The sequence below is a fragment of the Streptomyces sp. NPDC091649 genome (assembly GCF_044756785.1).
In the GTDB taxonomy this organism is placed as follows: Bacteria; Actinomycetota; Actinomycetes; order Streptomycetales; family Streptomycetaceae; genus Streptomyces.
The window spans coordinates 217,980-272,811 of record NZ_JBIVTR010000003.1; the positions used below are offsets into that span (position 1 = coordinate 217,980).

56 protein-coding genes, 1 tRNA gene and 1 riboswitch (1 of these 58 running past the window's edge) are annotated in these 54,832 nt (G+C 72.2%); of the genes, 38 read left to right on the top strand and 19 right to left on the bottom strand.

The annotated features are described in order from the left end of the window. A protein-coding gene (locus tag ACIQMU_RS08435; RefSeq protein WP_352238823.1) for a Tex family protein crosses the window boundary here: on the bottom strand, window positions 1–564 show its beginning. 1,875 nt of this gene lie to the left of the window's left edge; 564 of the gene's 2,439 nt are visible here — the first part of the coding sequence; its start codon is at window positions 562–564; the stop codon falls past the left edge of the window. 189 nt (window positions 565–753) lie between these two features. Next, on the bottom strand, window positions 754–1,623 hold the full coding sequence (locus tag ACIQMU_RS08440; protein WP_352238822.1) for an SCO6745 family protein: 870 nt from the start codon (window positions 1,621–1,623) through the stop codon (window positions 754–756). Window positions 1,624–1,794: 171 nt separating this feature from the next. Between ACIQMU_RS08440 and ACIQMU_RS08445 the strand changes: the two genes are divergently transcribed. Both ACIQMU_RS08445 and ACIQMU_RS08450 read left to right on the top strand, forming a co-directional pair. Further along, the gene (locus tag ACIQMU_RS08445; protein ID WP_352238821.1) at window positions 1,795–2,808 is read left to right on the top strand and encodes a GlxA family transcriptional regulator; all 1,014 of its coding nucleotides are present in this window, start codon (window positions 1,795–1,797) and stop codon (window positions 2,806–2,808) included. 108 nt (window positions 2,809–2,916) lie between these two features. After that, a complete protein-coding gene (locus tag ACIQMU_RS08450; RefSeq protein ID WP_352238819.1) occupies window positions 2,917–3,570 on the top strand; it encodes a DJ-1/PfpI family protein in 654 nt (217 codons plus the stop codon). On the opposite strand, the gene ACIQMU_RS08455 is transcribed toward ACIQMU_RS08450, so the two are convergent. Beyond that, window positions 3,542–4,306 (bottom strand): enoyl-CoA hydratase/isomerase family protein, encoded by a 765-nt coding sequence (locus ACIQMU_RS08455; RefSeq protein ID WP_402688496.1) that lies wholly within the window; start codon window positions 4,304–4,306, stop codon window positions 3,542–3,544. The genes ACIQMU_RS08450 and ACIQMU_RS08455 overlap by 29 nt on opposite strands. 80 nt (window positions 4,307–4,386) lie before the next feature. Here ACIQMU_RS08455 and ACIQMU_RS08460 point away from each other — a divergent pair, with 80 nt between their 5' ends. Further along, the gene (locus ACIQMU_RS08460; RefSeq protein WP_352238817.1) at window positions 4,387–5,010 is read left to right on the top strand and encodes a DUF308 domain-containing protein; all 624 of its coding nucleotides are present in this window, start codon (window positions 4,387–4,389) and stop codon (window positions 5,008–5,010) included. 146 nt (window positions 5,011–5,156) lie between these two features. After that, window positions 5,157–5,612, top strand: a complete 456-nt coding sequence (locus ACIQMU_RS08465) for an ATP-binding protein (RefSeq protein WP_352238816.1) — start codon at window positions 5,157–5,159, stop codon at window positions 5,610–5,612. Between the two features lie 27 nt (window positions 5,613–5,639). Here the strand turns inward: ACIQMU_RS08465 and idi are convergent, their stop codons facing one another. The 4 genes from idi to galE form a co-directional block, all read right to left on the bottom strand. Next, window positions 5,640–6,233, bottom strand: a complete 594-nt coding sequence (gene idi / locus ACIQMU_RS08470) for an isopentenyl-diphosphate Delta-isomerase (RefSeq protein ID WP_352238815.1) — start codon at window positions 6,231–6,233, stop codon at window positions 5,640–5,642. Between the two features lie 147 nt (window positions 6,234–6,380). Beyond that, entirely contained in the window at window positions 6,381–7,646 is a 1,266-nt protein-coding gene (locus tag ACIQMU_RS08475) for a GNAT family N-acetyltransferase (RefSeq protein WP_402688497.1), read from the bottom strand. 253 nt (window positions 7,647–7,899) lie between these two features. Continuing rightward, window positions 7,900–8,841: a cation diffusion facilitator family transporter gene (locus tag ACIQMU_RS08480; protein ID WP_352238813.1), complete on the bottom strand. Its 942-nt coding sequence runs from the start codon at window positions 8,839–8,841 to the stop codon at window positions 7,900–7,902. A 194-nt stretch (window positions 8,842–9,035) separates the two neighbouring features. Further along, window positions 9,036–10,025 (bottom strand): UDP-glucose 4-epimerase GalE, encoded by a 990-nt coding sequence (gene galE / locus ACIQMU_RS08485; RefSeq protein ID WP_352238812.1) that lies wholly within the window; start codon window positions 10,023–10,025, stop codon window positions 9,036–9,038. A gap of 317 nt (window positions 10,026–10,342) precedes the next feature. Here galE and ACIQMU_RS08490 point away from each other — a divergent pair, with 317 nt between their 5' ends. The 17 genes from ACIQMU_RS08490 to ACIQMU_RS08570 all read left to right on the top strand — a co-directional run bounded on the left by ACIQMU_RS08490 (window position 10,343) and on the right by ACIQMU_RS08570 (window position 28,381). Next, window positions 10,343–12,097, top strand: a complete 1,755-nt coding sequence (locus tag ACIQMU_RS08490; protein ID WP_352238811.1) for a DUF5941 domain-containing protein — start codon at window positions 10,343–10,345, stop codon at window positions 12,095–12,097. Then, window positions 12,094–12,831, top strand: coding sequence for a phosphocholine cytidylyltransferase family protein (locus ACIQMU_RS08495; RefSeq protein ID WP_352238809.1), 738 nt, complete (start codon window positions 12,094–12,096; stop codon window positions 12,829–12,831). The genes ACIQMU_RS08490 and ACIQMU_RS08495 overlap by 4 nt, the downstream gene beginning before the upstream one ends. Then, window positions 12,819–13,880, top strand: coding sequence for an iron-containing alcohol dehydrogenase family protein (locus tag ACIQMU_RS08500; protein ID WP_352238808.1), 1,062 nt, complete (start codon window positions 12,819–12,821; stop codon window positions 13,878–13,880). Before ACIQMU_RS08495 ends, ACIQMU_RS08500 begins: the two co-directional genes overlap by 13 nt. Beyond that, complete coding sequence (locus ACIQMU_RS08505; protein WP_352238807.1) at window positions 13,858–14,637, top strand: CDP-alcohol phosphatidyltransferase family protein; 780 nt, start codon at window positions 13,858–13,860, stop codon at window positions 14,635–14,637. The genes ACIQMU_RS08500 and ACIQMU_RS08505 overlap by 23 nt, the downstream gene beginning before the upstream one ends. Before the next feature lie 8 nt (window positions 14,638–14,645). After that, the gene (locus ACIQMU_RS08510) at window positions 14,646–15,518 is read left to right on the top strand and encodes a glycosyltransferase (RefSeq protein ID WP_352239008.1); all 873 of its coding nucleotides are present in this window, start codon (window positions 14,646–14,648) and stop codon (window positions 15,516–15,518) included. A gap of 101 nt (window positions 15,519–15,619) precedes the next feature. Further along, on the top strand, window positions 15,620–16,549 hold the full coding sequence (locus tag ACIQMU_RS08515) for an ABC transporter permease (RefSeq protein ID WP_352238806.1): 930 nt from the start codon (window positions 15,620–15,622) through the stop codon (window positions 16,547–16,549). Next, complete coding sequence (locus ACIQMU_RS08520; RefSeq protein ID WP_352238805.1) at window positions 16,542–17,327, top strand: ABC transporter ATP-binding protein; 786 nt, start codon at window positions 16,542–16,544, stop codon at window positions 17,325–17,327. Before ACIQMU_RS08515 ends, ACIQMU_RS08520 begins: the two co-directional genes overlap by 8 nt. A 393-nt stretch (window positions 17,328–17,720) precedes the next feature. Further along, window positions 17,721–18,632, top strand: coding sequence for a squalene synthase HpnC (hpnC, locus tag ACIQMU_RS08525; protein ID WP_352238804.1), 912 nt, complete (start codon window positions 17,721–17,723; stop codon window positions 18,630–18,632). Window positions 18,633–18,661: 29 nt separating this feature from the next. After that, window positions 18,662–19,582 carry a presqualene diphosphate synthase HpnD gene (gene hpnD / locus ACIQMU_RS08530; protein ID WP_402688583.1) on the top strand — a complete coding sequence of 307 codons (921 nt, stop codon included), beginning with the start codon at window positions 18,662–18,664 and terminating at the stop codon, window positions 19,580–19,582. A 118-nt stretch (window positions 19,583–19,700) separates the two neighbouring features. Next, complete coding sequence (hpnE, locus tag ACIQMU_RS08535) at window positions 19,701–21,086, top strand: hydroxysqualene dehydroxylase HpnE (protein ID WP_352238802.1); 1,386 nt, start codon at window positions 19,701–19,703, stop codon at window positions 21,084–21,086. Then, window positions 21,083–22,186, top strand: a complete 1,104-nt coding sequence (locus ACIQMU_RS08540) for a polyprenyl synthetase family protein (RefSeq protein ID WP_402688498.1) — start codon at window positions 21,083–21,085, stop codon at window positions 22,184–22,186. Before hpnE ends, ACIQMU_RS08540 begins: the two co-directional genes overlap by 4 nt. 104 nt (window positions 22,187–22,290) lie before the next feature. After that, on the top strand, window positions 22,291–24,291 hold the full coding sequence (shc, locus tag ACIQMU_RS08545) for a squalene--hopene cyclase (protein ID WP_402688499.1): 2,001 nt from the start codon (window positions 22,291–22,293) through the stop codon (window positions 24,289–24,291). Beyond that, window positions 24,291–24,938, top strand: coding sequence for a 1-hydroxy-2-methyl-2-butenyl 4-diphosphate reductase (locus tag ACIQMU_RS08550; RefSeq protein ID WP_352238799.1), 648 nt, complete (start codon window positions 24,291–24,293; stop codon window positions 24,936–24,938). The genes shc and ACIQMU_RS08550 overlap by 1 nt, the downstream gene beginning before the upstream one ends. A gap of 5 nt (window positions 24,939–24,943) precedes the next feature. Next, complete coding sequence (gene hpnH / locus ACIQMU_RS08555) at window positions 24,944–25,963, top strand: adenosyl-hopene transferase HpnH (protein ID WP_352238798.1); 1,020 nt, start codon at window positions 24,944–24,946, stop codon at window positions 25,961–25,963. A 100-nt stretch (window positions 25,964–26,063) separates the two neighbouring features. After that, entirely contained in the window at window positions 26,064–27,461 is a 1,398-nt protein-coding gene (locus tag ACIQMU_RS08560; RefSeq protein ID WP_402688500.1) for an aspartate aminotransferase family protein, read from the top strand. Between the two features lie 73 nt (window positions 27,462–27,534). Beyond that, complete coding sequence (locus ACIQMU_RS08565) at window positions 27,535–28,143, top strand: helix-turn-helix domain-containing protein (protein WP_402688501.1); 609 nt, start codon at window positions 27,535–27,537, stop codon at window positions 28,141–28,143. Window positions 28,144–28,207: 64 nt separating this feature from the next. After that, the gene (locus ACIQMU_RS08570) at window positions 28,208–28,381 is read left to right on the top strand and encodes a DUF6126 family protein (protein WP_352238795.1); all 174 of its coding nucleotides are present in this window, start codon (window positions 28,208–28,210) and stop codon (window positions 28,379–28,381) included. A 31-nt stretch (window positions 28,382–28,412) separates the two neighbouring features. Here the strand turns inward: ACIQMU_RS08570 and ACIQMU_RS08575 are convergent, their stop codons facing one another. After that, window positions 28,413–29,225: a tyrosine-protein phosphatase gene (locus ACIQMU_RS08575; protein ID WP_402688502.1), complete on the bottom strand. Its 813-nt coding sequence runs from the start codon at window positions 29,223–29,225 to the stop codon at window positions 28,413–28,415. 445 nt (window positions 29,226–29,670) lie between these two features. After that, a riboswitch (cyclic di-AMP (ydaO/yuaA leader) is annotated at window positions 29,671–29,829 on the top strand. 5 nt (window positions 29,830–29,834) lie between these two features. Between ACIQMU_RS08575 and ACIQMU_RS08580 the strand changes: the two genes are divergently transcribed. Beyond that, window positions 29,835–30,791, top strand: coding sequence for a peptidoglycan DD-metalloendopeptidase family protein (locus tag ACIQMU_RS08580; protein ID WP_402688503.1), 957 nt, complete (start codon window positions 29,835–29,837; stop codon window positions 30,789–30,791). A gap of 162 nt (window positions 30,792–30,953) precedes the next feature. After that, window positions 30,954–31,781, top strand: a complete 828-nt coding sequence (locus ACIQMU_RS08585; RefSeq protein WP_352238792.1) for an SGNH/GDSL hydrolase family protein — start codon at window positions 30,954–30,956, stop codon at window positions 31,779–31,781. Between the two features lie 12 nt (window positions 31,782–31,793). Here the strand turns inward: ACIQMU_RS08585 and ACIQMU_RS08590 are convergent, their stop codons facing one another. Genes ACIQMU_RS08590 through ACIQMU_RS08615 form a run of 6 tightly spaced genes read right to left on the bottom strand, consistent with a single transcriptional unit; the run spans window position 31,794 to window position 38,062 of the window. Beyond that, a complete protein-coding gene (locus ACIQMU_RS08590; protein WP_402688504.1) occupies window positions 31,794–32,723 on the bottom strand; it encodes an STM4011 family radical SAM protein in 930 nt (309 codons plus the stop codon). 7 nt (window positions 32,724–32,730) lie between these two features. Then, window positions 32,731–34,137 (bottom strand): STM4012 family radical SAM protein, encoded by a 1,407-nt coding sequence (locus ACIQMU_RS08595; protein ID WP_402688505.1) that lies wholly within the window; start codon window positions 34,135–34,137, stop codon window positions 32,731–32,733. Continuing rightward, a complete protein-coding gene (locus ACIQMU_RS08600) occupies window positions 34,134–34,964 on the bottom strand; it encodes an STM4013/SEN3800 family hydrolase (protein ID WP_352239007.1) in 831 nt (276 codons plus the stop codon). The genes ACIQMU_RS08595 and ACIQMU_RS08600 overlap by 4 nt, the downstream gene beginning before the upstream one ends. 43 nt (window positions 34,965–35,007) lie before the next feature. Next, window positions 35,008–36,165, bottom strand: a complete 1,158-nt coding sequence (locus tag ACIQMU_RS08605; protein WP_402688506.1) for an STM4014 family protein — start codon at window positions 36,163–36,165, stop codon at window positions 35,008–35,010. Next, window positions 36,146–37,096, bottom strand: coding sequence for an STM4015 family protein (locus ACIQMU_RS08610; RefSeq protein ID WP_402688507.1), 951 nt, complete (start codon window positions 37,094–37,096; stop codon window positions 36,146–36,148). The genes ACIQMU_RS08605 and ACIQMU_RS08610 overlap by 20 nt, the downstream gene beginning before the upstream one ends. A 6-nt stretch (window positions 37,097–37,102) precedes the next feature. Beyond that, entirely contained in the window at window positions 37,103–38,062 is a 960-nt protein-coding gene (locus ACIQMU_RS08615) for an STM4015 family protein (protein ID WP_352238787.1), read from the bottom strand. 161 nt (window positions 38,063–38,223) lie between these two features. Between ACIQMU_RS08615 and ACIQMU_RS08620 the strand changes: the two genes are divergently transcribed. From ACIQMU_RS08620 to ACIQMU_RS08630, 3 genes are all read left to right on the top strand, one after another. Beyond that, complete coding sequence (locus tag ACIQMU_RS08620; RefSeq protein ID WP_402688508.1) at window positions 38,224–38,826, top strand: SMI1/KNR4 family protein; 603 nt, start codon at window positions 38,224–38,226, stop codon at window positions 38,824–38,826. Window positions 38,827–39,272: 446 nt separating this feature from the next. After that, window positions 39,273–39,599, top strand: a complete 327-nt coding sequence (locus ACIQMU_RS08625) for a hypothetical protein (protein ID WP_352238785.1) — start codon at window positions 39,273–39,275, stop codon at window positions 39,597–39,599. 214 nt (window positions 39,600–39,813) lie between these two features. Next, window positions 39,814–40,815: a DUF6745 domain-containing protein gene (locus ACIQMU_RS08630; protein WP_356728043.1), complete on the top strand. Its 1,002-nt coding sequence runs from the start codon at window positions 39,814–39,816 to the stop codon at window positions 40,813–40,815. A 49-nt stretch (window positions 40,816–40,864) separates the two neighbouring features. Here ACIQMU_RS08630 and ACIQMU_RS08635 read toward each other — a convergent pair whose 3' ends face one another. Beyond that, complete coding sequence (locus ACIQMU_RS08635) at window positions 40,865–41,056, bottom strand: hypothetical protein (RefSeq protein ID WP_402688509.1); 192 nt, start codon at window positions 41,054–41,056, stop codon at window positions 40,865–40,867. 65 nt (window positions 41,057–41,121) lie between these two features. Here ACIQMU_RS08635 and ACIQMU_RS08640 point away from each other — a divergent pair, with 65 nt between their 5' ends. Continuing rightward, window positions 41,122–42,345 carry an MBL fold metallo-hydrolase gene (locus ACIQMU_RS08640; protein ID WP_352238783.1) on the top strand — a complete coding sequence of 408 codons (1,224 nt, stop codon included), beginning with the start codon at window positions 41,122–41,124 and terminating at the stop codon, window positions 42,343–42,345. A 255-nt stretch (window positions 42,346–42,600) separates the two neighbouring features. Here the strand turns inward: ACIQMU_RS08640 and ACIQMU_RS08645 are convergent, their stop codons facing one another. Beyond that, window positions 42,601–43,008: a hypothetical protein gene (locus ACIQMU_RS08645; protein ID WP_352238782.1), complete on the bottom strand. Its 408-nt coding sequence runs from the start codon at window positions 43,006–43,008 to the stop codon at window positions 42,601–42,603. Window positions 43,009–43,455: 447 nt separating this feature from the next. Between ACIQMU_RS08645 and ACIQMU_RS08650 the strand changes: the two genes are divergently transcribed. The 5 genes from ACIQMU_RS08650 to ACIQMU_RS08670 all read left to right on the top strand — a co-directional run bounded on the left by ACIQMU_RS08650 (window position 43,456) and on the right by ACIQMU_RS08670 (window position 46,425). Continuing rightward, window positions 43,456–43,926, top strand: coding sequence for an MSMEG_6728 family protein (locus tag ACIQMU_RS08650; RefSeq protein ID WP_352238781.1), 471 nt, complete (start codon window positions 43,456–43,458; stop codon window positions 43,924–43,926). A gap of 215 nt (window positions 43,927–44,141) precedes the next feature. Next, complete coding sequence (locus ACIQMU_RS08655) at window positions 44,142–44,576, top strand: DUF6098 family protein (protein ID WP_352238780.1); 435 nt, start codon at window positions 44,142–44,144, stop codon at window positions 44,574–44,576. Window positions 44,577–44,753: 177 nt separating this feature from the next. Continuing rightward, complete coding sequence (locus tag ACIQMU_RS08660; RefSeq protein WP_352238779.1) at window positions 44,754–45,236, top strand: hypothetical protein; 483 nt, start codon at window positions 44,754–44,756, stop codon at window positions 45,234–45,236. 140 nt (window positions 45,237–45,376) lie between these two features. Continuing rightward, entirely contained in the window at window positions 45,377–45,805 is a 429-nt protein-coding gene (locus ACIQMU_RS08665; protein WP_352238778.1) for a pyridoxamine 5'-phosphate oxidase family protein, read from the top strand. Between the two features lie 137 nt (window positions 45,806–45,942). Continuing rightward, entirely contained in the window at window positions 45,943–46,425 is a 483-nt protein-coding gene (locus ACIQMU_RS08670; RefSeq protein WP_352238777.1) for a nuclear transport factor 2 family protein, read from the top strand. A 78-nt stretch (window positions 46,426–46,503) separates the two neighbouring features. On the opposite strand, the gene ACIQMU_RS08675 is transcribed toward ACIQMU_RS08670, so the two are convergent. Next, entirely contained in the window at window positions 46,504–47,949 is a 1,446-nt protein-coding gene (locus tag ACIQMU_RS08675; RefSeq protein WP_352238776.1) for a glyceraldehyde-3-phosphate dehydrogenase, read from the bottom strand. Between the two features lie 422 nt (window positions 47,950–48,371). On the opposite strand from ACIQMU_RS08675, the gene ACIQMU_RS08680 reads away from it, so the two are divergent. From ACIQMU_RS08680 to ACIQMU_RS08700, 5 genes are read left to right on the top strand one after another with little or no spacing between them, the layout of a single operon-like run. Continuing rightward, the gene (locus tag ACIQMU_RS08680; protein WP_402688510.1) at window positions 48,372–50,459 is read left to right on the top strand and encodes an ATP-binding protein; all 2,088 of its coding nucleotides are present in this window, start codon (window positions 48,372–48,374) and stop codon (window positions 50,457–50,459) included. Further along, a complete protein-coding gene (locus tag ACIQMU_RS08685) occupies window positions 50,456–50,890 on the top strand; it encodes a roadblock/LC7 domain-containing protein (protein WP_352238774.1) in 435 nt (144 codons plus the stop codon). The genes ACIQMU_RS08680 and ACIQMU_RS08685 overlap by 4 nt, the downstream gene beginning before the upstream one ends. A 2-nt stretch (window positions 50,891–50,892) precedes the next feature. Next, window positions 50,893–51,264, top strand: a complete 372-nt coding sequence (locus ACIQMU_RS08690; RefSeq protein WP_402688511.1) for a DUF742 domain-containing protein — start codon at window positions 50,893–50,895, stop codon at window positions 51,262–51,264. Further along, complete coding sequence (locus tag ACIQMU_RS08695) at window positions 51,242–51,865, top strand: ATP/GTP-binding protein (protein WP_352238772.1); 624 nt, start codon at window positions 51,242–51,244, stop codon at window positions 51,863–51,865. The genes ACIQMU_RS08690 and ACIQMU_RS08695 overlap by 23 nt, the downstream gene beginning before the upstream one ends. Continuing rightward, window positions 51,862–52,446, top strand: a complete 585-nt coding sequence (locus tag ACIQMU_RS08700) for a GAF domain-containing protein (RefSeq protein WP_352238771.1) — start codon at window positions 51,862–51,864, stop codon at window positions 52,444–52,446. Before ACIQMU_RS08695 ends, ACIQMU_RS08700 begins: the two co-directional genes overlap by 4 nt. Window positions 52,447–52,834: 388 nt before the next feature. Here ACIQMU_RS08700 and ACIQMU_RS08705 read toward each other — a convergent pair whose 3' ends face one another. Further along, a complete protein-coding gene (locus tag ACIQMU_RS08705) occupies window positions 52,835–53,737 on the bottom strand; it encodes a transketolase (RefSeq protein ID WP_352238770.1) in 903 nt (300 codons plus the stop codon). 89 nt (window positions 53,738–53,826) lie between these two features. Beyond that, the gene (locus tag ACIQMU_RS08710; protein WP_402688512.1) at window positions 53,827–54,552 is read right to left on the bottom strand and encodes a transketolase; all 726 of its coding nucleotides are present in this window, start codon (window positions 54,550–54,552) and stop codon (window positions 53,827–53,829) included. 129 nt (window positions 54,553–54,681) lie between these two features. On the opposite strand from ACIQMU_RS08710, the gene ACIQMU_RS08715 reads away from it, so the two are divergent. Continuing rightward, window positions 54,682–54,755: transfer RNA gene (locus ACIQMU_RS08715), tRNA-Pro, on the top strand. Window positions 54,756–54,832: the final 77 nt, after the last annotated feature.

Consider the following 54,832-nt stretch of genomic DNA (forward strand, 5'->3'; position numbering starts at 1 on the left):
CCGGCCGCGCGTCCACATGCGCTCGCGCAGCTCGCCGGTGAGGTCGGCGTCCTCGGAGAACCGCTCGGTGAGGATCGCTCGCGCGCCGTCGAGTGCGGCGGCCGGGTCCGCGACGCCCTTCTCCCCGTCCACGAACGCGGCGGCGGCCACGAGCGGCTCGATGGACGGATCGCCGAGGAGGCCGTCCGCCAGCGGTTCGAGCCCCGCCTCCCGGGCGATCTGCGCCTTCGTCCGCCGCTTCGGCTTGAAGGGCAGGTAGATGTCCTCCAGGCGCGCCTTGGTCGCGGCGGCCCGGATGCTCGCCTCCAGTGCCGCGTCGAGCTTGCCCTGTTCGGTCACGGACTGGAGGATCGACGCCCGCCGCTCCTCCAGCTCCCGCAGATAGCGCAGCCTCTCCTCCAGCGTGCGCAGCTGCGCATCGTCGAGGGATTCGGTCGCCTCCTTGCGGTAGCGCGCGATGAACGGCACGGTCGATCCGCCGTCGAGCAGCTCTACGGCGGCCCTGACCTGTCGCTCACGTACGCCGAGCTCCTCGGCGATCCTGCCTTCGATGGACGTCGTCACGGTTTTCCCGACTCGCCTTCTCGTACTGGCTGTGCTGGCCGTGCTCGTGTCGCGATGAGCACGTTCTTGCTTGTCGGGGGCATCCCCCCTGGCCTGCATTGTGCCGGGTGGCCGGGGGCCGTGTCGCGTGACGTCGGGCAACACGCCCGGGGCCCCGGCGGCGGGCGCCGGGGCCCCGGGCGGCGCGGGTCAGCCCAGGCCGGTCGCAGAGGCCGGGAACGCGCCGGCGGCGGCGGCCGTGGAGAGGAAGCCGCGCCCGAGTTCGGTGAGCCGCTCCACACCCTCCGCGCCCAGGTGCTCGTACGGGGCGATGTCCATCCGGTCCGTCGCCTCCTCCACCTCCGCGCGCAGGGCCGTGCCGGCCTCGGTCAGCGTCGGCTCCTCGCCCGTGCCGAGCAGTCCGCGCCGCCGCAGCCGGTCGGACGCCGCCTCCCAGTCGGTGCGCCGCCAGCCCCGGGAGGACAGGATCCAGCGAACCGCCATGCCCTTGCCGGTGGCCGTGTGGCTGACGAGCGATTCGAGCGGGTCCAGGCCGGCCGCGAGGAGGGCGGCGAGGTGCGCGTCTCCCCGGTGCTCGCGCAGCAGGGTCGCGGCGTGCCAGAACGCCAGGTGCGGCTCCTCGGGCACGGGCAGGTCCGCGTGCGCGGCGTACAGCGGGCGGGCGTGCGGGGTGCATGCCTCGGTGGCGCGCAGTGCGAGCCGGGCCGCCTCGGCCATCGCCTCGGAGGAGATGATCTCCTCGCCGAGCAGCCGCCGCAGTGTCGCGTCCGCCGCGCGCAGCCGGGCCCGGAGGACCACGTCGGGGGAGGCGGTCTCCCAGACGGCGGGCACGTGGCGGGCCACCAGCACCGGGTTGAAGTTGTAGAAGGTGGCGGCGACGGTCCCCGCCCCCACCGCGCCGAGCGCGGCGGCCCGGGTGGCGAAGTAGGCGGCGACGGCGTCCTCGATGCCTATCTTCCCCATCTCCGCACCGAGGTCGGGGGAGAAGAAGAGGCAGGAGTGCAGCGGGTTGACGGCGTTGTGGCAGCGGCGCTCCGCGCGGGCCGGAAGAGTACTCATGCCAGCACGTTACCGACTGGTCGGTACGGCGTGGAACCCCGGGCGGGGGGAGATGCCCCGTGATCGGCCGACGGCTTGCCGGAGGACGGGCCGAGGGCGTTTCCCGGGACAGGGTGATGGCAGGAAAGGTGGGGTACGCGTCATTGCGGCCATCGCCGCCCACCGCCCAGGATGGCGGACGTGAAGCAGCGAACCGTCCTCGTCGTCCTCTTCGACGGCGTCCAGAGCCTCGACGTGAGCGGCCCCATGGAGGTCTTCGCCGGAGCCTCCCGGGCGCCGGGCGTCTCCTACGAGCTGCGGACCGCCTCGCTCGACGGCGGCCCCGTCCGGGCCACCAGCGGCCTGACCCTGGTGCCCGACAGCAGCCTGGCCGACGCCCCCGCGCCGCACACTCTGCTGGTGCCCGGCGGCCGGGGCACCCGCGGGCCCCGCCCGGAGCTGACGGGCTGGCTGCGCGAGCACGCGCCGCGGGCGGAGCGGCTGGTCTCCGTGTGCACCGGGGCCCTGCTGCTGGCGGGGGCGGGCCTGCTCGACGGGCACCGGGTCACCACCCACTGGAACTACTGCGAGCAGCTGGCCCGCGACCATCCGGCCGTCCTGGTCGACCCGGAACCGATCTTCGTACGGGACGGGCGGCTGGCCACCTCGGCGGGCGTCACCGCGGGCATCGACCTCGCCCTCGCACTCGTGGAGGAGGACCACGGGCGGGACCTGGCGCTGGCCATCGCCCGGCACCTCGTGGTGTTCCTGCGCCGCCCCGGCAACCAGGCCCAGTTCAGCGCCCAGCTCAGCGCCCAGACAGCCCGGCGCGAACCGCTGCGCGAGGTCCAGCACTGGATCACCCGGCATCCCGACGCCGACCTCGGGGTCGAGGCCCTCGCCGCCCGCGCCCGGCTCTCGCCCCGGCACTTCGCCCGCGCGTTCCGGGCCGAGACCGGAACGACCCCTGGGCGGTACGTCGAGCGCGTCCGCCTGGAGCACGCCCGCCGGCTTCTGGAGGACACCGCCGACGGCGTCGGGCGAGTCGCCCGCGCCAGTGGCTACGGCACCCCGGAAGCCATGCGACGCGCCTTCGTCAAGACGCTCGCGACGGCGCCCGCCGAATACCGCCGCCGCTTCCGCGGCCCGGCCTCCGGCGCCCGACCGGACCGGGACGGCGTCCCACCCCGCCCGGGCGAATCCTGACCCCGCCGAGCCGAATCCTGACCCCGCCGAGCCGACGCGCGACCCGACCGAGCCGACGCCGGACAGACCGAGCCGACGCCCGGCCCGACCGACCGAGAGGCAGCACCCGTGCAGATCGCCATCCTTCTCTTCGACCGTTTCACCGCCCTCGACGCGGTGGGCCCCTACGAGATCCTCAGCCGTGCCCCCGGCGCCGAGACCGTCTTCGTCGCCGAACGGACCGGACCCGTCCGCAACGACAGCGGAAGCCTCTCGCTCGTCGCGGAGAAGACGCTCGCCCAGGTGCCGTCCCCCGACCTGGTGATCGTGCCGGGCGGCCCCGGACAGGGCGACCAGATGGAGAACGGAGCCCTGCTCGGCTGGCTGCGCTCGGCCGACGCCACCAGCACCTGGACGACCTCCGTCTGCACCGGCTCCCTGCTGCTGGGTGCGGCCGGGCTCCTCAAGGGCCGACGGGCCACCTCGCACTGGCTGGCGCTGGAGGCGCTGAAGGAGTTCGGCGCCGAGCCGACCGGGGAGCGCGTCGTCCTCGACGGCAAGTACGTCACCGCCGCCGGGGTCTCCTCCGGCATCGACATGGGCCTGACCCTGCTCGGCCGGATCGCGGGCGACGACGCGGCGCGCTCGGTGCAACTGCTCACGGAGTACGATCCCCAGCCGCCCTACGACTGCGGATCGCCGGAGAAGGCGCCCGCGGCCCTCGTCGAGGAATGGCGGGCCAGGAGCCGTCACGTCACCCGGCAGGCCCCGCGGGGTAGGTGAAACGGGGGGCGCGGCGCTCCAGGAAGGCGGCGACGCCCTCCGCCGTGTCGCCGCTGCCCCGCGCCTCACCGGCCCAGTGGGCGTCCCGGTCCGTCCGGCCCGCGGCGAACTCCTTCGCCGCGGCCTGGGTGAGCAGGGACCGGGACGCCAGGACCCGTGTGTACTCCTCGACCCGCCGGTCCAGGCCGCCCGCGGGCAGCACCTCGTCGGCCAGGCCGGTGCGCAGCGCCCGCTCCGCGTCGATCAGCTCGCCGGAGAACAGCAGGTGCTTGGCCGTCGCCGGGCCGACCAGGGCGGCCAGCCGCCGGGTGGACGAGGCGGGGTAGACAATGCCGAGCTTGGCCGGGGTGACCCCGAAACGGGCCCCTTCCTCCGCGAACCGCAGATCGCAGGCGGCCGCGAGCTGACTGCCGCCGCCCACGCAGTAGCCGCGCACCGCGGCCAGCGTCGGCCGGGGGAACGCGGCCAGCGCCTCCTCGGCCGCCACGGCCAGGCCCTGGGCGGTGGCGGGGCTCTCCCGCAGCGTGGAGATGTCGGCCCCGGCGCAGAAGGTGTCGCCGGCCCCGGTCAGCACCAGGACCCGGACCGCCGGGTCGGCGGCCAGCCGCTCCAGCAGCTTCGGCACGCTCCGCCACATCGGGGCGGTCATCGCGTTGCGCTTGGCGGGGTTCGTGATCACGACGGTGGCGACGCCGCGCTCGACGGACGTGGTCAGCCGGGGTTCCGTACGGTCCATGCGCCGGATGCTATCCGGAGGGTTCGAACCTATGATCAAGAAGGGGTCGTGAGCCGGGCACGCACCGTGAGGAGCTGTCGATGAAGGAACCCACCGCCGAGGGCCGGAAGCTCAGCCGCGGTTTCGGCCGCCTCGCGCTGCTCGGCACGCTGCTGGTGATCGCCGGCGTCGTCGGCCTCGTCTACACCGGGGCCGCCACCCTCACCTCGATGCTCCTCTTCGGCTGGCTGCTGCTCGTCGGCGGTCTGGTCGGACTGCTGCACGCGATCGAGTCGCGCGGCACGAGCTACTTCTGGCTGGGCGTCGTGGTCGCGGCCCTCAACCTCGCCGCGGGCGTCGTCGTCATCAAGCACCCCGAGGGCACGGCCGAGGCCCTGACCATGTTCGCCGCCCTCCTGTTCCTGACCGGCGGGGTCTTCCGGCTGGTCGGCAGTGTGGTGGTGCGCGGCCCGCAGATGGGATGGACGCTGGTGCAGGGAGCCTTCGGCCTGCTGCTGGGTCTGCTGGTGCTGTTCGACTGGCCGCACAGCAGCCTGTACGTCCTGGGGCTCTTCTTCTCGCTGGCGCTGCTGTTCGACGGGCTCGGCCTGATCGCCATGGGCCTCGGCGGCCGGCGCATCGTCAGCATGGTGTCGGGGCGGCTCGATGAGACCGGGCCGACCGAGGACGAACTGAGCGAGTCACCAGAAGACGAGCGGAAATAGTCCCGGCACCGACAACGGCGTGCACATCTGGTCAAATAGCGCCGATACTTGACTACTTCCTCTCAGTGGCACGGTCCTGACCAGGCCATTCCCAACACTCTTTACTCGACGGTCAGTGCAGTGCGAGTGAGAGCTGGTGCCGGACGATGGAGAGCCTCGGGAGTGCCCCTGCCGACCCCGTGTCGTACGAGGGGGTGTGGCGCTTCACGGCCCCCGCCGTGGACGCGTCCGTGCCCAGAGCCCGGCACGCGGTGCGCGACCTCCTCGGCCGGCAGGGCGTGCCGATCGAGGACGACATCCTCCAGGGGATCCTGCTCATCGTCTCGGAGCTGGTCACCAACGCCGTCAAACACGCGGCGCTCCTCTCGCCCGAGCTGGCGGTCGAGGTGGCCATCGCCTCCGACTGGGTCAGGGTCTCGGTCGAGGACAACCACCCCTACCGCCCCACCGCCCTGGAGACGGACTGCGCGCAGACCGGCGGCCGGGGCCTGCTGCTGGTCAAGGTCATCACCGGGGAAGCGGGCGGCACCTGCGACGTCGAGCACACGGCGAGCGGCGGGAAGATCATCTGGGCGGCGCTGCCGTTGAAGACGCAGCTCTGACCGCCCCGCACGCGCCCCGGCGGAGGGTCACCAGCCCGCGGACGGCCCCGTCAGCTCACGGATCGCCGGGCGCGCCGCGTCCAGCACCGTCATGAACCACGCCGAGAACGGCCCCCGAGCGTGCCGCTCGGCCAGCTCCGACGCCGTCACGAAGGCCGTCTCCCCGACCTCCTCGGGGTCCGGATCCAGTGCCTTCTGCGCCATCCCCACGAACAGGTGGTTGAACTCCTGCTCCACCAGCCCCGAGGCGGGGTCCGGGTGGTTGTAGCGGACCGTGCCCGCCTCGGCCAGCAGCGAGGGCGAAAGCCCCAGCTCCTCGTGCGTACGCCGGGCCGCTGCCGCGAACGGGGCCTCGCCCGGGTAGGGGTGCCCGCAGCACGTGTTCGACCAGACACCGGGGGAGTGGTACTTGCCGAGCGCCCGGCGCTGGAGCAGGAGCCGCCCCTGCTCGTCGAAGAGGAACACGGAGAACGCGCGGTGCAGCTGCCCGGGAGCCTGGTGGGCCGCCAGCTTCTCCGCGGTGCCGATGGTGGTGCCGTTCTCGTCGACCAGTTCGAGCATGATCGCTTCTGCGGTGCCGTTCGACGAGCTGTGCGTCGCGGTGGCTGGTGTGGTCGGCATACCCATCCTTCGCTTTGGTCCCCGGCCTCGTGCGCCGGGCCCCTGGAGTCCGGTCAAGTCTGCCGTACAAAAGCCGCTTGTCCGCACTGCGGGTCCGGGCATGTCCGTCCCGCCGCGCTCGCGAGGCGCGGCGGGACGGACGGGCCGTCAGACCCCGAAGGCCGCCGGATACCGGATCGTGCCCGTCGGAACGGGGACGGACTCATCCAGCACCAGGGCCATCATCGCCTCGTCCGGCACCTCGAAACCCGGCCGGATCCCGTAGCGGGAGGCCGGCACGAAACCGAAGCGCGGATAGTACTCGGGGTGGCCGAGTACCAGCACCAGCGCCTCACCGCGCGCCCGGGCGGCGTCGAGCACGGCCCGCACCACGGCCTGCCCCGCACCCTGCCGCTGGTACGCGGGAGAGGTGGCCACCGGGGCCAGGGCCAGCGCCGGGGCGCCGCCCACCCGGCAGCGGGTCAGCAGCGCGTACGCGGCCAGGGACCCGTCCGGCGCCTCGGCGACGCGGCTCAGCTCCGGCAGCCAGGCGTCGGCGTCCGCCCGCAGGGCGTCCACGAGGTCGGCCTCGTCCCGGGCGGGGAACGCGGCCGCGTTGACCGCGTGCACGGCCGCACGGTCCTTCGGCGTCTCGGCGCGGGTGGGCCACCGGGGATCGACCGGACGCAGTACGTACGCGGCGTAGCCGTACTCCGCGCCGTACTCCCGCCGCACGGCCAGCTCCTCGCGGGTGGCCGCGATCGCCCACTCCATACCGGGAGCGCCCGGGTCGGCGCCCTCGACCCGCTCGGCGAGCGGTCCGTAGTACGCGTCCCAGTCGTCCTCGGGCTGGACCAGCACGGCGCTGACCGTGCAGCCCGCGGCGAGGGCCGCCGCGGTGGTTTCCGGCAGAGTGCGCGGGGAGCCGTTGCGGTCCCAGAAGTCGCGCGCCCCGGCGGACGGCGCGTCCGTGGTCCAGACGCACTCGGAGATCATCATCGCGCCGCCCGGGGCCAGCAGCCGCTGCCAGTCGCGCACGGCGGTGTCGAACCCGATGCAGTACGCCGATCCCTCGGCCCAGATCAGGTCGAAGGACCCTTCGGGGAACGCGGGGCCGGTGAGATCGCCCATGTCGGCCCGGACCGTACGGATGCGGTCGTCGAGGCCGCGGGCCCCGGCCGCCTCCCGCAGCTCGTCCAGGAACGGCTGGTGCAGGTCGACCGCGGTCACCTCGGCGCCCGCCTCGGCGGCGAGCAGCAGAGCGGCCCGGCCCGGACCGCAGCCCAGGTCGAGGACGCGCGGTCGGCTGGGCAGTGGGCCGGCGAGAGCGAGAAGCCGGCGCGTGGTCGCGTCGGAGCCGGGGCTCTGCCGGGGAAGACGGTGATGCAGGGTGAAGAACGCCTCGGTGCGCGAGGCGTCGCTGTGGTCGGTCAACGTGGGAACCCTTGTGTGTGAGGGCTCCGACCTGATCCGGAGTGAGGGGACCTAGCCGGAAACCCGGGAGATGAGGAAGGACCGATTGCCGCGCCGGGCAGGCGTCGTCGCGACCGTCATCAACCTCAGCTCCTCTCGAAAAGGGCCCCGGGGTCACCGGGTTCCGCTCCACCGCGAGACTCGAACGTCTCCGCGAAAGCACCCTAGCACCGCCACCGCGGCCGATGCCCGCGCGCACCGGCCGCGAGAGGTCTCAGTGGCACAGACGCGCCTCGTGCTCGGCGTGACCGCTCGGCTCCAGCTGGAAGGTGCAGTGCTCCACGTCGAAGTGGTCCCCGAGGCAGCCCTGCAGTTCGTGCAGCACCTTCTCGTGCCCGGTCGAGTCGAGCACCTCCTGGTGCACCACCACATGCGCGGAAAGCACCGGCATTCCGGAAGTGATCGTCCAGGCGTGCAGGTCATGGACGTCCAGGACCCCGGGCAGTTCCGTGATGTGGGCCCGTACCTCCGCCATGTCCACACCCTTGGGCGCCGCCTCCAGGAGCACGTTCAGGGTCTCCCGCAGCAGCTTCACCGTCCGGGGGACGATCATCAGGCCGATCACCAGGGAGGCGATCGGGTCGGCGGCCTGCCAGCCGGTCGTCATGATGACGCCCGCCGCGACGATCACGGCGAGCGAGCCCAGGGTGTCGGCCAGCACCTCCAGATAGGCGCCCCGGACGTTCAGACTCTCCTTCTGCCCGCGCATCAGCAGGGAGAGGGAGACGACGTTGGCCACCAGGCCCACGGCGGCGAACGCGATGGCGAGGCCGCCCTTCGTCTCGGCCGGCGTGATGAACCGCTCGACCGCCTCGAAGACCAGGTAGCCGCCGACCCCCAGCAGCAGCAGACAGTTCGCGAGCGCCGCCAGTATCTCCGCCCGGGCGAAACCGAAGGTGCGGTTCGGTCCGGCCGGACGGTTGGCGAAGTGGATGGCGAGCAGCGCCATCCCGAGGCCCAGGGCGTCCGTGGCCATGTGGGCGGCGTCCGCGATCAGGGCCAGCGAGTCGGAGAGCACCCCGCCGACGATCTCCATGACCATCACGCTCAGCGTGATCCCCAGGGCGACCCGGAGCCTGCCCCGGTACGCGGCGGCAGCCGTGCCCGTCGGAGGCGGCCCGCCGTGTGTGTGCCCGTGATCGTGGCCAGCCCCCATGCGAAACGCCTCCAGGTCCGTGCGACGGCACCGGGGCGAAGCCGCCCCGACGGGGCCAGTGAACTACGGGTGGGGGGTATGAGGCAACACGGCACTGAACACCGTTGTCATGTGCTCTGACCTGCGGAAACGTTCCGCAGGTCAGAGCGCTGACCCGCGCTCGCGCGCACGGCGGGGAGTGTCTCGCCGCCCCGTCACGGACGTCGTGCGGCCCGTGCCTCGGGGTGCCGCAGACACCAGCCCTCCCATGCCGACTCCACCATCTCGCGCACACCGCGCCGCGCCGTCCAGCCCAGCTCCTCGGTGATCCGCGCGGCCGACGCCACCGCCAGCGGCGCGTCACCGGCCCGGCGCGGCCCGACCACCGGCTTCAGATCGTGGCCCGTCACCTCGCCGATCACCACGGCCAGCTCGCGAACGGACACCCCCTCGCCCCGGCCCACGTTCAGCGTCAGGTCGCCCGCGCCCGCCCCGTCCAGCCGCCGTGCGACGGCGAGGTGCGCCTCCGCCAGGTCCGCGACATGGATGTAGTCGCGGACACAGGTGCCGTCCGGCGTCGGGTAGTCGTCGCCGAAGATCCGCGGGGCCTCGCCGCGCGTCAGCCGCTCGAACATCATCGGCACGATGTTGAAGACCCCGGTGTCCGCAAGCTCCGGCGCGGCCGCCCCCGCCACGTTGAAGTACCGCAGGCAGGCGGTCGAGAGCCCGTGCGCCTTGCCGGTGGCCCGCACCAGCCACTCGCCGGTGAGCTTGGTCTCGCCGTACGGGTTGATCGGGAGGCAGGGCGTCTCCTCCGTGATGAGGTCCACGTCCGGTACGCCGTAGACGGCCGCCGAGGACGAGAAGAGGAAGCGCGGCACCTCGGCCGCGACCACGGCCTCCAGCAGGACGGCCAGCCCGGCGACGTTCTCCCGGTAGTACAGCAGCGGCTTCTCCACGGACTCGCCGACCTGCTTCTTCGCCGCGAGGTGCACCACACCGCTGACCGCGTGGCCCGCCAGCACCCGGTCCAGCAGGGCCCGGTCGGACACCGAGCCCTCCACCAGCGTGACGGCGTCGGGCAGCCGGTCCACGATGCCGCTGGAGCGGTCGTCGAGCACCACGACCCGCTCGCCCGCCGCGACCATGGCCCGCGCCACGTGTGCCCCGATGTAACCAGCCCCGCCTGTGATCAGCCATGTCATGACCGTCAGCCTAAGCCTCGTGGTCCCGCGGCCCGGCTCGCGGTTTGTGGGCCGGGCCCCCGATCGATGATGATGATCGCGAACGGTGGCCGCACGCGTGAGTTCACCCGAACAGCGCGCAAACGGTCGGTGAACCCGGCCTTCCGTTCATCCGATAGCCTCACCCGACATGCCGTCGGCCCACCTCGTGGCCGCGCCGCCGTGTGTCGCCCACCGTCAGTGCCAAGGAGTGAGTTCGTCTGTCGACCGCCATTCTCACCGGTACGCCGGTACCCGGGTCGTCGCTCGCGGACGACCTGCGGACCCTGGGCTTCGACGTGCAGACCGCCGTCGACGCCGGTGACGCCGCAGCCCTCCTCGCCGCCGTCCCGGCCGGCCGCCGGGTCGCCCTCGTGGACCCGCGCTTCCTGGGCCATGTCCACGCGCTGCGGCTCGGACTGACCGACCCGCGCTTCCCCGCCGCCACCGTCCCCGGAGCGCTCACCGCGCAGCCGGAGGCGCGGGGCGCCCTGCTGCGCGCACTGCACCGCACCACCGCCGCGGTCGGCGCGGGCGCCCCGGTCGTCGAGCCGGAGACCGACCCCGCGCCCGAGGACCGCACCGTCCCCGGCCGCATCGCCGTCGCGCTGGAGGCCGAGGGCGTCGCCGTACAGCGCCCCGCCCTCGGTTCGCTCGTCGCGGCCGTCCCCACGGACCCGGACCAGCGGGCCGCCGCGGAGGCCCGTACCGCCTCGGTCGACGACGAGGCGGTACGGCTGCGCGGTGCGGTGAAGGCCCACGACGGCTTCTTCACCACCTACTGCATCAGCCCCTACTCCCGCTACATCGCCCGCTGGTGCGCCCGCCGGGGCCTCACCCCGAATCAGGTGACCACCGCGTCGCTGATCACCGCGCTCATCGCGGCGGGCGGCGCGGCCACCGGGACCCGCGGCGGCTACGTCGCCGCCGGGATCCTCCTCCTGGTCTCCTTCGTCCTGGACTGCACCGACGGGCAGCTCGCCCGCTACTCGCTGCGGTACTCCACGATGGGCGCCTGGCTGGACGCCACCTTCGACCGGGCCAAGGAGTACGCGTACTACGCCGGACTCGCCATCGGCGCCGTACGCGGAGGCGACGACGTATGGGTCCTCGCGCTGGCGGCGATGGTCCTCCAGGCATGCCGCCATGTCGTCGACTTCTCGTTCAACGAGGCCAACCACGACGCGGTCGCCAACACCAGTCCGACCGCGGCGCTCTCCGACAAGCTCGACAACGTCGGCTGGACGGTCTGGGTGCGGCGGATGATCGTGCTGCCGATCGGCGAGCGCTGGGCCATGATCGCGGTGCTCACCGCGCTCACCACGCCGCGCATCGTCTTCTACGCCCTGCTCGTCGGCTGCTCCCTGGCCGCCTGCTACACCACGGCGGGCCGTCTGCTGCGCTCGCTGACCCGCAGGGCGAGCCGCACCGACCGCGCCGCCCGGGCCCTCGCGGACCTCGCCGACTCCGGTCCCCTCGCACAGGGCGTCGCGGCGATCGCCCCCGGCCTCCGGGGCGCGTACACGGCTCCGGCCGTCGCCCTGCTCGGCACGCTGGTGATGGTCGGCGGGGCCCTCTTCCTGCCGTACGGCGGCCGGCTCGCCGTGGCCGCCGCGGCCGTGTACGTCCTGCTCTCGGGCCTCGCCGTCGCCCGCCCGCTCAAGGGGGCGCTCGACTGGCTGGTGCCGCCGTTCTTCCGCGCCGCGGAGTACGTCACGATCCTCGTGCTGGCGGCCCGCAGCGACGTCCCGCACGCCGTTCCGGCGGCCTTCGGGCTCGTCTCGGCCGTCGCCTACCATCACTACGACACGGTGTACCGCATCCGCGGAGGCACCGGCGCGCCGCCCCAGTGGCTGGTGCGGACGATCGGTGGACACGAGGGCCGCACCGCGCTGGTGGCCGTCCTCGCCGCCGTACTCACCCACACCTCAGGTTTCACCACGGCCCTGACCGCGCTCGCGGTCGCCGTGGCTCTGGTGGTGCTCGTGGAGTCCATCCGCTTCTGGGTGTCCTCCTCGGCCCCCGCCGTACACGACGAAGGAGAACTCGCATGATCGGCCTCGTACTGGCAGCCGGTGCAGGACGACGTCTGCGCCCCTACACGGACACGCTCCCCAAGGCGCTCGTCCCTGTCGACGGCGACAAGACGGTCCTCGACCTCACGCTCGCCAACTTCGCCGAGGTCGGACTCACCGAGGTCGCGATCGTCGTCGGCTACCGCAAGGAGGCCGTCTACGCCCGCAAGGCCGAGCTGGAGGCGACCTACGGCCTCACCCTCACGCTCATCGACAACGACAAGGCCGAGGAGTGGAACAACGCCTACTCCCTGTGGTGCGCCCGTGACGTCATCAAGCGCGGCGTGATCCTCGCCAACGGCGACACCGTCCACCCGGTCTCCGTCGAGAAGACCCTCCTGGACGCCCGCGGCAAGGGCCGGAAGATCATCCTCGCGCTCGACACCGAGAAGAACCTCGCCGACGAGGAGATGAAGGTCATCACCGAGGAGGGCAAGGGCGCCCGGCGCATCACGAAGCTGATGGACCCGGCCACCGCGACCGGCGAGTACATCGGCGTCACCCTCATCGAGGCCGAGGCCGCCGAGGAGCTGGCGGACGCGCTGAAGACCACCTTCGAGCGCGACCCCGACCTCTACTACGAGGACGGCTACCAGGAGCTCGTGAACCGCGGCTTCACCGTCGACGTGGCCCCCATCGGCACCGTGACCTGGGTGGAGATCGACAACCACGACGACCTCGAGAAGGGCCGGGAGATCGCGTGCCAGTACTGACCCGGCTCATCCCGTCCCCGGTCGTCGTCGACATCCGACGGGGCGCCATGGACGATCTGGCGGGTCTCCTGGCCGATCAGCGGATCTCCTCCTCGGGCAAGCTCGCCATCGCGATCAGCGACGGTTCCGGGCGCGCCCTGAAGGAGAGGCTCGCCCCGGTGCTGCCGGGCGCCGACTGGTATGCGGTGTCCGACGGCACGATCGACTCCGCGGTGAAGCTCGCCGACGGCATCAAGGGCAACCGGTACGACGCCGTCGTCGGCCTCGGCGGCGGCAAGATCATCGACGTGGCGAAGTACGCCGCGGCGCGGGTCGGGCTGCCCATGGTCGCCGTCGCGACCAACCTCTCGCACGACGGCCTGTGCTCCCCGGTCGCCACGCTGGACAACGACAACGGGCGCGGCTCCTACGGGGTCCCCACCCCGATCGCCGTGGTCATCGACCTCGACGTGATCCGCGAGGCCCCCGCCCGCTACGTCCGTTCCGGCATCGGCGACGCGATCTCGAACATCTCCTGTGTCGCCGACTGGGAGCTGGCCCACGAGGTCAACGGCGAGGAGATCGACGGCCTGGCGGCCGCGATGGCCCGCCAGGCGGGCGAGGCGGTGCTGCGGCACCCCGGCGGGGTCGGCGACGACGCCTTCCTGAAGGTGCTGGCCGAGGGGCTCGTGCTGACGGGCATCTCGATGTCGGTCGCGGGCGACTCACGTCCGGCGTCCGGCGCCTGCCACGAGATCAACCACGCCTTCGACCTGCTGTTCCCCCAGCGGGCGGCCAGCCACGGCGAGCAGGTCGGCCTCGGCGCCTGTTTCGCCATGCATCTGCGCGGAGCCCGCCAGGAGTCCCTCCTGATGGCATCGATACTGCGCCGCCACGGTCTGCCGGTCCTGCCGGAGGAGATCGGCTTCAGCGTCGACGAGTTCGTCACGGCCGTCGACTACGCGCCGCAGACGCGTCCGGGCCGGTTCACGGTCCTGGAGCACCTCAACCTGTCCACCGACCAGATCAGGGACGCGTACGCCGACTATGCGACGACCATCAGCAGCTGAACTCCGTCCGGTCGTCCACCCGCCGGGCGTGAAGGACCGGCGCAGCGGCGAGCACTGGGCCGGTCGCATGTACATGCGCGAGGTCTCGCTGCGCGTGGACCGCTACCTGGTCAACACCCGGGTCACGCCGAACCAGGTCACCTACGTGATGACGCTGGCCGGCGCCCTGGCGGCCCCGGCGCTGCTGGTGCCGGGCGTGTGGGGCGCCGTGCTCGGCGTGGTGATGGTCCAGCTCTACCTGCTGTTCGACTGCGTGGACGGCGAGCTGGCCCGCTGGAAGAAGCAGTACTCGCTCAGCGGGGTCTATCTGGACCGGGTCGCCGCCTACCTGTGCGACGCGGCGGTGCTCGTCGGCCTCGGTCTGCGCGCCGCCGACATCTGGGGCGAGGGCCGGATCGACTGGCTGTGGGCGTTCCTCGGGACGCTCGCCGCGCTCGGCGCGATCCTCATCAAGGCCGAGACGGACCTGGTGGGCGTGGCCCGTCACCAGGGCGGGCTGCCGCCGGTCAAGGAAGCGGCGTCCGAGCCGCGGTCCTCCGGTATGGCGCTGGCCCGCAGGGCGGCCGGGGCGCTCAAGTTCCACCGGCTGATCCTCGGGATCGAGGCATCGCTGGTGATCCTCGTGGTGGCCGTCGTCGACGCCCTCGCCGGCGACCTCTTCTACACCCGCCTGACCGTGGCGGTCATGGCCGGCATCGCGCTGCTGCAGACCCTGCTGCACCTGGTGTCCGTCCTGGCGTCCAGCAGGCTGAAGTGACTCTTCCCATGAAACTGGGCGCGGTGATCATCACCATGGGCAATCGCCCGGACGAACTCCGCGCCCTCCTCGATTCGGTCGCCGCCCAGCACGGTGACCGGATCGAGGTCGTGGTGGTCGGCAACGGCGCCCCGGTCCCGGAGGTGCCCGCCGGCGTGCGCACGGTGGAACTGCCCGAGAACCTGGGCATCCCCGGCGGCCGCAACGTCGGCATCGAGGCGTTCGGCCCCTGCGGGGCGGACGTGGACGCGCTGCTCTTCCTGGACGACGACGGGCTGCTCCCGAACCGGGACACCGCCGAGCTGTGCCGGCAGGCGTTCACCGCGGACCCGAAGCTCGGAATCGTCACCTTCCGGATCACCGACCCGGACACCGGCGCCACCCAGCGGCGGCACGTGCCCCGGCTGCGGGCCGCCGACCCGCTGCGCTCCTCGCGCGTGACGACGTTCCTGGGCGGCGCCAACGCCGTACGCACCCGGGTCATCGCCGAGGTCGGTCCGCTGCCGGAGGACTTCTTCTACGCCCACGAGGAGACGGACCTCGCCTGGCGGGCGCTGGACGCGGGCTGGATGATCGACTACCGCGCGGACATGGTGCTCAACCACCCCACCACCGCCCCGTCCCGGCACGCGGTCTACCACCGCATGGTCGCCCGCAACCGGGTCTGGCTCGCCCGCCGGAACCTGCCCGCCCCGCTGATCCCCCTCTACCTGGGGGTCTGGCTGCTGCTGACCCTGGTGAGGCGTCCGTCCCCGCCCGCGCTCAAGGCGTGGTTCGGCGGTTTCCGGGAAGGCTGGACGGCCCCCTGCGGGCCTCGCCGCCCGATGAAGTGGCGTACGGTGTGGCGGCTGACGAGGCTGGGCCGACCTCCGGTCATCTGAGAGGCTTTCCTCTGAGAGCATGAGGCGTATTTTCTTTCCGGGACCTGTCCGCCTGAGCCGCGCCCGCGACTGGCTGCGCGTGAAGACGAGAGTTTCAACTTGTGAGTGACACGACCCACGACGGTGGGGTAGCCCTCGGGACCCCGCCGTCCGCCGACGAGGGCCTCGACGCGGCCCAGCTGGCCGCCAGATACGGCCTGACCGTGAGCGGCGCCCGGCCGGGGCTGTTCGCGTACATGCGACAGCTCTGGGGCCGACGCCACTTCATCCTGGCCTTCTCCCGGGCGAAGCTGACCGCGCAGTACAGCCAGGCCAAGCTGGGCCAGCTGTGGCAAGTGGTCACGCCCCTGCTGAACGCCGCTGTCTACTACCTGATCTTCGGGCTGATCCTGGGGACCAGGGAGGGGATTCCCCACGACGTCTTCGTGCCGTTCCTGGTCACCGGCGTCTTCGTCTTCACCTTCACCCAGAGCTCGGTGATGGCGGGCGTCAAGTCGATCTCCGGCAACCTCGGACTGGTCCGGGCCCTTCACTTCCCCCGGGCCTCCCTGCCCATCTCCTTCTCGCTCCAGCAGCTCCAGCAGCTGCTCTTCTCGATGATCGTGCTGGTCTCGGTCGCCGTCATCTTCGGCAGCTCCCCCTCGCTGTCGTGGCTCCTGGTGATTCCCGCCCTGATCCTCCAGTTCTTCTTCAACACGGGCCTGGCCCTCGTCATGGCGCGGCTCGGCTCCAAGACCCCCGACCTCGCGCAGCTGATGCCGTTCGTCATGCGGACCTGGATGTACGCCTCGGGTGTCATGTTCTCCATCCCGGTGATGCTCAAGGACAAACCGGCCTGGATCGCCGACGTGCTGCAGTACAACCCGGCGGCGATCTACATGGACCTGGTCCGTTTCGCGATGATCGACGGCTACGGCTCCGAGAACCTCCCGGACCACGTCTGGGCCGCCGGCCTGGGCTGGGCCGTGCTGCTGGGCGTCGTGGGATTCGTGTACTTCTGGAAGGCAGAGGAACGGTACGGCCGTGGCTGAGGACAACGCACAGGGGCGCATCCCCACGGTGATCGCCGACGACGTGCACATCGTGTACCGGGTCAACGGCACGGGCGGCGGCCGGGGCAGCGCCACCGCCGCGCTGAGCCGCATGATGCGGCGGGGCAAGGGCGAGTCGCGCGGCGTCCGGAAGGTGCACGCCGTACGCGGTGTCTCCTTCACCGCCTACCGCGGCGAGGCCATCGGCCTCATCGGCACCAACGGCTCCGGAAAATCGACGCTGCTGCGGGCCATCGCCGGACTGCTGCCGACCGAATCCGGCCAGGTGTACACCGACGGCCAGCCCTCGCTGCTCGGTGTGAACGCGGCGCTGATGAGCGATCTGACCGGTGAGCGCAACGTCGTGCTCGGCGGTCTGGCGATGGGTATGAGCCAGGCCGAGATCCGTGAGCGCTATCACGACATCGTGGAATTCTCCGGGATCAACGAGAAGGGCGACTTCATCACCCTGCCGATGCGGACGTACTCCTCCGGCATGGCGGCGCGGCTGCGCTTCTCGATCGCCGCCGCCAAGAACCACGACGTCCTCATGATCGACGAGGCGCTGGCCACCGGTGACCGCAAGTTCCGGGTGCGGTCCGAGGAGCGCATCCGCGAGCTGCGCAAGGAGGCGGGCACCGTCTTCCTGGTCAGCCACAACAACAAGTCGATCAGGGACACCTGCGACCGCGCGCTCTGGCTGGAGAAGGGCGAGCTGCTGATGGACGGCCCCACCGAGGAAGTCCTCAAGGCGTACGAGCGCGAAACGGGCAAGTAGGCCGAAGCGCTTTCGTGGCCCCCGCCGGACCGGTCCGGCGGGGGCCACGCGGTGCCCGGCGCCGGTCCGGGGCCGATCTCCTCCCGGCGGATGACGTCAATTCCGCCGTGCGCGAGGAAGGTTGACGGGCACGACGGGGAAGCGGCGGGGGGCGTTCCACCCCGCCGATCCCCTGTGAGCTGTGCAACGTAAGCTGTAGCGGTGCTGATTCCTGGCAAGTATGCCGATACGCCCCAGCACCGCCCGCTCTGCCGCAGCGCACTCGGAAGACTGAGCGGCGTGTCCGAAAAGGGTTGTTTTGGGTCAGCAGTGTAGAACGGGAGATGTGACGGCATTGACGGAAGATCTCCAGCTCCGACGTGGTCTCGCCGTCCCCGCGCCGGGCGGCCCGCAGTGACCTCGCCCCCCGAGCCGCGCATCGGTGACGCCACCCTCGGCAAGGCCGCGGACGAGAACTTCCCCGTGGCGCCCTTCTTCCTGCCCCGCGCCTGGCGCGACGACCTGATGGCGGTCTACGGATTCGCCCGGCTCGTCGACGACATCGGCGACGGCGACCTCGCCCCCGGCGGCGCGGACGCCCGCCACCTCGGCCTGGAGCCGGAGCAGAGCGACGACCGCCTCGCCATGCTCGACGCCTTCGAGACCGACCTGCGCCGCGTCTTCGCCCCGACCGGCGAGGACCCGCGCCACCCGCTGCTGCGCGACCTGCGTCCCACCGTGCGACGCCGCGCGCTCACCCCCGAGCCCTTCCTCGGCCTGATCGAGGCCAACCGCCAGGACCAGAAGATCCGCCGCTACGGCACCTACGCCGAGCTCGTCGGCTACTGCGAGCTCTCGGCGAACCCGGTCGGCCGCCTGGTCCTCGCCCTCACCGGCACGGCGAGCCCGGAGCGCGTCCGCCGCTCCGACGCGGTCTGCACCGCGCTCCAGATCGTCGAGCACCTGCAGGACGTCGCCGAGGACCTGGAGCGCGACCGGATCTATCTGCCCGCCGAGGACCTGGAACGCTTCCGGGTCACCGAATCCGACCTGGCCGCGCCCTCCGCCGGAGCCTCCGTGCGCGCCCTGATCGCGTACGAGGCCCAGCGCGCGAGCGACCTGCTGAACGAAGGCCCCCCTCTGGTGGGCAGCGTCAACGGCAGGCTCAAGCTGCTCCTCGCCGGATTCGTCGGGGGCGGGCGCAGTGCGCTCACGGCGATCTCGGCCGCCGGGTTCGACGTACTGCCCGGACCGCCCAAGCCCACCAAGCCCAGCCTGCTGCGCGAAGTGGGAATCGTCTTGCGAAGAGCGCGTGGAGAGAGGTGAGCCGGACCGTGGAGGGACAGACGACGTACATGTCGCCGCCGGTGCAGGCCGCATACAGTTACTGCGAGGCCGTCACCGGACAGCAGGCCCGTAACTTCGCCTACGGCATCAGACTGCTGCCGTACGAGAAGCGGCAGGCCATGTCGGCGCTGTACGCCTTCTCCCGTCGGGTGGACGACATCGGCGACGGAGAGCTGGACCCGGAGACCAAACGGGCCCGACTGGAGAGCACCCGCGAGCTGCTGGAGCGCATCCGCGAGGACGAGGTCGACGAGGACCACACCGACCCGGTGGCCGTCGCGCTCGCCGACGCCGCCCGCCGCTTCCCGCTCCCGCTCGGCGGACTCGACGAGCTGATCGACGGCGTCCTGATGGACGTCCGGGGCGTGACCTACGAGACCTGGGACGACCTCAAGGCGTACTGCCGGTGCGTCGCCGGAGCCATCGGACGCCTCAGCCTCGGTGTCTTCGGCACCGCGCCGGGCGCCCGCGGGGCCGACCGCGCCGCGGAGTACGCCGACACCCTCGGCCTCGCCCTCCAGCTCACCAACATCCTGCGCGACGTCCGCGAGGACGCCGGCAACGGGCGCACCTACCTGCCCGCCGACGACCTCGCCAAATTCGGCTGCTCGGCGGGCTTCCACCGGACCACCCCGCCCCCCGGCTCGGACTTCGCGGGCCTCATCCACTTCGAGGTCCGCCGCGCCCGCGCCCTGTTCGCCGAGGGCTACCGGCTGCTCCCGATGCTCGACCGGCGCAGCGGCGCCTGCGTCGCGGCGATGGCGGGCATCTACCGCCGCCTCCTGGACCGGATCGAGCGCGACCCCGAGGCCGTGCTGCGCGGGCGGGTCTCGCTGCCCGGCCACGAGAAGGCGTACGTCGCGGTGCGCGGCCTGTCCGGCCTGGACGCCCGCCACATCTCGCGCCTCACCGCCAGGGGGCGAGGCTGATGCGCCCGCGCAATTCCGGCCCCCGGGCAACCCTCCACTGGCCCGCCGCGTCACCGACTGCGACGATCTCCATGGCGAGGGCCCGGCGAACGGCCACCATCCGGCGAGAGGGGCACGCATGAGCGACGAGAGCCCGAGCCCCGTCGCGGTCGTCGTCGGCGGCGGCCTCGCCGGCGTCACGGCGGCGCTCCGCCTCGCCGACGCCGGCCTCGACGTGACCCTCCTGGAAGGGCGTCCCCGCCTCGGCGGCCTGGCTTTCTCCTTCCAGCGCGGCGATCTCACCGTCGACAACGGACAGCACGTCTACCTGCGTTGCTGCACCGGCTACCGCTGGTTCCTCGACCGGATCGACGCCGCCCACCTGGCACCCGTCCAGGACCGCCTCGACGTGCCCGTACTGGACGTCGGCCGGGCCGCGGGACCCCGCCTGGGGCGGCTGCGGCGCACCGGACTGCCCGTACCGCTGCACCTCGCCGGCGGCCTCGCGGCCTACCCGCACCTCTCCCTCGCCGAGAAGGCGAGCGTGGGCCGCGCCGCTCTCGCACTCGCCCGGCTCGATCCCGCGGACCCGGAGCTCGACCGCGTCGACTTCGGCACCTGGCTGCGGCGGCACGGCCAGTCGGAACGCGCCGTCGAGGCGCTCTGGGACCTCGTCGGCGTCGCCACGCTGAACGCCACCGCCCCGAACGCCTCCATGGCGCTCGCGGCGAAGGTCTTCAAGACCGGCCTGCTCTCCGAGCCCGGAGCGGCCGACATCGGCTGGGCCTCCGTGCCGCTCGGCGAGCTGCACGACACGCTCGCCCGCAAGGCGCTGGACACCGCCGGGGTGCGCACCGAACTGCGCGCCAAGGCCGGTTCCCTGACGCGTACCGAGGACGGCCGCTGGAGTATCGAGACGGCGGGGGAGCGGATCACCGCCGACACCGTCGTGCTGGCCGTGCCGCAGACCGAGACCCACGACCTGCTGCCCGAGGGCGCGCTGGACGAACCGGACCTGCTGCTCGACATCGCCTGCGCACCCATCCTCAACGTGCACGTCGTCTACGACCGCAAGGTCCTGCGCCGGCCGTTCTTCGCCGCGATCGGCTCCCCGGTCCAGTGGGTCTTCGACCGCACCCACTCCTCGGGCCTGAAGGGCCCCGGGCAGTACGTGGCCGTCTCGCAGTCGGCCGCCCAGGACGAGATCGACCTCCCGGTCGCCGAACTGCGCTCCCGCTACCTGCCCGAGCTGGAACGGCTGCTCCCCGCCGCCCGCGGCGCCGGCATCCGCGACTTCTTCGTCACCCGGGAACGCACCGCCACCTTCGCGCCCTCCCCGGGCGTCGGGCGGCTGCGCCCCGGCCCCCGCACCCGGCTGCCCGGCCTCCAACTGGCGGGGGCCTGGACCGACACGGGCTGGCCCGCGACGATGGAGGGCGCCGTGCGCAGTGGCGCCGACGCCGCCGACGCGGCGCTCCAGGACCTCGGCCGCCCCCATGGACATCCGCTGCAGGAGGCGGCATGAGCAGTACCACCGGAACAAGAGGAGAGTCTGTGACCCCGGCGAATCCGGCTTTCGACACCGTGGCGGACACCGCGGACGTCACCGCGCTTCTGGAGCGCGGACGAGCCCTGTCAGCGCCGGTCCTGCGGGCTGCCGTGGGCCGGCTCGCGCCGCCCATGGACACCGTCGCCGCCTACCACTTCGGCTGGATCGACGCCGAGGGGCGCCCCTCGGACGGAGACGGCGGCAAGGCCGTGCGCCCCGCGCTCGCCCTGCTGTCCGCGGAGGCGGCGGGCGCCCCCGCCGAGGCCGGCATCCCCGGCGCGGTGGCCGTCGAACTCGTGCACAACTTCTCGCTGCTGCACGACGACCTGATGGACGGCGACGAGCAGCGCCGCCACCGCGACACCGTGTGGAAGGCGCACGGGCCCGCCCAGGCGATCCTGGTCGGTGACGCGCTCTTCGCGCTGGCCTACGACCTGCTGCTGGAACTCGGCACGGTCGAGGCGGGCCGCGCGGCCCGCCGGCTGACCACCGCCACCCGCAAGCTCATCGACGGGCAGGCCCAGGACATCTCCTACGAGCACCGCGAGCGGGTCACCGTCGAGGAGTGCCTGGAGATGGAGGGCAACAAGACCGGCGCCCTGCTGGCCTGCGCCGTCTCCATCGGTGCGGTGCTCGGCGGCGCCGACGACCGCACCGCCGACACCCTGGAGGCGTACGGCTACCACCTCGGCCTCGCCTTCCAGGCTGTCGACGACCTCCTCGGCATCTGGGGCGACCCGGAGGCCACCGGCAAGCAGACCTGGAGCGACCTGCGCCAGCGCAAGAAGTCCCTGCCCGTAGTCGCGGCGCTCGCCGCGGGCGGCGAGGCTTCCGCGCGGCTGGGCGAACTGCTCGCCGCCGACGCCAAGAGCAACGACTTCGACAGCTTCTCCGAGGAGGAGTTCGCCGCCCGCGCGGCACTCATCGAGGAGGCGGGCGGCCGCGAGTGGACCGCCCAGGAAGCCCGTCGTCAGCACGCGGTCGCCATCGAGGCGCTGCACGCCGTCGACATGCCCCACCGGGTGCGGGAGCAGCTCATCGCGCTCGCCGACTTCGTGGTGGTACGCAAGAGATGACCACTCTTCGCATATGACTCGCAGTCGCCGGCCGGCGCCCTCACCGGCGCCGGCCGACGGAGACCCCAGCACAGCAGAGAATCGACTGCACGAAGGGGAAGCTCATGACAGCGACGACCGACGGAAGCCCCGGGGCCGTGAACCTCCCCCGGGTACCGGCCGGCGATCCGACCGACACGACCACCGCCGTGGACGACGTGACCGTCGCCGCGCGGCGGGCCGCGGAACGCTCTGTGGAGCACCTCCTCGGCAGACAGGACGAGCAGGGCTGGTGGAAGGGCGACCTGGCCACCAACGTCACGATGGACGCCGAGGACCTGCTCCTGCGTCAGTTCCTCGGCATCCAGGACCGCGGGACCACCCGGGCGGCCGCCCTCTTCATCCGCGGTGAACAGCTCGGCGACGGCACCTGGAACACCTTCTACGGCGGGCCGGGCGACCTCTCCGCCACGATCGAGGCGTACGTCGCCCTGCGGCTGGCGGGGGACCGCCCCGACGAGCCGCACATGGCCCGCGCCTCCGGCTGGATCAGGGAGCAGGGCGGCATCGCGGCCGCGCGCGTCTTCACCCGCATCTGGCTGGCCCTCTTCGGCTGGTGGAAATGGGACGACCTCCCCGAACTGCCGCCCGAATTGATGTTCTTCCCCAAGTGGGTCCCGCTCAACATCTACGACTTCGGCTGCTGGGCCCGGCAGACCATCGTGCCGCTCACCGTCGTCTCCGCCAAACGCCCGGTGCGCCCGGCGCCCTTCGCCCTGGACGAGCTGCACACCGACCCCGAGCGGCCCAACCCGGCCAGGAAGCTTGCTCCGCCCACCAGTTGGGACGGACTCTTCCAGCGCCTCGACAAGGGGCTGCACCTGTACCACAAGGTCGCTCCGCGCCCGCTGCGCCGCGTCGCGATGAACCTGGCCGCCCGCTGGATCATCGAGCGTCAGGAGAACGACGGCTGCTGGGGCGGGATCCAGCCGCCCGCCGTCTACTCCATCATCGCCCTGCACCTGCTCGGCTACGACCTCGACCACCCCGTGATGAAGGCGGGTCTGGCCTCGCTCGACCGGTTCGCCGTCCGGCGCGAGGACGGCGCCCGCATGGTCGAAGCCTGCCAGTCGCCCGTCTGGGACACCTGCCTCGCCACCATCGCGCTGGCCGACGCCGGGCTCAGGCCCGACCACCCCGCCCTGGTGAAGGCCGCCGACTGGATGCTGGCCGAGGAGATCACCAGACCCGGCGACTGGTCGGTACGCAAACCCGAACTGGCCCCCGGCGGCTGGGCGTTCGAGTTCCACAACGACAACTACCCGGACATCGACGACACCGCCGAAGTCGTCCTGGCGCTGCGCCGGGTGCGGCACCCCGACCCCGCACGGATGCAGGCGGCCATCGACCGCGGCGTCCGCTGGAACCTCGGGATGCAGTCCCGCAACGGCGCCTGGGGCGCGTTCGACGCCGACAACACCAGCCCCTTTCCCAACCGCCTGCCCTTCTGCGACTTCGGCGAGGTCATCGACCCGCCGTCGGCCGACGTCACCGGCCATGTCGTGGAGATGCTCGCCGTCGAGGGCCTCGCCGACCACCCCCGTACACGCGAGGGCATCGAGTGGCTGCTCGCCGAACAGGAGGAGCGCGGGGCCTGGTTCGGCCGCTGGGGCGTCAACTACGTCTACGGCACCGGGTCCGTGGTGCCCGCCCTGATCGCCGCCGGACTGCCCGCCGGACACCCCGCGATCCGCCGGGCCGTCTCCTGGCTGGAGTCCGTCCAGAACGACGACGGAGGCTGGGGCGAGGACCTGCGCTCCTACCAGGAGGAGAAGTGGATCGGGCACGGCGAGTCCACGGCCTCCCAGACCGCCTGGGCGCTGCTCGCCCTCCTCGCCGCGGGCCGGCGCGACACCCGCCCGGTCGCCCGCGGCGTCACCTGGCTGACCGAGACACAGCAGGCCGACGGCTCCTGGGACGAGCCGTACTTCACCGGCACCGGCTTCCCCTGGGACTTCTCCATCAACTACCACCTCTACCGCCAGGTCTTCCCCCTCACCGCACTCGGGCGCTACGTGCACGGCGACCCCTTCGCCGGCCGCACGGACACCTCCGAGGGGGCCTGATGGGCGATCCACGAGGGCCCGGGAGCCCCGTGACGCCGCTGCTGGTCGCCTGCGCCCTCGGCATCGAGCAGGTGGCCCTGCGCAGCGGCAGGGGCGCCCCGGGCCCCGTCCGGGTGCTGCGCACCGGGATGGGCCCCCGGGCGGCGGAGGCGGCGGTGGCGCGGCTCCTGGGCCCCGGCGGGGTCCCCGACGCGGCGGTGATCGCCTCGGGCTTCTGCGCCGGCCTCGCGCCGGGAATGCACCCCGGGGACCTGGTCGTCGCCGAGGAGACCCGGGACGCGGACGGCACCACCCCCTGCACGGGCACCGGCGTCCTGGTCGCCGCACTCACCAGGGCCGTCCCCGGCCGCCGCGTCCACACCGGCCCGCTGACCGGCTCCGACCACGTCGTACGGGGCTCCGAGCGGGCCGCGCTGCGAGCCGGCGGGGCCATCGCGGTGGACATGGAGTCCGCCGCGACCCTGCGCACCGCCCTGTGCCACGGGCCGCGCCCGGTTGCGGCCGTCCGGGTGGTCGTGGACGCTCCGGAGCATGAGCTCGTCCGCATCGGCACCGTACGCGGTGGAATATCGGCGTTCCGCGTTCTTCGTTCCGTCCTTCCGGCGTTCTATGAATGGCACCGGTCTTTACTGCTCCCCAGGAGGTGATCCAGATGGCCATGCCGCTCCGTCAGTCCATCAAGGTTGCGACGTATCTCTTCGAACAGAAGCTCCGCAAGCGTGAGAAGTTCCCGCTGATCGTCGAGCTGGAGCCGTTGTTCGCCTGCAACCTCGCCTGTGAGGGCTGCGGGAAGATCCAGCACCCGGCGGGCGTACTGAAGCAGCGCATGCCGGTCGCCCAGGCGGTGGGCGCGGTGCTCGAATCCGGCGCCCCCATGGTGTCCATCGCCGGCGGCGAACCGCTGATGCACCCGCAGATCGACGAGATCGTGCGTCAGCTCGTCGCGAAGAAGAAATACGTCTTCCTCTGCACCAACGCGATGCTGATGCGCAAGAAGCTCGAAAAGTTCACCCCCTCCCCGTACTTCGCCTTCGCCGTGCACATCGACGGACTGCGCGAGCGGCACGACGAGTCGGTCGCCAAGGAAGGCGTCTTCGACGAGGCCGTCGCCGCGATGAAGGAGGCCAAGCGGCGCGGCTTCCGCGTCACCACCAACTCCACCTTCTTCAACACCGACACCCCCCAGACCATCATCGAGGTCCTCGACTACCTCAACGACGACCTGCACGTCGACGAGATGATGATCTCTCCCGCCTACGCGTACGAGAAGGCCCCCGACCAGGAGCACTTCCTCGGTGTCGAGCAGACCCGGGAGCTGTTCAAGAAGGCGTTCGCGGGCGGCAACCGGGGCCGCTGGCGGCTCAACCACTCGCCGCTCTTCCTGGACTTCCTGGAGGGCAAGGCGGACTTCCCGTGCACCGCGTGGGCGATCCCGAACTACTCGCTGTTCGGCTGGCAGCGCCCCTGCTACCTGATGAGCGACGGCTACGTGCCGACGTACCGTCAGCTCATCGAGGAGACCGACTGGGAGAAGTACGGCCGCGGCAAGGACCCGCGCTGCGCCAACTGCATGGCGCACTGCGGTTACGAGCCCACGGCGGTGCTGGCCACCATGGGGTCCCTCAAGGAGTCCCTGCGCGCGGCGCGGGAGACCATCAGCGGCAACCGGTGAGGCGGTGACCGACGGGTCCACAGCGCGGCCGGCCGCCACGGGTCTCCCGGGGCGGCCGGACCCCTTGGCGGCAACACATCCCGAAGGAGACGAGCGGGCGATGACGGACGGCGGATCCAAGGGCTTCGACCTGGCGCGGCTCCTCGCCGAGCGCGGGGCCGAGCGGTACGACCTGCACGCGCGCCACCTCAACCACCAGCTGCCGCGGATGCTGCACACCCTCGGCTTCGACAAGGTCTACGAGCGGGCCGAGGGCGCGTACTTCTGGGACGCTGAGGGCGACGACTACCTCGACATGCTCGCCGGGTTCGGCGTCATGGGCCTGGGCCGGCACCACCCCGTCGTCCGCCGGGCCCTGCACGACGTCCTGGACGCCCAGCTCGCCGACCTCACCCGCTTCGACTGCCAGCCGCTGCCCGGGCTGCTCGCCGAGAAACTCCTCGCCCACAGCCCGCACCTGGACCGGGTCTTCTTCGGGAACAGCGGCACGGAAGCGGTCGAGACGGCGCTGAAATTCGCCCGCTACGCCACCGGCAAGCCCCGGATTCTCTACTGCGACCACGCCTTCCACGGCCTGACCACGGGGTCCCTGTCGGTCAACGGGGAGAGTGGCTTCCGTGACGGCTTCGCCCCGCTGCTGCCGGACACGGCGGTCCCGCTCGGCGACCTGGACGCGCTGCGCCGCGAGCTGAAGCGGGGCGATGTCGCGGCCCTGGTCGTCGAGCCGATCCAGGGCAAGGGAGTGCACGCCGCACCGCCCGGCTACCTGCGGCAGGCCCAGGAGCTGCTGCACCGGCACAAGGCGCTCCTGATCGCCGACGAGGTGCAGACCGGTCTGGGCCGGACCGGGGGCTTCTACGCCTACCAGCACGAGGAGGGCGTGGAGCCCGATCTGGTGTGCGTCGCCAAGGCGCTCTCCGGCGGCTATGTGCCCGTCGGCGCGACCCTCGGCAAGGACTGGATCTTCCGCAAGGTCTACTCCTCGATGGACCGGGTCCTCGTCCACTCCGCGAGCTTCGGCTCCAACGCCCAGGCGATGGCGGCCGGTCTCGCCGTCCTGACGGTGATGGAGGACGAGGAGACCGTCGCGAACGCCCGGCGCACCGGTGACCTGCTGCGCGAGCGGCTGGCCGCCCTGGTCGACCGCTACGAGCTGCTGCACGAGGTCCGGGGGCGCGGACTGATGATCGGCATCGAGTTCGGCCGGCCCTCCTCGCTGCGCCTCCGCAGCCGCTGGACCATGCTCCAGGCGGCCCGCAAGGGGCTCTTCGCGCAGATGGTCGTCGTGCCGCTGCTTCAGAAGCACCGAATCCTGACCCAGGTGTCCGGCGACCATCTGGAAGTGATCAAGCTGATCCCGCCGCTGATCATCGGGGACGCCGAGGTGGAGCGCTTCGTGGCGGCGTTCACCGCCGTCATGGACGACGCGCACAGCGGCGGCGGACTGATGTGGGACTTCGGCCGGACGCTGGTCAAGCAGGCCGTCGCCAACCGCTGACCGGCCCTGGACGGGACTTTGCCTCTGAGGCAATTTATTTGCCTCAGAGGAAAGATCCTGGCCCAATGGAGGCATGAAGCCTCCGGACGAAGGGGTGCCGGACGAGCTCCCCGGCGTCGCACCCCGCCTGCGCGACCTGCGCCGTGACCGCAGTCTCACGCTGGAGACCGCCGCGCGCCGGGCGGGGCTCTCCCCGGCCCATCTCTCGCGCCTGGAGACCGGCCGCAGGCAGCCCTCGCTGCCGATGCTGCTGGGGCTCGCCCGGATCTACGGTACGACGGTCTCCGAGCTGCTCGGCGAGCAGCCGCCCGAACGGGACGCGATCGTCCGCGGCGGCGGTTTCGAGGGGACCGAGGCCGACGGCTGGATGTACCGGCAGGCCGGCGGATCCGGCCGCGCGATGCAGGCGCTGCGGGTGCGTGTTCCCTACGGGGCCCAGGGCGACCTGGTCCGGGTCCACCCCGGCGAGGAGTGGCTGTACGTCCTGGAGGGGCGGCTGCGGATCGCGCTCGGCGACACCGTCCACGACCTCGAACCCGGCGACAGCGCCCACTTCGACTCGCTCACCCCGCACCGGATCGCGGCCGTCGACCGCTGTGGCGCGGAGCTGCTCTTCGTCCACTCCCTGCTGCAGAGTCCCGCCGCCGAGCTGTGCCTCGGCAACGCCCTCCACGCGCGCTGACCGGCCGTCCCCGCCGACTCCATCCTTCGCTCCACCGGCCGTGAGGCCGACAGAGAGGACCGTCATGTCCGATTCCGAACACTATGACCCGCTGGGCCCCGGCCGCCGCGCGAACGAGGACCCGCAGGAGAAGCGGATGCCGCGCGGCGTCATCATCCGGCTCTTCGCGTATCTCGTGGCGGGCCACATCATCGCGGGCTTCCTCTACCTGCTCTTCGTGGTGGCCGGGAGCAAGTGACCGAACCCCTCCGGGCGGACCGCCGACCGGGTCAGCCCTGGTCGAGCAGGCGTTCGCGCAGCCGCTGCCGGGTCTCGGGGGACACCTTCAGCCCCTCGGCCAGATAGCGGTCGGTCGTTCCCCAGTTCTCCTCGATGGCCGCGAACGCCGCCGCGAGATAGGCGGACTCCGCTCCGAACAGCGGGTTCAGCAGCTCCATCACCTCGGAGGACATTCCCGCCTCCGAGGTGTCGGCGCGCTTGACCTTGTACCGGCGGTGGAGGTCGTTGGACTTGAGGTAGTCCTCCTCGATCGCCTCCGGCTCGACGCCGACCGCCAGGAGGGTGACCGCGATCGAGAGGCCGGCCCGGTCCTTGCCGGCGGCGCAGTGCATCAGGGCCGGGACGCTGTCATCGGCCAGCGCGTGCAGCACCCGGCTGTGCTCGGCGGTGCGGTCCAGGATCGTCGAGCGGTACATGCGGATCATCCGCTCGCTGCCCTGGTCGCCCGCCAGGATGGAGCGCAGCTGTTCGATGCTCCCGTCGCGCACCAGCCGCCAGAACTCCGCGCCGTCGGCCGGGTCCGTGAGGGGAATGCTGACATTCCGGACGCCGTCGAGTTCGATGTCGTACCCGTCGAGCAGGTGATCGGCGGAATTGCGGAAGTCGAAGACCGTGTGCAGCCCGAGCCCGGCGAGGAACGCCGCGTCCTCGGCGGTGGCGTGCGCCAGATGGCCGCTGCGGTAGAGCCGCCCGAAGGCGGTGCGCCGCCCGTCCGTCGTGGGCAGCCCGCCCACGTCGCGGAAGTTGCGGACTCCGGTCAGCACGGTCTCTGTCGGCGGGACCTGCGGCACCTGCTGCGTCACGGGGGCTCCTGGGGTCTCTGGCGCCGGCGCGGCTCGCCGGCGAGGGCGCTCCCGTGACGATACGACATCGATTCGACAGAAAATCATCACGGTCACGCACGCCAGCACGGGGAACCGGGAGGCCGGGCTGACCGGGCGTCAGGGGTGGCGCTCACGGCGTGTCCGTATTGGTGTATTTCGCAGAACATGCCCCGCTAATGGGTGAGATGGGATTCGCGAGGTGAGCGGGATCATATCCGTGACGGACCGTGGCGAGGCCGCGCCGGGGGATTCCCGTTGTCCGTACGGAAACCCAAGATCCGCAATCCACGGAGTGTGACCGGAAATCCGGAGCGATATCGAATCGATGATTCCGGTGGGCAACCGATGGCTTGTTCCACTCGTCCTGACCGGTTTACGGTCACCGTCAATCCGGACGGACCGCCTAATCCTGCCGCCGCCCGGAATTCGTACCCAACCCACTCACGCGTGGCAGGAGCGGGGGAACCAGGTAAGCCGCCGATCCGGAGAGATCCGGACCGGCTCGGGGTGAAGTCGCCGCAACGCGACCGGGCATCTCCAGCCCGAACCCGACAGCTCACCTCGCAGGCGCCGGAGAGGAACTTCCCCATGCCCGCACAGGGTAAGCACCGCCGTCCGAAGTCCGGCCCGATCTCCCGCGGCGTCCTCGCCGCCGGGGCCGGCGGGGCCGTACTCGCCCTCCCGTTGATCGGCGCCACCGCGGCGAACGCCGCGGACCAGGCCGCTCCGGCCTCGAAGCCCGCCGCCGCCTCGGTCGTCGCCGCGCACACCGCACCGGCGACCGCTCCCGCCACGTCGAAGGCCGCTCCGAAGACGTACTCCGTCGTCTCCGGCGACTACCTCTCGAAGATCGCGGCGGAGCACCGGCTCAAGGGCGGATGGGAGAAGCTGTACGAGGACAACCGCTCGACCGTCGGCGAGAACCCCAGCCTGATCCACCCGGGGATGAAGCTGACCCTCGGCGCCAAGGGCTCCGCCCCGGCCGAGAAGTCCGCGGCTCCCGAGGCCGCCCCGAAGAAGGTCGAACCGGCCCCGAAGGCCGCCCCGAAGAAGGCCCCGAAGGCGGACACCGTCTCCGCCGACGACTCCGAGGGCTCCGGCGACCCGGCTCCGGCCGGCTCCTCCGAAGCCACCGGCTCCGGCTGGTCGGCCCCGCTGGCCAGTGCCAACGTCACCACCCAGTACCGCGCTTCCGGCGCCAGCTGGTCCAGCGGCTACCACACCGGCTCGGACTTCCGGGCCGCCTCCGGCACCCCCGTCCTCTCCATCGGACCGGGCACCGTGGTCTCGGCCGGCTGGAGCGGTTCGTACGGCAACGAGGTCGTCATCCAGCACGAGGACGGCATGTACTCCCAGTACGCCCACCAGTCCTCGCTCAACGTCTCCGTCGGCCAGACCGTCACCGGCGGCCAGCAGATCGGCCTCTCCGGCTCCACCGGCAACTCCACCGGCCCGCACCTGCACTTCGAGGTCCGCACCGGTCCGGGCTACGGCTCGGACGTCGACCCGATCGCGTACCTGCGTCAGCACGGCGTCTCCGTCTGAGCCGAGCGGCAGCGAGAAGTACCCGAGGGGCGGTGCGCGAGGGCGCACCGCCCTCTCTTTATTCCGGCTTTACCAAAAACTGACCGGGTGGTCTATCTCACCACCCGTCAACCCTGTATTACGGTCGCGTAGGTCACATCGGACGATGCATGATACGTGCTTGTGGCAGACGATTCGAGAAACAACCAGCAGCACATCATCGGGTCGTACGCGGCGATTGGCGACAGTTTCACCGAGGGCGTCGGCGACCCGGGCCCCGACGGGACCTTCGTCGGCTGGGCGGACCGCTTCGCGGTCCTCCTCGCCGACCGGCTCCCGGCCCCCGACGCGGCGGCCGACCCCGAGGACTCCCCGCACGGGGACTTCCGCTACGCCAATCTCGCCGTACGAGGACGACTCCTCGACCAGATCGTCGAGGAGCAGATCCCACGCGCCAAGGAACTGGCCCCCGACCTGGTCAGCTTCTGTGCGGGCGGCAACGACATCATCCGGCCCGGCACCGATCCGGACGATCTCGCCGAGCGCTTCGAGCGGGCGGTCGCCGACCTGAGCAACTCCGTCGGCACGGTCATGGTCACCACCGGCTTCGACACCCGGGGCGTCCCGGTGCTGCGCCACATGCGCGGCAAGATCGCCACGTACAACGTCCATCTGCGGGCCATCGCCGACCGCTACCACTGCCCCGTGCTCGACCTGTGGTCGCTCCGCTCCGTCCAGGACCGGCGCGCGTGGGACAGCGACCGGCTGCACCTCTCACCGGAGGGCCACACCCGCGTCGCGCTGCGCGCCGCCCAGGTCCTCGGCCACGACGTGCCCGCCGACCCCGACCAGCCCTGGCCGCCGCAGGCTCAGCGCCGGCCGATCGACGCACGGCGCGACAACATCCAGTGGGCCCGCGACTACCTGGTGCCGTGGATCGGACGACGGCTGCGCGGAGAGTCCTCCGGCGACCACGTCGAGGCCAAGCGCCCCGACCTGCTGCCGCTGTAGCGGCCGCAGCGGTCAGGACTCCAGGAGGGGAAGCGCACGCCGGGACGGGCCCGGCACCACGAGCCCGTCCGGCGCGTGCGCTCCGGAACCGGCCGCACCGGAACCGGCCGGTATCCGCTCCAGGACACCGCCGGCGAACACGTCGTACAACGGCAGCGTCTCCAGATGCACGTAACCGATGTGGCAGTCGCACACGGCGAGCGGGCAGGCCCGCGGGCCGAGCGCCCGGCGGTAGCTGCCGTCGTAGAGATTGCCCAGCTCCGCCTTGACGAAGTGACAGCGCCGCACCGTGCCGTCGCCGTCCACCGAGATCACCGACTCGCCCGTCCGGCACGGCAGCCCCGCCGAAAGGTGCGGATCACGGCTGTAGGGGAACAGCGGGTCCAGCTCCGTCCACCGCGCCGCCTCGTCGTCGGTGTAGGTGTGCCCCTCCGCCGCGTTCACCCAGAGATAGATGTCCCGCGGCAGCGCCGACCGCAGCCGACGCGCCTCCTCCAGATGCGCGTCGAAGCCCACCACCCCGACGCTGTAGCGGACGCCGAGAGCTGACAGCTCACGGCACCGGCCGAGGAACCGCTCGTACGGAGTCTGCCCCGGGTGGTAGGTGCACCAGAGCGCGAGCCGCTCCGGATCGGCGTCCGCCAGCCAGCCGGTGCGGCAGCTCAGATTGGTCTGGATCGCCACCCGGCCGATGTGCGGCAGATGCGACAGCTCCGTCAGCGCCCGCCGGTACCAGGAGCGCACCAGCCCTTCGCCCCAGGGGGTGAACAGCACGGACAGCCGGTCGCCGGTCTGCGCGGCCGCCCAGCCGGTGAACCGCTCCAGCGCCGCCCGGTCCGCCGTGAGCTGTGCCTGGCTGTCCCGCCGCTTCGCGAACGGGCAGTACGGACAGTCGTAGTCGCAGGAGGCCAGTGGCCCCCGGTAGAGAAGGGTCAGGTCCACGGCCCGGTCACTTCCGCTCGTACGCGGCCATCGCGGCCCGCACCCCGGGGGAGAACAGCGTGGGACCCAGCGCGTCGGAGTGGGCGAGGCCCGAGGGGGACAGCCGCAGCAGACCGTCCGGCGCCGACGTGTCCAGCCAGCCCCGGGCGGCGAACCCCGCCAGCTCGGCCGGGAAGTCCGCGACCGGGTCCGTCCCGAACCGCGCCCGGTAGTCCGCGACCGGCATCCCCGCCGCCTGGAGCAGCGACTGCAGCAGGTGCCGCCGTCGCGCCTCGTCCACGTCGACGTACCGGCCGGCCTCGGCCCGCGAGAAGTCCTCCGCAGCGGTGAAGCGGTCGATGATCGACCGGATCTCCCGCATGTCCACCGCGTAGTCGAAGGAGTAGTGCAGGGCGCCCGTGTACGAACGGGCCCCGCAGCCCAGGCCGATCATGCCGTCGGTCTGACAGGCGTAGTCCCCGGGGCCCTCCTGCTCCCGAGGGGCGTCGGCCCGCCGGAACATGCGCATCGACACCTGCTCGTAGCCGTGCTCCAGCAGGTGGTCCCGCCCCACCGCGTACAGCCGCAGCCGCTGCTCGTCCCAGGCCGTCTGCTCCAGGGCCTCCGCCTCCGCGCCGGCCTCCGACCCGGCCGCCGCGCCGAGCCGGTGCAGACCGGTGAGCGGGCGGACGTACAGCGGATACAGATACAGCTCCTCCGGCCGCCAGGCCAGCGCCGCGTCCAGCGAGGCGAGCCAACTGCGCTCGGTCTGGCCGTCGATGCCGTAGATCAGGTCGATGTTCAGCAGCGGGATCTCGGCCTCGCGGATGCGGCCGAGCGCCGCCTCCACATCGGCGCGGCGCTGCGGCCGGACCGCCGCCCGCGCCTCCTCGTCCACGAAACTCTGCACACCGATGCTGATCCTCGTCGTGCCCCGGTCGGCCAGCACCGCCAGCCGGTCGGCCGTCGCCGTGGACGGGGACGTCTCCACCGACAGCGGCACCGAGCGGAGTTCGGCGCCCATCCGCTTCTCCGCGATGTCGCAGAGCCGCTCCAGCTCCCCGGCGGTCAGGAACGTCGGTGTGCCGCCGCCGAACGCCACCGCGGCGAACCGCACCGACGCCTCGTCGCCCAGCGCGTCCCGGGCGGCCACGGCCTGTCTCTCCAGCGCGTCCAGGTAGCGCGTCGTCAGCTCGTCGGGCGCGCCGATCCGGGTGAAGAGGTTGCAGAAGCCGCAGCGGACCTCGCAGAACGGTATGTGCGTATAGAGGGAGAGCGCGTCCTTGGGCTCCGCCGCCCACAGCGACCGCAGCGACGGGCGGTCCTCCAGCGGCCGGTAGGCCGTCTTGTGCGGATAGGCGTAGACGTAGCTCTCGTACGGCCGTACGGCGGGGAGCCCGGCGGCGGCCGCTTCCGTGGCGACGGTGATGGTCATCGAGTGGCCCCCGGTTCGAGCGGTGCGGGTGGTTCGAGGAAGAAGTGCGCGTACGGGACGGTCCAGACGGCCGGGTGGCCGAGCCGGTGACCGGTGTAGCCGTCGTCGCCGTAGGCGGTGCCGTGGTCGGAGCAGACGACGGCGAAGCACCGCCGCCGGCTGCTCGCGGCGGTGAAGAGCCGGCCGATGTGCCGGTCGACGTACTCCAGGGCGGCCGCGTGCGTGGCGCGGGAGTCGCCCGCCTCGCGCGTCGCCCCGGGCAGATGGAACCAGTTCGGCTGATGCAGTGCGGACACGTTGACGAAGAGGAACAGCCGCTGCTCCCGGGGGAGCGCCGCGACGACCTCCTCCGCCCTCGCCACCTGCTCCTCGAACGAGGTGGGCGAGGCGACCCCGAACCCCGGCTCCCAGTGGCTCTCCTGGAACATCCCGGGCAGCACCGAGCCGAGCGGCCCCTGGCGGTTGAAGAAGCCGACCCCGCCGACGCACACCGTGCGGTAGCCCTCGGCGGCCAGCCCCGACACCAGATCCGGCGTGTCGAACACGAACGTGCCGTCCGCCGTGGTCTCACTGCCCGCGAACCGTGCCGCGAACAGCCGCGGATGCGGCCCCGGGGACGCCGGCGTCGGCAGGAACCCGGCGAACATCGCCTGGTGCGAGGCGTAGGTGAAGCTGCCCGGAGCATGCCGCTCCTCCCAGCCGCCCCCGGGCAGGTGCCGGGCGAGGTTGGGGATGCGCCCGGCGGCCGCCAGCTCGACGGCGACGTCGTGCCGCAGGGTGTCCAGGGTGACCAGCAGCAGATCGTGGCTGCCCACGACCTCGCTCATGTCGGGCCCGCCGAAGTCGCCGGTCCCGTGGGACGGGCAGGGGTCAGGAAGGGGTGACGGCACGGTGGTTCCTTGCTCGGTCCAGTACGGCGGCGACCTGCGCCGCATAGGTGTCCAGGCCCTCGGCGCCGCTGCCCGGCAGACCGGTCAGTCCGGGCAGCAGATCGCCGAAGGCGTTGACCTCGCCGACGGCGAAGCGCCGCCAGCCGGCCGTGGGCAGCAGATCGACGCCCACAGAGGGAGTCCCGGGGAAGCAGGCCGCGGCCCGCTCGCACATCGCCAGCGCCTCGCGCCAGCAGCCGCCCGCCGCCGCCACGGCGGCCCGCACCTCGTCGAGGTCACCGCGCGCACCGCCGAGGTGCAGATTGGTCATGGGGCCCGTGCTCGTCCGCACCACGGCGTGCGTCGCCCGGCCGCCGACCACCACGATCCGCAGATCCGCGGCCCGCCCCCGCTGCGACGCCTTCGGCAGCCAGCGCTCGATGTGCAGTCCGTCCGGGGCCAGCGCGTCCACGACCGCCCCGACCTCCGCCTCCGAGGTGTAGCGCCTGACCCGCAGCGAGTTGAACAGCCGCCCCTCGGCGTCCCGCTCGACCGAGGTGCTCGCCCGGACCCGCCCCGGGCCCGCCGTCTCCACCGCCAGCACCCCCGAGGCGGAGGACCCGTGCGCGAGTTTCACGAACGCCCGGGGCATCCGGTGCTCGCGCAGCGACTCCCGTACGTCGGACCAGCCGCGCACCGGCGCCGCCTCCGGGCCGGATGTCGGCGAGGCGGGCACGGAGACTCCCGCGCGGTCGAGCAGCCCGTGACACAGTCGCTTGTCGAAGAGCACGGAGATGTCGCCGGGGGAGCCCAGCACGTCCGCCCCCGCGGCCGAGGCGGCGCTCGCCACCGCGTCCACCGCCGCGGTGAAGCGCGCGTACCACCGGGCCGAGCCCTCCACCCGGGTCGGGTCCTCGACTCCGCGGAGCAGCCGCTCCACCTCGGCGTCCTCACCGGGTGAATCGATCCGCACGCTCTCACCGGGGCCGAACACCGCCCGGCCGCGCAGCACCTGGAGCCAGGACACGACCCGGGCCGGCGGCAGGCCGGCGGACCGCACGGCCTCCTGGAAGAAGGCGATCCGGCGGTTGTCCGGATTGCCGACGACCGCGAAGCGCGGCAGCGCACCGCCGCCGGCGCTACTCACTGACCGCGACATAGCGCTCCGGTTCGTCGTCCGGGTCCCCGTAGTCCTCCTCGGCCTCGCCGCCCTCGACCACGGCGGGAGCGCACGCGGTCCGGATGCGGTCCAGCACCGCTTCGGTGACGAAGTGGTGGCGCAGGTCGAGCCTGGCCAGATGGTTCAGGGGCTGCCCGTTGAGGAGGGCCTCGCCCCCCTGGTCGCTCAGGGTGCCCATGGACAGCGCCAGGGTCTCCAGCTGGGCGACGACGGGTGCGGACCCCACGGCGAGGGCTATCTCGTCCTGGATCTCGCTGTTCTGCAGGCCCAGGTGGCGCAGCCGGGGGAACCCGCCCCCCGACAGGACCGGCCGGATGTCGTCGACGGTGGCGTCGCCGCCGTACCACGAACTGCCGAACCACAGGTCCAGCCGCTCCAGTGCGGGCAGCTCGCTCGCGGCGACCGCCCGCACCACGTCGCCCGGCAGGCCGCCGGACTCGAAACGCAGCGACTTCAGCGCCGTGTGACGCAGCGGGCGCAGCGCGAGCCCTTCCCGGCCGCAGCCGCGCACGGTGAACTCCTCCAGCAGCGGCAGCGCTTCGAGCACCGGAGTGATGTCGCACATGCGCAGCCAGGACACTTCGCACTCCTCGCCCACCACATCGGCGAGGAAGAGGGCGCGCAGCGCCGGGAAGCGGTCCGCGTGGGAGACGATCAGCTCCATCACCGGGGCGAACGGTGTGTAGGAGTCACGCCACCAGGGGCCTATGACGAGCGCCCGGACCCGCGCCGCGTCCACCGTGTCCAGGAACTGCTGCCACAGGCCGGCGAAGTCCAGGTCCTCGTCGTAGTCGCACTGCAGTCGCCAGGCCACGGCGTCGGCGGCCGGCGGGTCCCCGGCCGACGGTCGCGCTGTGTGGACCGGCAGCCCGTGGAAGCCGCCGACGTGCTCGACTCCGATGGAGGTCATCACGCCTCACTCCGAAACGGCGGTGTAGCGGCCCTCGACGCCGCGGCCGTCCCACGGCTCGTTCCGCTCCGACAGGTCGACGCGCACGCCGTGCGGCTCCAGGGCGGAGCGGACACGCCGCTCCATCGCCTCGGTGAGGAAGTGGTGGTGGAGATCGAGCTCGTCGAGATGGGTGAGCGGCTGTCCTTCGAGGAGCGCGGCAGCGCCTTCGTCCCCCAGCGTCCCGTTCGACAGATCGAGGGTCGCGAGCCGGGCGACGACCGGAGCCGAGGCCACCGCGGCGGCGATCTCGTTCTGCAGTTCGCTGTTGCGCAGGCCGAGGTGGCGCAGCCGGGGGAAGCGGGTGCCCGACAGGAGGGGGGCGAGGTCGGCGACCTCGGTGTTCCCGTCATAGGCGGACACACCGAGCCAGAGGTCCAGCCGTTCCAGAGCGGGCAGTTCGCTGTCCAAGACACCGCGCACCACCTCGACGGGCAGTCCGCCCGCCTGGACGGTCAGCGACCGCAGGTGCTCGTGCCCGGTCGGCGGGAACACCAGGTCGGTGCCCCCGCGCACCCCGAACTCCGTCAGCGCGGGATAGGCGGTCAGCAGTGCCGTCACGTCCGACTGCTCGATCCAGGTGATCTCGGCCTGCTCGGACTCCAGGTCCCCGACGAACACGGCCTCCAGCGAGGTCAGCCGGTCGGCCGCGGCGATCACCAGGCTGATTGGCACGGAGGAGTCCTCCTCGTACGCCTCGCCCCACTGCCCGATGATCAGGGCCCGGACCCCGGCGGGGTCGACCATGCTCAGGAAGTCGGCGAACTCGTCCTCCCAGGGCCGGCTCTCTTCGTCGTCGCCGTACGGATCGACGGAGACGCGCCAGGCCACGGCGTCCGCGGCGGGCCGGGAGCCCGCGTCGGTCGTGTGCTGGAAGTCGACGGCCGGAAGGCCGCCGAACTCGTGCAGATGCTGCGCACCGTACATGGCCCTGAGCTCCTGATCCTGGGGGCTGCTGATGTCCGCAAGGTCTATCAAGCCGCACTGACAACGCCGCCACCGGGATCCACCGGAGGCCGCCGCGGCGGTCCGCTGAAGCCCCGATGGATCGCGACCGGTCGGCTGTGGTTCGTTTGCGTCGTGATGGCATGCTTCAGCGCGTGATTGAGCCTCCTCGGACCGGTATTCCACCGGTCGTTCCCCCTGTGGCCGCTTCTTGGCGGCGTATCGACGCATGGCTGGCCCGGCATGCCCCCGCCCGGCCGGCGGACCTACGTCCGCCGGCGACGACAGGTGCGATCGACGCCCTGGAGTCGCGGATGAACCTGCGGTTGCCCGACGATCTGCGGGCCTCGCTGCTCTGCCACGACGGCGACACCTCGTATCTCGCGGTCCTTCCGTGCGGTCCGCTGTACTCCACCGAGCAGATCGCCGAGGTCCGGCAACTGCGCATGGAGGTCTGGGAGGACAGCGAGGACTCCGATGAGGCGGAAACGCCCTGGTGGCGGGAAGACTGGATCCCCTTCGCCGGAGGCGACGGCGACGACTCGTTCGTCGACGCCGGCCGGGGCATGTGGCGTGATCACCTCGGGGACGCCCCGCACGCCGACACCGCGTGCTTCTTGGGCTGGCCGAGCCTGGGGGCATGGCTCCACGAGGTCGCCGAGGCGATGGAACACCACGGCCGACCCGAACGCGGGACGGCGGTAGCCCGACCGATCATCCGCAAGGACGGGTGGATCGACTGGTAGTGCCGACGATTCAGCGCTGTCCGCATGCGTTCGCCCGGGTCGTGGCGGACCGGCCGCGACGCACACCCGGTTGACGTGGCTCGGGAGCGTGTGTGTCTGTGGACCTCGCGGGCGACGAACCTCTTGAGGCACCGCAGGATGTCCTTGGTGGACATACCCTCCGCCAGGCGTCGGGCCACGTAGTCCCGGGATCGCCGGTCGTGCCGCCCGCACGCGGACCAGGACGCTGGTGTGGAGGGCGCTGTCGGCGTTGCGGTCCCCGCCGCGGTTGATGCGATGACGGCGGGGCCGCCGGACGAGGCGTTCAACAGACGGAAGCCGACACGTCAGTCGGATCCGGACCCAGACCCCCGAACGACGCCGGGGACATCCTCACTGTCAGACCCTGCCCGTAGCGTTTTTCCCGTGGCCGGCACAGCGGGTGCCGTGACCGAGGGGAGACGTCTGTGTACCGGCAGGGCGATGTACTGATCATGAAGCTGGAGGAGTCGGCGGTGCCGGCCCCCTTCCTGGAGGCCCCGGGCGAACTGCGCGACGGGCGGGGGCGGTTGGTGCTCGCACTGGGCGAGGTCACCGGGCACGCGCACGCCGTGCAGGGCCCCGGCCGGCTGATCCGGGAAGCGGGCCGGTTCGGCCCGATGCTGCTCCATCTCCCCGAGGGCGGGCGGGTCGTGCACGAGGAGCACGCGGTGATCCCGCTGCCCCGGGGCTGGTTCCGCGTCGTGCGCCAGCGGGAGTACACACCCGGCGCGTTCCGCGTCGTGGCGGACTGACTTCGCACCCCTCGGACACCGCGCGACGTGCCGGCGCAGCCATGCCTGAACGAGCAGGTCGCGCGGCACGAGCACAACCACACGGCACGAGCACAACCACGCGGCACGAGCGACGACCACGCGACACGAGCAACAGCCATCCAGTACGGGCGGACAGCCATCCAGTACGGGCGACAGCTGTCCGGAACGAGCACAGCAGGGACGGGGACAACCGATGCAGAACGTGAACTCCTGGCGGAGCGTGGCGGCGGCGACCGGCCGGGCCGACCGGGCGGCGGCGGAGGCAGGCGTGCGGCGCGCCTATCGTGCCGCCGGCCTGGCCGAGCCGGACCGGATCATCTGGGCCGCATCGCCCCGGGCCGCCGTCGGGACGGTGGAGCAGCTGACCGACGCCGGACGATCGGTGCGCGAGGAGGTCCGCACCCGCCCGTGGGCCGAGGAACGCCGCCGGACGTACGACGAGCTGGGCCCGGCGGGCTGGTCGGCGCTCTGGTCCGCCACCGGAGCCCAGTTGTGGGACACCACGGCCGCCCTCGCCGAGCGGATACGCACCGGTGTCGTCGCCGACCTCGCGCCCCGGCCCGAGGACGAGGGCGCCGTGCGGCTGATCCTGCTGGACGCCGTGCTCGGGCAGCACGACGCCGCCTGGCTCGCCGCCTTCGACGGGCGCGGCGACCGGCTGAGCGGCCTCGCGGAGGCGGCCCGCAACGCCGGCTGGTGGTGGCCCTACGAGAACGCCGTGGTCATCAGCGAGCGGCCCGACGTCCTCCACCGTGACGAGGCGGGCCGGCTCGACCACGGTGAAGGGCCCGCCCTCGCCTACGGGGACGGGTTCGCCCTCCACGCCTGGCGCGGCATGCCCGTCCCCGCCGCGTTCCTGGCCGAGCTGTCCACCCTCACACCCGGACGGATCCAGGTCGAGGAGAACGCGGAGCTGCGCCGCGTGATGCTGGAGTACTACGGCTACGACCGCTATCTCACCGAGTCGGGCGCCAAGCCCGTCCACCGCGACGAGACCGGTGTCCTGTGGCGCATCGCGCTCCCCGGGGACGAGGATGTGGTGATGGTCGAAGTGGTCAACTCCACCCCCGAGCCGGACGGTACGCACCGCACCTACTGGCTCCGCGTGCCGCCCGCCACCCGGACCGCGAAGGACGGGGTCGCCTGGACGTTCGGACTGGAGGGAGCGGCCTACACACCGGAGCGCCAGACCTGAGGGCCGGACGGTCAGCCGCCGGCCGGTGAGCCCGCCGCCGAGGGGCCGGTCAGGTCCTGAGGCCGATGCCCAGCTCGCGGGCGGGCACCGCGTCGGTCCAGCGCGGCATCGTGGCCCGGGAGAGCCGACCCGCGTACGGCGTCATCCGCACGGCCGCCCGCAACCGTACGGCGACCGGGTCCACAGTCAGGCGCGTCGTGACCGACGCCGTCCCGGCCGGATCGGCTGCCCCGTTCAGCACCTTCTGGTCGCCCCGTCGTACAGGCCGACCATAATGAGACGACACCGACTCCCTCAGGAGATGTTGTGACCGGCGCTGACTACTTGCTTCCGCTCCGCACGAAACTGCGCTCGATGCGCACCGAGTCCTTCGGGGCCGACCCGGCCGGAGCGCGGATGGAGCGCATCCGCCGCTCGCCCCATTTCGTCGACGGGGTGTTCCAGAACCCGGTGGGGTCCCGGACCAGACCCTCCGGATCCACCGTCGAATTCGCCAAGATCTACTTCCACAAGGAGCAGCGGGCCCGCAGGTCGCCGACGGGGACCGTGCCCGTCCATCCCACGACCCTCGCCGATCTGGCCGCGTCGCCCGCCACCGGTCTCCGGCTGACCTGGATGGGCCATTCCAGCGTGCTGGCCGAGATCGACGGCCGACGGGTCCTGTTCGATCCGGTCTGGGGCGAACGCTGCTCCCCGTTCCCGTTCGCCGGGCCCAAGCGCCTGCACCCCACGCCGCTGCCGCTGGCCGCGCTGGGGCCCGTCGATGTGGTCGTGATCTCCCATGACCACTACGACCACCTCGATCTGCCGACGATCCGCGCCCTGGCCGGCACCGACACGGTCTTCGCCGTGCCGCTCGGCGTCGGAGCCCATCTGGAGCGCTGGGGCGTACCGGCCGACCGGATGCGCGAACTCGACTGGAACGAGACCGCGACCGTCGCGGGAATCCGCCTCACCGCCACCCCCGCCCGCCACTTCTGCGGTCGCGGGCTGCGCAACCAGCAGCACGCCCTGTGGGCGTCGTGGGCCGTCACGGGCCCGGAGCACCGGATCTACCACAGCGGGGACACCGGCTATTTCCCCGGCTTCCGTGACATCGGCGCCGAGCACGGGCCCTTCGACGCCACCATGATCCAGATCGGCGCGTACTCGGAGTACTGGCCGGACATCCACATGACGCCCGCCGAGGGAATGCGCGCGCACCTGGACCTCCAGGGCGGCCGCCCGCACGGCGTGCTGCTGCCGATCCACTGGGGCACCTTCAACCTGGCGCCGCACGCCTGGGCGGAGCCGGGTGAGTGGACGAAGGACGCCGGTGAGGAGGCCGGGCAGGCGGTGGCGTTCCCCCGGCCGGGCGAACCGTTCGAGCCGGCCGGAGAGCTTCCCGTGGAGCCGTGGTGGAGGCCGCTGTCCACCTCGCTCGCCCGCCCGTGGCGCCGTACCGAGGAGCAGGCCGGCTCTGGCTCTGGCCCCGACGCCGGATCCGCACCGGCGGCGCGGGGCGACCTCGACCTCGCCGGGGAGCGTTGACCACGCGGACGGCGGAGCGGCTCGTCCGCATCCCTCACGGCTGAGGGCAGCCGTCGAGCCGTCCGGCGGCTGCCCTCAGCCGGTCGGCCGGCGCGCAAACCCTCGATGGCGCCACCGGGACTCCCGCCGGGCCCGGGGCGACGGCCACGTACGCGGCGCGTCGTCGGCGGACTCTGCGGGCGGTGCCGGGAGCGCCCGGTACCGCCCGTCCGTCGCGGCCCGCACGGGACCGGCTCCAGCGGGGCGCCATCGGGCTCAGCACCGCCCCTCGTCGACGGTGATCGAGAGGCTCACCTCCGCGCTCGTCAGCCCCCGCTCGGGCTCCGGCGGTGACACGCTCAGACAGAACGCGGCGTCGACGTCCTTCGCCGTGACCTCGAACCGGTCGACGGAGCGGTCCGCGTCCTCGTCGTAGGGATCGTCCGCGTTCTCTACGCCCACCACCCCGCCCGACGAGGGACCTTCGCCGCTTCCCGTCAGCGCGTCGCGGATCAGGCTGTCGTAGCCGCCCGTCCAGGAGCCCAGCGTCTGCCGCTCCGATTCCAGATCCTGGACGGCCGCGTGCACGGCCGCGCGCAACTCGCCCTCGCTCCAGGAAGAACTCGCGTAGAGGTAGTACATGCCCCCGGCGGCGAACAGCAGGGACCCGATGATGAGGCCCACGCCGATCGGATTTCTGGGGTTGTAGACATAGCGACTCGTTCCCCAGTTCGAGCGTATGAATATCGGTTCGTCATCTTGATCCTCGCGCATTCCCGGGAGCCTAGAGGTTGTCCCGCAATTCCCGGTAGATCAGCGCGCGGCGTCGGATGCGGTGCGTCACCAGGCGGAGGGGCGTCCGGCCGATCATGTGCCTGCCGCCGGTCCGCGCAGGTCTCGGGCGCGCGGCGCGCGGTGGTCCGCTCCGGGTGGCGAGGAGGAGCGGGCGCGCCCCCGCCCGGGACCCGGCAGCAGCGGCCTCGGCGCCCTCGGCTCGACGCACCTGGTGCGGAGCGTGATCCGCTGTGCGAAATTGGAGTTCGCGGATACCCGCGTGTTCTCCCGTCCGAGCGGTCGGCAAGCCGGTGATTCCCTCGCTCCCCGTTCTGTCTCCCCGTAGGTGGGATGATCATGCAGACGTTCCTCCCGTATCCCGATTTCGCGGAATCGGCCACTGCCCTCGATGCGCGGCGTCTGGGCAAACAGAGGGTCGAGGCGCTTCAGGTACTGCGCGGTCTGACGGTCCCCGGGTACGGGTGGCGGCACCACCCCGCCGTGCGCATGTGGACGGGCTACGAAGAGGCACTGGTCCGCTACGGCCTGGAGATGTGCCGGGTGTGGACCGCGGCCGGGCGCGCGGACACGTGCGCCCACTCGCTCCTGACCGACTACGCGACCCGACGACGGTCGGACCGGGGCGTGCGCACGCAGGAGCAGCTCGCCGAGGACGGCGAGCTGCCGCCCTGGCTGGGCGACCCCGGCTTCCATCGCAGCCATCGGTCGGCGCTGCGCGGCAAGGCCCCGGACATCTACGTGCCTCTGTTCCCGAACGACCCCGACGACCTGCCCTACGTATGGCCGGCCTCCGACCGCTCCGGCTAAGGGCCGCCGCCCGCACTCCGGCCTCGGTTGTGGCACCCGTGCGGCATCGGCCGCTTCCCGTGGGGCGGCGGCGCTTCGGGGGCTCGTCGGCACGGGGCCGGGCGACGACGCTCCCGCGCGGCTCGGTCCGGCGGGCCGGGCCCCCTGCCCAGGCGCCGGGGACGACCCCGCCATGTCCGGAAGGTGAGGTGGTACCAGTGGACCGACGAGGCCCGATGACGGTGTTCGCCACTCTGGACGCCGTGGCCGAGCTGATCATGAGCCGGGACGGCTTGTACGTGCGCTGGTCGCGCGGCCCCGGGCGCGACCTCGAAACCGTTTCCAGCAGGGACGAACTCACCGGCGTCCCGCTGCCGGGACTGTCCGCGAACGCGCTCGACGTGGAGGACTGGTGGGGGAATCGATCCGTCCGAACGTGGGCCGCCCGCCGCCTGTACGACTACTCCCACCTTCCGCGGGTGAAGGGTTCCGAGGCGCGACCGTGGGTGCTGCACGGCACCGAGGTCGGCCGCGGTCCGGACAACGAGCCCCTCGTGCGGCAGATCGAGCCCTTGGGCTGGATCGCGCCGCCCGTCATTGCGCAGGCCAACGACGTGATCGGCCACCAACCCGGAGCGTGGGGCCCCATGCGCCGGTACGACATTGCGTGAAGCCGGGGCGTCCGGGCCCGCCACGACCGTCGCAGGCGGTGGCCGTCCTCCATCGGCCGGGGCCCCGCCCGGCCCGGCGGGAGGGAGCGCTCGCCTCGTGGCTCCGTGTCCTCGGCGCGCTCATCAGATCGCCCGCCGCGCAACGACCGGCGGCCGGTACGCGTCTCATCGGACGTGATGGATCTTCCTGAGACCACGAGCCCCGTCGACTCCCACGACGAGGACGAGAGAGTGCGGTCCGGCCCGCTGTGGCACCACGTGCTGTGGGTGGCGGGCGTCACCGCCGCCGGCGTGACGCTGGGGTGGCTGGGCGCACTGTTCCGTATCGGCCCGGAGGAGTACGGACTGCCGCCCGCGGCTGCGGGGGCGCTCTGGCCGTATCTGCTCACCTGGACCGTGACCGGCCTCGGGCTTGGCGCCGTCCTGCGGTTCGTGGCGAGCAGAGTGCCGGTCTACTCCCCGTCGGAGGTCCTCCTCGGCGTCGTCATGATCGGCACCCGCCTGTCCCTGGGCCGGCGGCCGGAACCGCTCGAAGTCGCCGCCCTCGCCGCTGCCGGGCTGGTGCTGGTGGCCGTCTGGTGCGCCGTAGCGCTGCGAGGGGCTGCTGTCGTACGCCGGTCCGAGGACGCTTCGCGGCTCGCGCGGCGGACGGTGATGTGAGACGACACGGCCGGGGGCCGCGCGCGGGGGACCGGGCCGTCCTGCGACACGCCGCCCGCTCCGGTGCCGGTCACGAGAGACGGACCCGGCGCTCGGGGCACACTGGGGCAGCCCCCGGACCCCGTACGAAGGAGCGCGCCATGGCACTCACCCGTGAAGAGCGCGAACGGTTCCTCGCCGAACCCCACGTCGCCGCACTGGCCGTCGCGGCGCGGAGCAGCGACCGGGCCCCGCTCAGCGTGCCCATCTGGTACCAGTACGCACCCGGCGGCGACGTGCGCGTCCTCACGGGCCGCACCTCGCGCAAGGCCGAACTGATCGCCGCCGCAGGCCGGTTCACACTGCTGGTCGACCGGCTGGAGCCGACCGTCCGGTACGTCTCCGTCGAAGGCCCCGTCGTCGACACCCGCCCCGCCACACGCGCGGACCTGGAGGAGGTGTCGGCGCGCTACCTTCCGCCCGAGAAGGTCGCCGGGTACGTGGACTTCGCGTGGGAGAACCACGGCGAGCAGGTGGTGATCACCCTGCGCCCCGAGCGCTGGATCAGCTCGGACCTGGGCCAGGTCTGAGCCCCGGGGAGGCGTGCACGCGTGCTCCTGGACCCTTGACGGCGTACCCGGCCTCGGCGGCACCAGCGCCGTGTGCTGTGTAGCGGGGCCCCCGAAAACAAGTCGTGGGGCCCCGGCGATGTTGGTAGGAAGGGTTGATGGACACCGATGCGATGGATCCCCTGGACCGTCTGATCGCCGAGCGCGCCTGCGAGCGGCTGGTCGTCGAGTTCGTCCGCACTCTCGATCTGGGTGAACCGGGCGACGTAGCCGAGCTGTTCACTCCGGACGGGGTCTGGAAGTGGGCCGAGGGGGACCGGCGGATCGCGGGCCCCGACGCCTTGCGCGCCTACTTCGGGGCCCGCCCCGCCGACCGGCTCTCGCGCCGGCTGTGCACCAACATCCTGGTGACCTTGACGTCCGCCTCGACGGCGACCGCGAGCACGTACTTCACGACGTACCGTGTGGACGGCCACTCCGGCGGCATGCTGCCGCCGCGCCTTCCCGTGCAGGTCGGGCGCTACGAGGACACGTTCCGCGAGGCCGGCGGGCGCTGGCTGCTCGCCGAGCGGGCCCTGTTCCTCGACTTCGGCGGGCCGACCGAACGGCTGGAACCGGCGGACGCCCGGCACCGGCCGTAGGCCGGGAGAGACGCCCGGTGCCCGACAGGCGAACCTGCCGGGCACCGGGCGACGTGCGTACCGAAGAGCGTGCCGGGGTCAGACCGCCGGAGCCGGGTAGGTCGGGTACTCCACCCCGGAGACGTGCTGGACGACCCGGATGACCTGGCACGAGTAGCCGAACTCGTTGTCGTACCAGAGGTAGAGGATCGCGTTGTCGCCGTCCACCTTGGTGGCGCCCGCGTCGACGATCGAGGCGTGCCGCGAACCGATGAAGTCGCTGGAGACCGCGTCGGGTGCGCTGATGAAGTCGATCTGCCGCTTCAGCGGCGAGGCCAGCGACACGTTGCGGAGGTAGTCGAGGACCTCTTCACGGGTGGTCTCGCGCTCCAGCCGCAGGCTGAGGATCGCGATCGAGACGTCCGGCACCGGGACGCGGATCGAACTGCCGGTGATCGGGGCGTCGAGGTCGGGCAGCGCCTTCGCCACCGCCGAGGCGGCGCCGGTCTCGGTGATGACCATGTTGAGCGCCGCCGAACGGCCACGACGGTCCGAACCGTGGTAGTTGTCCAGGAGGTTCTGGTCGTTGGTGTACGAGTGGACGGTCTCCACGTGCCCGCGCAGAACGCCGTACTCGTCCGCCATCGCCTTCAGCGGCGGGACGATCGCGTTGGTCGTGCAGGAGGCGCAGGACAGGACCCGCTCGTCCGGCTTGATCGTTTCGTGGTTGACGCCGTGCACGATGTTGGGGACGTCGCCCTTGCCCGGTGCGGTCAGCACGACCTTGGCGATGCCTGCCCGGAGGTGCTTGGACAGGCCCTCGCGGTCGCGCCAGCGGCCGGTGTTGTCGATCAGGATGGCGTCCTTGATGCCGTACGCCGTGTAGTCGACCGTCGTTGGGTCGTCGGAGTAGATCACCTGGATCTCGTTGCCGTTGGCGATGATCCTGCTGTTCGCCTCGTCGACGGTGATCGTGCCCTGGAACTGGCCGTGGATGGAGTCGCGCCGCAGCAGCGAGGCGCGCTTGACGATGTCCTGGCCGGATCCCTTGCGGACGACGATGGCCCGCAGGCGCAGGCCGTTGCCGGAGCCCGCCTTCTCGATGAGCAGGCGGGCCAGGAGCCGGCCGATGCGGCCGAAACCGTAGAGCACCACGTCACGCGAGGCGCGGCGCTCGATCTTGTTGTCGCCCGTCGCGCCGGCGACGGCCTCGGCGGTGAACTCCTCCACGGAGAGCCCGCGGCCGTCGGCCCGGTATGTCGCGGCCAGCATGCCTATGTCGATCTGCGAGGGGCCGAGGTCGAGCGTCGTCAGGGCCCGCAGGAACGGCATCGTCTCGGTGACCGAGAGTTCCTCACCGGCGATCTGCCGGGCGAAGCGGTGGGTCTTGAGGATGCTGACCACCGACTTGTTCACCAGGGAGCGGCTGTGCAGCAGGACATTGACGTCCTGCTCGCGGTGCAGCTTCCCGATGATCGGGATCATCGACTCCGCGATCTCCTCGCGGTGCATCCAGTTGGTGAACGAGTCGTCATTGACAGTCACAAGTTTATCTTTCGAGCTAGGCGGCGCTCATATGGTAACCGGCCGTCTTCCCGCCCTCTCAAGCGGTGCCCTGCCGACGTGTAGGCGGTGGCAGGGCGTCCTGCGCGAGGTGCCGACGGATGCGAAGTGTCCAGCATGTGAACGGCCGTCGGCCGTGCGGTGCGATCCGGGGTCAATGCGGTGCAATCGGGCGCACGTGCGAGAGCTCATACCAGAGTGGGACGGATGGCGGGCAAGTTCGACAACTGCCCGTCGCGCATACGTCATTGACGACTACCGTGTGTGGCCGGTGATCAACGGTGGGCTCATAACGTTCGGGCCTGCCCGACCGATGACCCGAGCCTGACCGACCACCGTAGGGGCCACCGCATGGACGCCGGCACGACCGCCGACCCCCGGTGCCCCCTGTACCGAGGACGCTGATGTCTCAACTTCGCGCACCCGACGCGCGACCGGACCGCCGTGAGGGCGGACGGCACGGCCGCCCCGGCACGCGTGCCCACTCGGCCACGAGCAGGCCGCGCGCCGAGGGGCTTCCCCCCGACGCCCGCATACGTCCCCAGCTGCTGCGGACCGCACTGCTCCCGGCCATCGCCGCGGTGCTCAGTGGGGCCGCGGCCGTCATCTTCACCGCCCGCGCCGGCGGCGTCGGCTCCTCGCCCAGCCTCTGGGCGGCGCTCGGCGGATCCGGCGCCCTGGCCGTCGCCGCCGTCGCCGCCGCCTATCTCGGCGCCGACCGGGTCGCCGGCCAGGTACTCGACCGGGCTCTCGCGCTCCGGCGGGCCAGCGCCCAGGGACAGGCCGAGCTGCAACGGGTGGTGGAACAGCTCCGCGACGGGGAAGCCGTCGCCGCGCGCCGGCCGCCACCGCCTCCCACGCCCGGGGCCGACGCCTTCGACCTGCTCGGACAGGAGATGGCGCGCGCCCAGGAGGCCGCCGTCGCCGCCGTCGTCCAGGCATCCCAGCTCTTCAGCAGCACCGGCAACGAACAGAAGGTCGAGGTCTTCGTCAACCTCGCACGACGACTGCAATCCCTCGTCCACCGCGAGATCCAGATCCTCGACGAGCTGGAGCACGAGGTCGAGGACCCCGACCTCCTCAAGGGCCTCTTCCACGTCGACCACCTCGCCACCCGTATCCGCCGCCACGCGGAGAACCTCGCCGTCCTCGGCGGGGCCGTCTCCCGGCGGCAGTGGAGCAACCCGGTCACCATGACCGAGGTGCTCCGCTCGGCCATCGCCGAGGTCGAGCAGTACCCCCGGGTCAAGCTCGTCCCCCCGATGGAGGGCACCCTGCGCGGCCACGCCGTCGCCGACGTGATCCACCTGCTGGCCGAGCTGGTCGAGAACGCCACCGTGTTCTCCGCCCCGCACACCCAGGTGCTGCTGCGCGTCCAGCACGTCACCGCCGGGCTCGCCCTGGAGGTGGAGGACCGCGGTCTCGGCATGCCGGACCACGAGCAGAAGCGGATGAACGCCCTGCTCTCCGACCCCGACCAGGTCAACGTCGCCCACCTGCTCCAGGACGGCAGGATCGGCCTGTTCGTCGTCTCGGCCCTGGCCCGCCGCCACGGCATCGCCGTCCGTCTGCAGAGCAACATCTACGGCGGCACGCAGGCGGTACTGGTCCTCCCGCAGTCCCTGCTCGGGGCCGATCCCGACGCCCAGCCGTCACCCGACGCCGTGCCCGTGCCGCCCCCCGGCGCCGTGCACCGGCCACCCGCTGATGCAGGGGCCCCCGGTGCTCCACCGCGCGGCGGCACGACCCCGTCGGCGGCTCCCGCCGGCACGTCCCCGGGCGCCTCGCACCGGGCGGCCGGCCCAGGGGAGAACGGCCGCCCGCGACCGCCCGCGGGGCAGGCCCCGCCGCTCCCGTCGCGCGACGGTCGCGTCGACCGTCCCGCGCCGCCCGCCTCCCCTCCCGAGGACGACGGCAGGCCCGCACCGGCGGCCGTCCACGAGCGCGACGACGCCCCGGCCCCGTCCCGGCCCCGACTGCCCAAGCGGACGAACCAGGAACACCTCGTCCCGCAGTTGCGCGAGGCGCCCGCCCCGCGCGTCGAGAACGAGCACACCCTGCACGATCCGGGTCTCATGGCGGCCTTCCGCCGCGGCGTCGACATCGCCGAGGCCCAGACGGCCCAGGAGGAGGGCCCCGGCGGCGGATACGGGAACTCCGGCGACACGGGAACGGGGGAGCGGACCCCGCTCGACGCCCCCCTGGAGTCCCTCTCCCCCCTCCCCGTACGCCAAACCGCCACCCCGCCCGACCGCCCCGGCCCGGAACGGGCACCGGGCCACGCCCCGCCGGCCGGTCTGCCCGTCCCCGGCGGCTACCCGCCCGACGCCCACCCGCACACCGTCTCCGGCCACCCGCGCGGCGCCTACGCCGAGGGAGCCCGCGAGCGCGACGCGGGCGAGCGCGGAGCCTTCACGGCCGGACCCTTCCTGCCGGGCCGGGCTGTCCCGGAACCCCGAAAAGACACCACCTTCAAGGAGCAGACACCATGACGAGCGATATGCCGTCCGGTCAGATCTCGGACCTGGACTGGCTGCTGAGCGGGCTGGTCCAACGCGTGCCCTACACACGCAGCGCGGTCCTGCTCTCCGCCGACGGGCTGGTGAAGTCCGTGCACGGCATGGACCCCGACAGTGCCGACCACATGGCGGCCCTGGCCGCCGGTCTGTACTCTCTCGGCCGCAGCGCCGGGGCGCGCTTCGGGGACAACGGGGACGTCCGGCAAGTGGTCGTCGAACTGGACTCCACGCTCCTGTTCGTCTCCACCGCCGGGTCCGGCACCTGTCTCGCCGTCCTCTCGGGCCGCGAGGCGGACGCCGCGGTGCTCGGCTACGAGATGGCGATGCTGGTCAAGAGCGTCCGCCCCTACCTGACGACCCCCCTGCGGCAGCCGGCCGGGGCGCCGTTCACCCCGGGGCACTGAGGATGCCGGCCCCGCAGGACGGGCCCCTGCTCGACGACGCGGCCGGCCGGCTGATCCGCCCGTACACGATCAGCAACGGCCGCACCCGGCCGACCACCGCGTTCGACCTGCTGTCGCTGGTCATGGCCACGGGCATCGAACCGGACATCCCGCTCGGCCCGGAGCACACCGTGGCCCTCGGCATGTGCGAAGGGCCGATGTCCGTCGCCGAGATCGCCGCACACCTCCGGCTGCCCGCGGTCGTCGCCAAGGTCATCCTCTCCGACCTGGTCGCCTGCGGAGCGGTCACCGCGCACGCCCCCGCATTCCATGACATGCCCACCGACCGATCCCTGCTGGAGGCAGTGCTCGATGGTTTACGACGACAGCTCTGACCGCACCGGAACCTCCCCGTTCTTTCCCGTCGCCCTCAAGGTCCTGGTCGCCGGCGGATTCGGCGTCGGCAAGACGACGTTCGTGGGCGCGGTCAGCGAGATCGCCCCGCTGAGCACCGAGGAACTGCTGACCCAGGTCAGCGTGGGGACGGACAGTCTGGAGGGCGTCGAGTCCAAGACGGCCACCACCGTCGCCATGGACTTCGGCCGCATCACCCTCTCCGAACAGCACGTGCTCTACCTGTTCGGCACGCCGGGCCAGGAACGCTTCTGGTTCATGTGGGACGAACTCTCCCAGGGCGCGCTCGGGGCCGTGGTGCTGGCCGACACCCGGCGCCTCGCCGAGTGTTTCGCAGCGGTGGACTTCTTCGAACGGCGCGGTATCGGATTCATCGTCGCCGTCAACGAGTTCGACGGCGCCTACCGCTACGAGCCCGACGAGGTCCGCGCCGCTCTCGACCTCGGGCCCGAGGTGCCCGTGGTCCTGTGCGACGCCCGCATCGCCAGCTCCGGCACGGGCGCCCTCGTCACCCTGGTCCAGCACCTCATCAACGCGACCTCGGCCCCCGCACCCCTGCAGACCTTCGGAGCCCACCCGTGACATCCTTCGCCACCGGCCGGATGCTCCTCACGCCCACCGACCGGCACGGTCCGGCCCGCGCACAGCGGCTCCGCAAGCTGGATCTCGGCGAACGCCCCGACGCCTCCTACGACAACTTCGACGCCTTCGCCGACAAGGTGGCCGAAGTGACCGCCACACCCTTCTCCATGGTCAACTTCATCGACGAGAACCGGCAGTTCTTCGCGGGACTGCACACCCCGGCGGGCAACCGGGGAGGCCAGGACCTCGGCTCGGCCGCGGCGGGCAGCAACCGCAGCAGCCGGTACATGGCCCGCGACCACGGCTACTGCCCGCACGTCCTCGCCCGGCGCAAGGCCCTCGTCCTGGACGATGTCTGCGACTACCCGCGCTTCGCGGGCAATCCGGTGGTGGACGACATAGGCATCCGCTCCTATCTCGGGGCGCCGCTGATCGACCGCACGGGCATCGCGCTGGGCACCGTCTGTGCCGTCGACACCGTGCCGCGCCCCTGGGGGCGGGCCGGGCTCGACACCATCAAGTCGCTCGCCCACGAACTCGTCCGACAGATCGACCACCGGGAGGGCCACCACTCCGTCTGACGTCGTCCGCCCGTGGGCGGTGCGGTGCCCACTTCCGGGAGGCACACCGGTACCGGACCGCAGGACCACGACCTCGCCCTGACGCCGGGAGCGCCCCGAAAGCGACGGTGTCCGCCACGCGAGGCCCGACCACCCGTCGTCGGTGCCGGGCGTTACGGTCGAAGCATTCCGGCGGCCGACCGCAGGGGCCGGCGAAACGAAGACCCGGGACGACCGCCGACGCCGCGATCACCGCCGACGCCGCGATCACCGCCGACGCCGCGATCATCGCCGCCGATGTCCGCCCGGCCGCACTGTCCCCCCGGCACCGCCGAGCAGCTCGCCGGAGGGCAGCCGACTTTCCGGGTGGCGGGGAGCGGGCCGGGAGGCGCAGTGCCTGCCGCGCGAGTCAGGGCCGTAGGAATCCGGTGATCCGTTCCCGCAGCCCGTGCGGGTCCAGGCCGTGCGCCACGAGGTGCTCCTCCAGCCGCCCGTACCGGCGCAGCTCGGCGCGGCCCACCCCCAGCCCCAGGACCCGGTGAGGCAGGTCCACCAGCGCTTCGCCCGTCGCGGTGGCGGAGGTTCCCGCGAGATACGGCTCCACGATCACCACGTCCGCAGCCGAGGCCGACCCGGCGGCCCGGCGCACCCCTGCCGCGTCGAACGGCCGCACGGTCGTCGCGTACAGCACGGTCAGGTCCAGCCCTTCGGTGGCGGCGAGGACGTTGTCGAGCATGGGGCCCACCGCGATCACGGTGCCGCGCCGCCCTTCGCGCACCACGGCGAAGCCGGCCCCGCCGCTCACCGGCCGTGCCTCCCGGTTCGCCTGGAGCGAGAGGCGTACGTACACCCGGTCGTCGCCGCCGACCGACTCCCGCAGCAGGGCCTCGGCCTCGTCCGGGTGGCCCGGCACGTGCACGGTCCAGCCGTCGAGCGTGTCCAGGAGGGCGACGTCGCCGGGCGCCATATGGGTGAAGCCGCCGGCCGGCCAGTCGTACGAGCCGCCGGCACTCACCAGGATCCCGCCGACCCCCTGGTGCCCGAAGTCCAGCTTGACCTGTTCGAAGGGCCGCTCGATCAGGAAACTGGCGAAGGTGTGCACGATCGGCCGCATTCCCGTCAGCGCCATCCCCGCGCCCGCACCGACGAGCAGCTGCTCCCGGATGCCGACGTTGACCACCCGCTCCGGATGGGCACGCCGGGCCGGGGCGAAGCCGTCGGCGCTGATGTCGGCGAGCACGACGGCCAGCCGGGGCTCCTCGTCCAGGAGCTGTGAGGTGGTGCTGATGAAGCGGTCGCGCATGGTGTCCATGAAAGGGTCCCTCCCGGGGTCTCCGGTCTGCGTGGAGCGGCGGTCGCACGGTGTGTGGCCGCAGGTGTGGCCGTACGAGGCCGGTGCGGTCAGCCCTTGGGTTCGACGCGGGCGACGACGGCCAGCGGCCTGCCCGGGTGGGGCGTCGTGAACGCCGAGTACAGGGCCTCGTGGTCGCGGCCGTCCACCGTCACCGCCGCCCAGCCGGCGGACGTGAAGCGGGAGGCGATGCCGCCGGGCCAGCCGTGGGTGGCGGACGCGTTGTCGATCACCAGGGTGTGCAGTTGTTCGAGTCCGGCCGGGCCGGCGTGGGCGATGGCTTCGTGATTGCTGCCCTCGTCCAGCTCCGCGTCGCCGATCAGGACCCACACCCGGGGCTCGGCGAGGCCCTGGGCGCGCAGCCCCAGCACGGTTCCCACGGCGAGCGGCAGCCCGTGCCCCAGGGATCCGCTGCCGATCTCCGCCCCCGGCACCAGCAGCCGGTCCGGGTGGTGTCCGAGCGGTGAGTCGTAGCTGCCGAAGCCGGGCAGCAGCTCCTCGCCGAAGAAGCCGTGCGCGGCGAGGACGGCGTAGTACGCCATCGGCCCGTGCCCCTTGGACAGCAGGAAGCGGTCCCGCCCGGAGTCGTCGACCGTGGCCGGTGTGACCCGGAGCACCCTGTTGTAGAGCACCCACAGGGCGTCGAGCGTGGAATGGGCGGCGGGGGCGTGCTTCTCGTCCCCCGTCATCAGGGCGATCAGGCGGGTCAGGTCCCGGAGGCCGGGGGCCGGTGCGTCGAGGCGGTCGCGGGCCGGTGCGGCGGTCGTGTTCGTCATGACACCGAGCGTTCGACATCAACCATGGTTGAGGTCAAGAGGTGAATGGTGTTGGTGACCACCTGCCGGAGTGCGGTATTGTTCTCATGCGCGTTCAACCCCGGGGGAAACCCCAGGTCAGACGGGCAGCGGGACGTGGCGCAGCTTGGTAGCGCACTTGACTGGGGGTCAAGGGGTCGCAGGTTCAAATCCTGTCGTCCCGACTGGAGACAGTCGCAGATCAGGGCCGGTATCGGAGCAATCCGAAACCGGCCCTTGATCGTTCCGTGGCCCGATGGGG

Bases quoted from the DNA above. Each gene is read 5' to 3' on its own strand.
- ACIQMU_RS08440 (WP_352238822.1), bottom strand. From the start codon at position 1,623: ATGAGTACTCTTCCGGCCCGCGCGGAGCGCCGCTGCCACAACGCCGTC.
- ACIQMU_RS08445 (WP_352238821.1), top strand. From the start codon at position 1,795: ATGGCGGACGTGAAGCAGCGAACCGTCCTCGTCGTCCTCTTCGACGGC.
- ACIQMU_RS08455 (WP_402688496.1), bottom strand. From the start codon at position 4,306: ATGGACCGTACGGAACCCCGGCTGACCACGTCCGTCGAGCGCGGCGTC.
- ACIQMU_RS08460 (WP_352238817.1), top strand. From the start codon at position 4,387: ATGAAGGAACCCACCGCCGAGGGCCGGAAGCTCAGCCGCGGTTTCGGC.
- ACIQMU_RS08465 (WP_352238816.1), top strand. From the start codon at position 5,157: ATGGAGAGCCTCGGGAGTGCCCCTGCCGACCCCGTGTCGTACGAGGGG.
- idi (WP_352238815.1), bottom strand. From the start codon at position 6,233: ATGCCGACCACACCAGCCACCGCGACGCACAGCTCGTCGAACGGCACC.
- ACIQMU_RS08480 (WP_352238813.1), bottom strand. From the start codon at position 8,841: ATGGGGGCTGGCCACGATCACGGGCACACACACGGCGGGCCGCCTCCG.
- galE (WP_352238812.1), bottom strand. From the start codon at position 10,025: ATGACATGGCTGATCACAGGCGGGGCTGGTTACATCGGGGCACACGTG.
- ACIQMU_RS08495 (WP_352238809.1), top strand. From the start codon at position 12,094: ATGATCGGCCTCGTACTGGCAGCCGGTGCAGGACGACGTCTGCGCCCC.
- ACIQMU_RS08505 (WP_352238807.1), top strand. From the start codon at position 13,858: ATGCGACGACCATCAGCAGCTGAACTCCGTCCGGTCGTCCACCCGCCG.
- ACIQMU_RS08510 (WP_352239008.1), top strand. From the start codon at position 14,646: ATGAAACTGGGCGCGGTGATCATCACCATGGGCAATCGCCCGGACGAA.
- hpnD (WP_402688583.1), top strand. From the start codon at position 18,662: ATGTCGCCGCCGGTGCAGGCCGCATACAGTTACTGCGAGGCCGTCACC.
- hpnE (WP_352238802.1), top strand. From the start codon at position 19,701: ATGAGCGACGAGAGCCCGAGCCCCGTCGCGGTCGTCGTCGGCGGCGGC.
- ACIQMU_RS08540 (WP_402688498.1), top strand. From the start codon at position 21,083: ATGAGCAGTACCACCGGAACAAGAGGAGAGTCTGTGACCCCGGCGAAT.
- shc (WP_402688499.1), top strand. From the start codon at position 22,291: ATGACAGCGACGACCGACGGAAGCCCCGGGGCCGTGAACCTCCCCCGG.
- ACIQMU_RS08550 (WP_352238799.1), top strand. From the start codon at position 24,291: ATGGGCGATCCACGAGGGCCCGGGAGCCCCGTGACGCCGCTGCTGGTC.
- hpnH (WP_352238798.1), top strand. From the start codon at position 24,944: ATGGCCATGCCGCTCCGTCAGTCCATCAAGGTTGCGACGTATCTCTTC.
- ACIQMU_RS08560 (WP_402688500.1), top strand. From the start codon at position 26,064: ATGACGGACGGCGGATCCAAGGGCTTCGACCTGGCGCGGCTCCTCGCC.
- ACIQMU_RS08565 (WP_402688501.1), top strand. From the start codon at position 27,535: ATGAAGCCTCCGGACGAAGGGGTGCCGGACGAGCTCCCCGGCGTCGCA.
- ACIQMU_RS08570 (WP_352238795.1), top strand. From the start codon at position 28,208: ATGTCCGATTCCGAACACTATGACCCGCTGGGCCCCGGCCGCCGCGCG.
- ACIQMU_RS08580 (WP_402688503.1), top strand. From the start codon at position 29,835: ATGCCCGCACAGGGTAAGCACCGCCGTCCGAAGTCCGGCCCGATCTCC.
- ACIQMU_RS08595 (WP_402688505.1), bottom strand. From the start codon at position 34,137: ATGACCATCACCGTCGCCACGGAAGCGGCCGCCGCCGGGCTCCCCGCC.
- ACIQMU_RS08600 (WP_352239007.1), bottom strand. From the start codon at position 34,964: ATGAGCGAGGTCGTGGGCAGCCACGATCTGCTGCTGGTCACCCTGGAC.
- ACIQMU_RS08605 (WP_402688506.1), bottom strand. From the start codon at position 36,165: ATGTCGCGGTCAGTGAGTAGCGCCGGCGGCGGTGCGCTGCCGCGCTTC.
- ACIQMU_RS08610 (WP_402688507.1), bottom strand. From the start codon at position 37,096: ATGACCTCCATCGGAGTCGAGCACGTCGGCGGCTTCCACGGGCTGCCG.
- ACIQMU_RS08615 (WP_352238787.1), bottom strand. From the start codon at position 38,062: ATGTACGGTGCGCAGCATCTGCACGAGTTCGGCGGCCTTCCGGCCGTC.
- ACIQMU_RS08620 (WP_402688508.1), top strand. From the start codon at position 38,224: ATGCTTCAGCGCGTGATTGAGCCTCCTCGGACCGGTATTCCACCGGTC.
- ACIQMU_RS08630 (WP_356728043.1), top strand. From the start codon at position 39,814: ATGCAGAACGTGAACTCCTGGCGGAGCGTGGCGGCGGCGACCGGCCGG.
- ACIQMU_RS08650 (WP_352238781.1), top strand. From the start codon at position 43,456: ATGCAGACGTTCCTCCCGTATCCCGATTTCGCGGAATCGGCCACTGCC.
- ACIQMU_RS08655 (WP_352238780.1), top strand. From the start codon at position 44,142: ATGACGGTGTTCGCCACTCTGGACGCCGTGGCCGAGCTGATCATGAGC.
- ACIQMU_RS08660 (WP_352238779.1), top strand. From the start codon at position 44,754: ATGGATCTTCCTGAGACCACGAGCCCCGTCGACTCCCACGACGAGGAC.
- ACIQMU_RS08665 (WP_352238778.1), top strand. From the start codon at position 45,377: ATGGCACTCACCCGTGAAGAGCGCGAACGGTTCCTCGCCGAACCCCAC.
- ACIQMU_RS08670 (WP_352238777.1), top strand. From the start codon at position 45,943: ATGGACACCGATGCGATGGATCCCCTGGACCGTCTGATCGCCGAGCGC.
- ACIQMU_RS08680 (WP_402688510.1), top strand. From the start codon at position 48,372: ATGTCTCAACTTCGCGCACCCGACGCGCGACCGGACCGCCGTGAGGGC.
- ACIQMU_RS08685 (WP_352238774.1), top strand. From the start codon at position 50,456: ATGACGAGCGATATGCCGTCCGGTCAGATCTCGGACCTGGACTGGCTG.
- ACIQMU_RS08690 (WP_402688511.1), top strand. From the start codon at position 50,893: ATGCCGGCCCCGCAGGACGGGCCCCTGCTCGACGACGCGGCCGGCCGG.
- ACIQMU_RS08695 (WP_352238772.1), top strand. From the start codon at position 51,242: ATGGTTTACGACGACAGCTCTGACCGCACCGGAACCTCCCCGTTCTTT.
- ACIQMU_RS08705 (WP_352238770.1), bottom strand. From the start codon at position 53,737: ATGGACACCATGCGCGACCGCTTCATCAGCACCACCTCACAGCTCCTG.
- ACIQMU_RS08710 (WP_402688512.1), bottom strand. From the start codon at position 54,552: ATGACGAACACGACCGCCGCACCGGCCCGCGACCGCCTCGACGCACCG.